The organism is Gillisella terrae (assembly GCF_004801395.1).
Lineage (GTDB): Bacteria > Pseudomonadota > Alphaproteobacteria > Rhizobiales > Rhizobiaceae > Allorhizobium > Allorhizobium terrae.
The window spans coordinates 1-57671 of the sequence record NZ_SSOA01000011.1; the positions used below are offsets into that span (position 1 = coordinate 1).

41 protein-coding genes and 1 rRNA gene (1 of these 42 running past the window's edge) are annotated in these 57671 nt (G+C 55.5%); 26 read left to right on the top strand and 16 right to left on the bottom strand.

The features are described 5' to 3' along the window. Positions 1-67 (bottom strand): 16S ribosomal RNA (locus E6C51_RS16735); the annotation flags it as partial. 727 nt (positions 68-794) lie between these two features. On the opposite strand from E6C51_RS16735, the gene E6C51_RS16740 reads away from it, so the two are divergent. Genes E6C51_RS16740 through E6C51_RS16755 form a run of 4 tightly spaced genes read left to right on the top strand, consistent with a single transcriptional unit; the run spans position 795 to position 4533 of the window. Then, positions 795-1766 carry a sulfate ABC transporter substrate-binding protein gene (locus E6C51_RS16740; RefSeq protein ID WP_230987400.1) on the top strand — a complete coding sequence of 324 codons (972 nt, stop codon included), beginning with the start codon at positions 795-797 and terminating at the stop codon, positions 1764-1766. A gap of 6 nt (positions 1767-1772) precedes the next feature. After that, entirely contained in the window at positions 1773-2630 is an 858-nt protein-coding gene (cysT, locus tag E6C51_RS16745; protein ID WP_190236828.1) for a sulfate ABC transporter permease subunit CysT, read from the top strand. After that, the gene (gene cysW, locus E6C51_RS16750) at positions 2623-3483 is read left to right on the top strand and encodes a sulfate ABC transporter permease subunit CysW (protein WP_190236829.1); all 861 of its coding nucleotides are present in this window, start codon (positions 2623-2625) and stop codon (positions 3481-3483) included. The genes cysT and cysW overlap by 8 nt, the downstream gene beginning before the upstream one ends. A gap of 21 nt (positions 3484-3504) precedes the next feature. Next, positions 3505-4533: a sulfate/molybdate ABC transporter ATP-binding protein gene (locus tag E6C51_RS16755; protein WP_190236830.1), complete on the top strand. Its 1029-nt coding sequence runs from the start codon at positions 3505-3507 to the stop codon at positions 4531-4533. Between the two features lie 237 nt (positions 4534-4770). Here E6C51_RS16755 and E6C51_RS16760 read toward each other — a convergent pair whose 3' ends face one another. The 3 genes from E6C51_RS16760 to E6C51_RS16770 form a co-directional block, all read right to left on the bottom strand. Continuing rightward, positions 4771-6156 (bottom strand): FAD/NAD(P)-binding protein, encoded by a 1386-nt coding sequence (locus tag E6C51_RS16760; protein ID WP_190236831.1) that lies wholly within the window; start codon positions 6154-6156, stop codon positions 4771-4773. A gap of 40 nt (positions 6157-6196) precedes the next feature. Then, positions 6197-6655, bottom strand: coding sequence for an RrF2 family transcriptional regulator (locus E6C51_RS16765; RefSeq protein WP_146937328.1), 459 nt, complete (start codon positions 6653-6655; stop codon positions 6197-6199). A gap of 693 nt (positions 6656-7348) precedes the next feature. Continuing rightward, positions 7349-8269, bottom strand: a complete 921-nt coding sequence (locus E6C51_RS16770; RefSeq protein ID WP_146937330.1) for a hydrogen peroxide-inducible genes activator — start codon at positions 8267-8269, stop codon at positions 7349-7351. Between the two features lie 181 nt (positions 8270-8450). Between E6C51_RS16770 and katG the strand changes: the two genes are divergently transcribed. Together katG and E6C51_RS16780 are read left to right on the top strand one after the other, a co-directional pair. After that, positions 8451-10625 carry a catalase/peroxidase HPI gene (gene katG / locus E6C51_RS16775; RefSeq protein WP_146937332.1) on the top strand — a complete coding sequence of 725 codons (2175 nt, stop codon included), beginning with the start codon at positions 8451-8453 and terminating at the stop codon, positions 10623-10625. Positions 10626-10918: 293 nt separating this feature from the next. Further along, positions 10919-12049, top strand: a complete 1131-nt coding sequence (locus E6C51_RS16780; protein WP_190236832.1) for a PQQ-dependent sugar dehydrogenase — start codon at positions 10919-10921, stop codon at positions 12047-12049. A 21-nt stretch (positions 12050-12070) separates the two neighbouring features. Here E6C51_RS16780 and E6C51_RS16785 read toward each other — a convergent pair whose 3' ends face one another. Further along, positions 12071-13072 (bottom strand): ABC transporter ATP-binding protein, encoded by a 1002-nt coding sequence (locus tag E6C51_RS16785; protein ID WP_190236833.1) that lies wholly within the window; start codon positions 13070-13072, stop codon positions 12071-12073. A 196-nt stretch (positions 13073-13268) separates the two neighbouring features. Between E6C51_RS16785 and E6C51_RS16790 the strand changes: the two genes are divergently transcribed. The 5 genes from E6C51_RS16790 to E6C51_RS16810 all read left to right on the top strand — a co-directional run bounded on the left by E6C51_RS16790 (position 13269) and on the right by E6C51_RS16810 (position 20742). Further along, the gene (locus tag E6C51_RS16790) at positions 13269-14564 is read left to right on the top strand and encodes an extracellular solute-binding protein (protein WP_190236834.1); all 1296 of its coding nucleotides are present in this window, start codon (positions 13269-13271) and stop codon (positions 14562-14564) included. A gap of 94 nt (positions 14565-14658) precedes the next feature. Next, positions 14659-15552 carry a carbohydrate ABC transporter permease gene (locus E6C51_RS16795; protein ID WP_407920828.1) on the top strand — a complete coding sequence of 298 codons (894 nt, stop codon included), beginning with the start codon at positions 14659-14661 and terminating at the stop codon, positions 15550-15552. Next, positions 15549-16391 carry a carbohydrate ABC transporter permease gene (locus E6C51_RS16800; RefSeq protein ID WP_146937340.1) on the top strand — a complete coding sequence of 281 codons (843 nt, stop codon included), beginning with the start codon at positions 15549-15551 and terminating at the stop codon, positions 16389-16391. Before E6C51_RS16795 ends, E6C51_RS16800 begins: the two co-directional genes overlap by 4 nt. A gap of 33 nt (positions 16392-16424) precedes the next feature. Then, positions 16425-19445 (top strand): alpha-mannosidase, encoded by a 3021-nt coding sequence (locus E6C51_RS16805; RefSeq protein ID WP_190236836.1) that lies wholly within the window; start codon positions 16425-16427, stop codon positions 19443-19445. A 79-nt stretch (positions 19446-19524) separates the two neighbouring features. Beyond that, complete coding sequence (locus tag E6C51_RS16810; protein WP_190236837.1) at positions 19525-20742, top strand: ROK family transcriptional regulator; 1218 nt, start codon at positions 19525-19527, stop codon at positions 20740-20742. A gap of 13 nt (positions 20743-20755) precedes the next feature. Here E6C51_RS16810 and E6C51_RS16815 read toward each other — a convergent pair whose 3' ends face one another. After that, positions 20756-21811, bottom strand: coding sequence for an ROK family transcriptional regulator (locus tag E6C51_RS16815; RefSeq protein ID WP_190236838.1), 1056 nt, complete (start codon positions 21809-21811; stop codon positions 20756-20758). A 157-nt stretch (positions 21812-21968) separates the two neighbouring features. Here E6C51_RS16815 and E6C51_RS16820 point away from each other — a divergent pair, with 157 nt between their 5' ends. Then, the gene (locus E6C51_RS16820) at positions 21969-23693 is read left to right on the top strand and encodes a metallophosphoesterase family protein (RefSeq protein WP_190236839.1); all 1725 of its coding nucleotides are present in this window, start codon (positions 21969-21971) and stop codon (positions 23691-23693) included. Positions 23694-23774: 81 nt separating this feature from the next. On the opposite strand, the gene E6C51_RS16825 is transcribed toward E6C51_RS16820, so the two are convergent. Both E6C51_RS16825 and E6C51_RS16830 read right to left on the bottom strand, forming a co-directional pair. Further along, complete coding sequence (locus E6C51_RS16825) at positions 23775-26876, bottom strand: efflux RND transporter permease subunit (protein WP_146937350.1); 3102 nt, start codon at positions 26874-26876, stop codon at positions 23775-23777. A gap of 9 nt (positions 26877-26885) precedes the next feature. Beyond that, the gene (locus E6C51_RS16830) at positions 26886-28010 is read right to left on the bottom strand and encodes an efflux RND transporter periplasmic adaptor subunit (protein WP_190236840.1); all 1125 of its coding nucleotides are present in this window, start codon (positions 28008-28010) and stop codon (positions 26886-26888) included. Between the two features lie 465 nt (positions 28011-28475). Between E6C51_RS16830 and E6C51_RS16835 the strand changes: the two genes are divergently transcribed. From E6C51_RS16835 to E6C51_RS16850, 4 genes are all read left to right on the top strand, one after another. After that, a complete protein-coding gene (locus tag E6C51_RS16835; RefSeq protein WP_146937354.1) occupies positions 28476-29126 on the top strand; it encodes a TetR/AcrR family transcriptional regulator in 651 nt (216 codons plus the stop codon). Between the two features lie 333 nt (positions 29127-29459). Beyond that, positions 29460-30653 (top strand): plasmid partitioning protein RepA, encoded by a 1194-nt coding sequence (gene repA, locus E6C51_RS16840; RefSeq protein ID WP_146937356.1) that lies wholly within the window; start codon positions 29460-29462, stop codon positions 30651-30653. Positions 30654-30657: 4 nt separating this feature from the next. After that, the gene (gene repB, locus E6C51_RS16845) at positions 30658-31659 is read left to right on the top strand and encodes a plasmid partitioning protein RepB (RefSeq protein ID WP_190236841.1); all 1002 of its coding nucleotides are present in this window, start codon (positions 30658-30660) and stop codon (positions 31657-31659) included. A gap of 544 nt (positions 31660-32203) precedes the next feature. Beyond that, on the top strand, positions 32204-32506 hold the full coding sequence (locus E6C51_RS16850; RefSeq protein ID WP_146937360.1) for an alkylphosphonate utilization protein: 303 nt from the start codon (positions 32204-32206) through the stop codon (positions 32504-32506). A gap of 678 nt (positions 32507-33184) precedes the next feature. Here E6C51_RS16850 and E6C51_RS16855 read toward each other — a convergent pair. From E6C51_RS16855 to E6C51_RS16865, 3 genes are read right to left on the bottom strand one after another with little or no spacing between them, the layout of a single operon-like run. After that, entirely contained in the window at positions 33185-36229 is a 3045-nt protein-coding gene (locus E6C51_RS16855; protein WP_190236842.1) for an efflux RND transporter permease subunit, read from the bottom strand. Next, complete coding sequence (locus E6C51_RS16860) at positions 36226-37281, bottom strand: efflux RND transporter periplasmic adaptor subunit (protein WP_190236843.1); 1056 nt, start codon at positions 37279-37281, stop codon at positions 36226-36228. Before E6C51_RS16860 ends, E6C51_RS16855 begins: the two co-directional genes overlap by 4 nt. A gap of 49 nt (positions 37282-37330) precedes the next feature. Then, the gene (locus E6C51_RS16865) at positions 37331-38452 is read right to left on the bottom strand and encodes an efflux RND transporter periplasmic adaptor subunit (RefSeq protein WP_190236844.1); all 1122 of its coding nucleotides are present in this window, start codon (positions 38450-38452) and stop codon (positions 37331-37333) included. 314 nt (positions 38453-38766) lie between these two features. Here E6C51_RS16865 and E6C51_RS16870 point away from each other — a divergent pair, with 314 nt between their 5' ends. From E6C51_RS16870 to E6C51_RS16915, 10 genes are all read left to right on the top strand, one after another. Further along, positions 38767-39366, top strand: coding sequence for a TetR/AcrR family transcriptional regulator (locus tag E6C51_RS16870; RefSeq protein WP_190236845.1), 600 nt, complete (start codon positions 38767-38769; stop codon positions 39364-39366). Positions 39367-39439: 73 nt separating this feature from the next. Continuing rightward, positions 39440-39958, top strand: coding sequence for a DsrE family protein (locus E6C51_RS16875; protein WP_230987391.1), 519 nt, complete (start codon positions 39440-39442; stop codon positions 39956-39958). 111 nt (positions 39959-40069) lie between these two features. After that, entirely contained in the window at positions 40070-40651 is a 582-nt protein-coding gene (locus tag E6C51_RS16880) for a TlpA family protein disulfide reductase (RefSeq protein ID WP_190236846.1), read from the top strand. A gap of 470 nt (positions 40652-41121) precedes the next feature. Continuing rightward, on the top strand, positions 41122-42024 hold the full coding sequence (locus tag E6C51_RS16885; protein WP_146937369.1) for a LysR family transcriptional regulator: 903 nt from the start codon (positions 41122-41124) through the stop codon (positions 42022-42024). 267 nt (positions 42025-42291) lie between these two features. After that, complete coding sequence (locus E6C51_RS16890) at positions 42292-43287, top strand: Bug family tripartite tricarboxylate transporter substrate binding protein (protein WP_146937371.1); 996 nt, start codon at positions 42292-42294, stop codon at positions 43285-43287. 257 nt (positions 43288-43544) lie between these two features. Next, complete coding sequence (locus E6C51_RS16895) at positions 43545-44066, top strand: tripartite tricarboxylate transporter TctB family protein (protein ID WP_146937373.1); 522 nt, start codon at positions 43545-43547, stop codon at positions 44064-44066. Between the two features lie 5 nt (positions 44067-44071). Further along, positions 44072-45595 (top strand): tripartite tricarboxylate transporter permease, encoded by a 1524-nt coding sequence (locus tag E6C51_RS16900; RefSeq protein ID WP_190236847.1) that lies wholly within the window; start codon positions 44072-44074, stop codon positions 45593-45595. A gap of 3 nt (positions 45596-45598) precedes the next feature. Next, positions 45599-46438 (top strand): shikimate dehydrogenase family protein, encoded by an 840-nt coding sequence (locus E6C51_RS16905; RefSeq protein WP_190236848.1) that lies wholly within the window; start codon positions 45599-45601, stop codon positions 46436-46438. Positions 46439-46452: 14 nt separating this feature from the next. After that, on the top strand, positions 46453-48348 hold the full coding sequence (locus tag E6C51_RS16910; protein ID WP_190236849.1) for a bifunctional sugar phosphate isomerase/epimerase/4-hydroxyphenylpyruvate dioxygenase family protein: 1896 nt from the start codon (positions 46453-46455) through the stop codon (positions 48346-48348). A 256-nt stretch (positions 48349-48604) separates the two neighbouring features. Beyond that, the gene (locus tag E6C51_RS16915; RefSeq protein ID WP_190236850.1) at positions 48605-49738 is read left to right on the top strand and encodes a polysaccharide biosynthesis/export family protein; all 1134 of its coding nucleotides are present in this window, start codon (positions 48605-48607) and stop codon (positions 49736-49738) included. 376 nt (positions 49739-50114) lie between these two features. Here the strand turns inward: E6C51_RS16915 and E6C51_RS16920 are convergent, their stop codons facing one another. The 5 genes in view from E6C51_RS16920 to tssK are tightly spaced (at most 34 nt apart) and all read right to left on the bottom strand, a layout consistent with a single transcriptional unit that may run on beyond the window. Continuing rightward, positions 50115-51044 carry a protein kinase domain-containing protein gene (locus E6C51_RS16920; RefSeq protein WP_190236851.1) on the bottom strand — a complete coding sequence of 310 codons (930 nt, stop codon included), beginning with the start codon at positions 51042-51044 and terminating at the stop codon, positions 50115-50117. Continuing rightward, complete coding sequence (gene tagF / locus E6C51_RS16925; protein WP_190236852.1) at positions 51031-52437, bottom strand: type VI secretion system-associated protein TagF; 1407 nt, start codon at positions 52435-52437, stop codon at positions 51031-51033. The genes E6C51_RS16920 and tagF overlap by 14 nt, the downstream gene beginning before the upstream one ends. Before the next feature lie 34 nt (positions 52438-52471). Further along, positions 52472-55960, bottom strand: coding sequence for a type VI secretion system membrane subunit TssM (tssM, locus tag E6C51_RS16930; RefSeq protein WP_190236907.1), 3489 nt, complete (start codon positions 55958-55960; stop codon positions 52472-52474). Beyond that, complete coding sequence (tssL, locus tag E6C51_RS16935) at positions 55960-57477, bottom strand: type VI secretion system protein TssL, long form (RefSeq protein ID WP_190236908.1); 1518 nt, start codon at positions 57475-57477, stop codon at positions 55960-55962. Before tssL ends, tssM begins: the two co-directional genes overlap by 1 nt. Further along, positions 57474-57671: the 3' portion of a type VI secretion system baseplate subunit TssK gene (tssK, locus tag E6C51_RS16940; RefSeq protein ID WP_190236853.1), read on the bottom strand. 1143 nt of this gene lie beyond the right edge of the window; 198 of the gene's 1341 nt are visible here — the last part of the coding sequence; its start codon lies beyond the right edge, outside the window — the gene reads right to left on this strand; its stop codon occupies positions 57474-57476. The genes tssL and tssK overlap by 4 nt, the downstream gene beginning before the upstream one ends.

Sequence of the window (57671 nt, forward strand, 5' to 3'; positions counted from 1 at the left end):
GTTCGACTTGCATGTGTTAAGCCTGCCGCCAGCGTTCGTTCTGAGCCAGGATCAAACTCTCAAGTTGAGAATTCAATCTAGACTAATCACTATGTTCTGAATCGACGAGAACTCACTCGATCAAACCTTAACGTCATCAAATCGCATCACTGCAATCAAACAACAGTTCAATCTGGTGTTCTCATATCAAAACGTGACCGTCATTTGTCTTCTATCAGAGCGTTTATTGCTAAACCCTCCAACGCAAAACCGCCGTCCACGTTTCTCTTTCTTCTCATCTTCAATTGTCAAATAACTGACGGTAAAAAAACCGTCAAAAAACCACCTCAACCAAACCGCAAAGCCCGGTCGTCTAACTCTAAAAGCTATCCAGATGATTTCATTTGAGCGAAATCAACACTTCCTCAGAAGCGCCGCCTCGTTCGGTGAGGCGGGTTCTAGGACCAACAAACAAATATGTCAAACACAAAATCCAACCAAATCTCATATTTTCGATAACCACCTGTTTCTAAAAATTTTTTGGTATTTTTAACGCGTGGATTGGCAATGCAGCATCGAAAATACCTCTGATGATTTTTCACGCCCTTCGCATACCGCACTCATATCATTCTAAAATGCCAGCACTTCACGCGATATCCGCATTTCCGATTGGCAGGAAAGGAAACCAGTTTTGCTTTCGAAATCTCCTTAATTGACATGATCTATTAGTTTTATAGACTGATAGCAATCAACAATGGGAGCCATTTATGAGACGCAGAAGCTTAACACTCGGATTGCTTGGTATTTCTCTGTCCATGGCGATGACGCCAATTGTCCCGGCCTTCGCAGGGCAGGAGATTCTCAATGTCTCCTACGATCCGACGCGCGAACTCTACAAACAATATGATCTCGCGTTTGAAAAATACTGGAAGGGCAAGACCGGGGAGGATGTGACCATCAACCAGTCCCATGGCGGCTCCGGCAAGCAGGCGCGCGCGGTCATTGACGGACTGGAGGCCGATGTTGTGACCTTGGCCCTCGAAGCCGATATTGACGTGATTGCCGAAAAGACCGGGAAGATTCCAGCCGATTGGAAGAGCCTGCTGCCCAACAACAGCGCTCCTTATACGTCTACCATCGTGTTTCTGGTGCGCAAGGGCAATCCCAAGGGCATCAAGGATTGGGGCGATCTGATCAAGGACGATATTCAGGTGATCACACCAAACCCCAAAACGTCCGGCGGCGCGCGTTGGAATTTCCTAGCGGCTTGGGCGTGGGCGAAGAAGACCTATGGTGGCGATGATGCCAAGATCCGCGACTATATCACCAAGCTCTTCCAGCACGTACCCGTTCTCGATACTGGCGCGCGCGGAGCAACACAGACCTTTGCCGAGCGGGGCATTGGCGATGTGTTGATCGCCTGGGAAAATGAGGCTTACCTGTCGTTGGACGAGCTTGGCCCGGATAAGTTCGACATTATTGCCCCATCCATCTCGATCAAAGCCGAGCCGCCAGTGGCTTTGGTCAAGGGCAATGCGGACGCCCATGGCACCACCAAGGTTGCGACCGCCTATCTTGAGTATCTTTACTCACCAGAAGGTCAGCAATTGGCAGCGAAGAATTATTACCGCCCGTCTGATCCCTCCAAGGTCAACCCGGAAGACTTGAAGCGGTTTTCCAAACTGGACCTCGTGACGATTGAGGATTTTGGCGGATGGAAGAAAGCCCAGCCTGAATTTTTCAGCGACGGCGGTATCTTCGATACGATTTACAAGCCAGCGCGGTAACAGATCATGGCCACCCTCTCCCTCTTCAAGGGTTGGCAGTGGAAACATCCGAGCGTCATTCCCGGTTTCGGGATGACGCTCGGACTGTCGCTGTCGATGCTGACATTGATTGTTCTTATCCCCCTCGCAGCTTTGGTGCTTAGGGCCGGGTCGCTGGGGCCGTCCGGCATTCTGGCGATTGCCTCTGATCCTCGCATTCTGTCGGCGTTAAAGGTGAGTTTTGTCACGGCGCTTATCGCCGCCACGGCCAATGCGGTGTTTGGCACACTTACAGCCTGGGTTCTGGTGCGTTATCAGTTCCCCGGCAGACGGCTGCTGGACGCGCTGATTGATCTGCCGTTCGCCCTGCCCACCGCCGTTGCCGGCATTGCGCTCACCACAATTTATGCTCCCAACGGCTTGATTGGCCAATGGCTGGCCCCGCTTGGCATCAAGGTGGCTTATACGCCTCTCGGCATTGTTGTCGCGCTGATTGCAGTCGGCTTTCCGTTTGTGGTGCGCACCGTTCAGCCGGTGATGGAAGAAATTGCCCGCGAAACCGAAGAAGCGGCGGCAACATTGGGTGCCAGACGGGTGCAAACTCTCGTGCAAGTCGTTCTTCCGCCTCTGGTGCCCGCCATTCTCACTGGCTTTGCGCTGGCACTGGCCCGCGGCGTTGGAGAATACGGCTCGGTGATCTTCATTGCCGGAAACCTGCCCTTCAAATCAGAAATCGCTCCGCTTCTGATCGTCATCAAGCTTGAAGAGTTCAATTATACGGCTGCCACCGTAATTGCCGCGATCATGCTCACCATCTCTTTTGTGATGCTGTTCATCATCAACGCCATTCAAAACTGGAGTCAGAAGAGGTTTGGTAATGGCTGATCAATCCCCTCGTAAAAAGCCTCATCGTGATCCGACAACTGAGCCGATCGCAATCCGCTGGCTGCTGATCAGCCTGGCGTTTACTTTTCTGGCACTTTTTCTCATCGTGCCGCTGGGTGCTGTGCTCATTCGCGTCTTTCAGGCAGGCTGGAACTCTTTTGCCGCCACCATGACCGATCGAGATACCCTCTCGGCGATCAAGCTGACCCTTGCCGTGGCGGCGCTGGCTGTTCCCTTCAATCTGGTGTTTGGCATTGCCGCTGCCTGGGCGATTGCCAAATTTGACTTCAAGGGCAAGACCATTCTGATCACGCTGATCGATCTGCCGTTTTCGGTCTCGCCGGTCATTGCCGGTCTGGTCTATGTTTTGCTGTTTGGGGCAGATAGCTGGCTTGGGCCGCAGTTGAAAGCCATGGGTTTTCCCGTTGTGTTTGCCTTCCCCGGCATTTTTCTGGCCACCGTTTTCGTGACATTTCCGTTCATTGCCCGCGAGCTTATTCCGCTGATGGAGGCCCAAGGCACGGCAGACGAGGAAGCCGCCATTACCCTCGGTGCCACGGGTTTGCAGACCTTCTTTCGGGTCACCTTGCCCAATATCAAATGGGCGCTGCTCTACGGCGTTCTTCTGTGCAATGCGCGTGCGATGGGCGAGTTTGGCGCGGTCTCTGTGGTGTCTGGCCATGTGCGCGGCAAGACCGACACGATGCCGCTGCACATTGAGGCGCTTTATAACGACTATAACACCGGCGGAGCATTTGCCGTTGCCTCTCTTCTGGCAGCCCTTGCTCTCGTCACCCTCATTCTCAGAACATTGCTGGAACTGCGTTTTGGCAATGGCGCTGGCCACAAATAAGCCGGAAAGGCAGGACTGTTCATGGATATCCGCATAGACAACATCCGTAAGGAATTCGGCGATTTCCCAGCCCTTCATGACGTGTCGCTCAAGATCGGCTCCGGCGAGTTGATCGCCCTGCTCGGCCCTTCCGGCTCTGGCAAAACAACCCTGTTGCGGCTGGTGGCCGGGCTGGAATTTCCCACCCAGGGGCGCATTCTGTTTGGCGATGAGGATGCATCGTGGAAAAGTGTTCAGGAGCGCAATGTTGGTTTTGTCTTTCAGCATTATGCCCTGTTTCGGCATATGACCGTGGCTGACAATATCGCCTTTGGCCTCAATGTGCGCCCAGCCAAAAATCGCCCACCCAAGGCCGAAATTCGCCGCCGCGTGGAAGAGTTGATCGATATGGTGCAGCTTTCCGGCATGGAAGGGCGCTATCCGGCCCAATTGTCCGGCGGGCAGCGCCAGCGTGTGGCCTTGGCCCGCGCCATGGCCATTGAGCCGCGCGTTCTGTTGCTGGATGAGCCCTTTGGTGCGCTTGATGCCAAGGTGCGCAAGGAATTGCGCAAATGGCTGCGCGAGTTTCATGATCGCACCGGCCACACCACACTGTTTGTGACCCATGATCAGGAGGAAGCCCTTGAGCTTGCCGACCGCGTTGTGGTGATGAGCCAGGGCAAGATCGAGCAGGTCGGCTCTGCGGATGATATTTATGACCACCCGCAATCGGCCTTTGTCTTTTCCTTTGTCGGCGACAATGCATCCTTGCCGGTCAGCATCCATCAGGGTCAGGTGTTGTTTAACGGCAAGCCTTTGGGCATTGAAACAACCATTGCCAGCAACAGCGCCCGCCTGTTCTTTCGCCCGCGCGATATTGCGCTGCGCAGCGAGGGACCGGCGCTGGAGGGGCGGATTGTGTCTAGCCGTCGGCTGGCCGGGGCACGCATTGCCGAACTGGATATGGGATCAGGACCGGACGATCGGATCGAGATCGAACTGCCGCTGACGGTTGCCTCCAATCAAGGCGATGTTGTCCGCTTCCTGCCATCAAGGTGGTCGGTGTTTTAGAGTTTGTCAGGGAAGCGTGGAATCCGGCTTTCCCGAAAAGACAAAACAAATCAAAAGAATTGACTGCATAATTCCTTACAGCGCCTTGCGCCATATATGGCGCAAGGCGCTGTATCGCTGCCGTCAGTGGTTTGCCCGACTGCCCCGCCGCCCCCCAGACATCTCTCCCCCGAGGGGGAGAGATCGCTTACCGTTGAGCTCTTGCGCTCATTGTCTTGAAATTCCATTCGCATGATCTCAGTGAACTTCACCGCTCTTTGAGAGCGTGAACGCCTCAAGCCGATGGGCCTGAAGTTGGCGGGCGATGTGTTGTGCTTGCAGGCGAATGTCCGGGATGGCGATTGTTTCCCAAAACGTGCCGAGCGTTACAGGTCCAAGGCCGAAAATCCGGTGTGAGCTTTTGCCACGGGCATCAATGAGGTTGAAATTACTATCAAACTCCAAACCTAAGCCCAGACAATCCTGCCTTGCCTGCCCTTGTTTGAGCAATGAGTTGAGCAAAGGGGGCAGGCCATGGATTGATTTTCTGCGAATGCCCCGGCAGTCATACACGGCATCGGCTTCCAAGTCGCAGCAGGTACTGGACGCGATGTCGTGAAAGGTGAGGATTGTTCTGTCACTATTAGCCAGCGCATCGACAAACCGACCCTTTTTGATGGCCAATTTTCCGTCGTACAAAGCCGCTTGCAAGCGTGTCGCCTGGGTCTGGGGCATGCGGTGGCGATGGATATCCCAAAAGGAGGCGGCATGACGGAGAAAGCGTGCGCGTGAGTCTTTGGGCAGATGTTTCCAGATTGTCTGAATATGCGGGCGCAGGCCATCCATCACATCGCGCCAGTCACCCCCCACCGCTTGATGGGCCACAACAAGCCGTGTCAGCCAGCGCATGAGATAATGAATGCTGGCACCCAGCGGAATATCGGCGGTGGACAGCGACAGGGGGTGGTGCGGCCCATGGGGTCTTGGCAGCAAGCCTTTGCGCGAAATGGCAAGGATCGGTCCTTGATGATCTGCATCGAGCAAAGACAGCACCTTATCGACCATGGTGAGGCCTGTTCCGAGAACAACCACCCGTGCATCGCGATCCTGTGGCACCTCCTCCTGCCAGGGATCACGCAACGGTCCATCAGCTGCGGAGCGAACACCATAGCCGGAGGCAATCACCACGAAATGAGCGGGCACAACCGAGCCATCTGCCAACAGCACCTCGGCACCGGCTTCGTGTTGGCGCAGGCCGCAACATTCCTGCGCGATAATCCGCACGGGTGCGGTTTGAGCCGATGTGCTCAGCGTGCGTAGCAGGTCTTCGAGATAGTCTCCATAAAACATCCGGGGCACAAATCCGTCCGCCATTGCAGCTTCTGCGGCAGCTTCGGGGTGATTGGCGTGCAGCCAGCGCACAAAATCGTCTGGCACCTCGGCAAAAGCACTGATTCCTGCCGCCCGGACATTCAACAGGTGAGACGGGTTTGACGTCGAATAGGCAAGGCCTCGCCCCAGATGAGGCCCGGCCTCAACAATCGTGATCCGGAATTTGACTGCCTGATTGCAATTTTGAGCAAGATGGGCGGCCATCACAATGCCGCTGGCACCACCGCCGATGATAACAATATGTTTTGTCATAACGACCTCCAGCAAACCGTTGAAGGGCGTTCAATGGGTTTTAAGAAATCCCCAGCATACGGCCAAGCCCATCGGCTTCGCTGTCCACCATATGTCTCAGATCCGAGAGGGACTTGTTGTCGAGCACCGCCGCGATGGCCTCGCGCACTTCCAGCATCGTTAATCTCACCGGGCAGGTTGCCTCGTCGACACAATCGTTGCAGCGGTGATAGGCGGTGCGGCTGGCACAACTGATGGGCGCCAGAGGCCCGTCGAGCACCCGCAATGCATGGCCCACCATGATCTCTTCGGGCTTGCGGGTCAGGCAATAGCCGCCACCCCGCCCCTTTCGGGCAAAGACGAACCCGCTGTTGCGCAGATCGGCCAGGATAGCATCGAGGAACTTTTTTGACATCCCTTGCGCTTCGGCAATTTCCATTGATTGAGTAACGACACCTTCGGGCAGACCTGCAAGATGATAAAGCGCTTTCAACCCATATTTGCCTTTCATGGACAACATCGGGCACTCTTTCCTTTCGGCAATTGATATTGAATATGGATTCGGTCCACGAACCATAGAGACATTCGCGTCCTTTTTCACCCTCGAACTCGTCCATTATTCCCTCCATCTGAAGCATTTCAGACCATGAGAGCCTGTCCGGGAAAGGCGATGAATGGCTTTTCCCAAAGACAGGCTCGAACAAAGGAAGCGAAAGTCCGTCGGCTCAACTCCAATCCGACGGCTTCGGATGCTCATTCTTCAAGCCATTTTGCCCCTCAACCCATCCGGATTTGAAAGGATTTCTATTAGTCTACCATTTTAATGGATTATGTAAACTAAAAATCCATCCATGGGCGATTTGCAGGGGCGACTTGCGCATCGTGCAGAAAATTGGGAGTGGCCTGCTGGATAATTCCTTAGAGTCTGTCAGCTTCACATTGAACCATAGTACACGACTTAAAAAGAAAGGCCCCTCCCCAACCCTCCCCCTTGTGGGGAGGGTTGGGGAGGGGTTACTCAAGCTCATAAAACGTATGCGGGGTGACCTATGCAGATTGAACCAGACAGACTCTAAGGAATTATCCAGCAAATTAAGAGTGTTACAGCGAATCTTTGTACTCCATATGTGGCGCACGGCGCTGCAATGCACTCAGTTTTTTGTTTCCGCCTCGAATTTATCTGAAACCGGATTTTCCTGATGCCTGATAAACTCTAGCAGATCATATCGCGGGTGCTGTGTTGTTTATTTAGGCCCACCTCGCGCACGATATCGGCAATCTGGGCAAACTGAGCGGCAAGCGGGTTGGTCTTGCGCCAGACCATGCCGATGGTGCGAAACGGGCGTGGCTGTGCCAGCCGCGACATCGACACATCCGACGAGCGGGTTTCGATTGAAACCGCCATATGCGGAATGAGGGTGACGCCAATGCCAGCCCCCACCATTTGCACGAGGGTCGAAAGTGAGCTGCCTTCCATCAAGTCCCGTGGCGCGGACGCCGGTATGTCGCAAAAGGACAAAGCCTGTTCACGAAAGCAATGGCCCTCTTCCAGCAGCAGCAGCCGCATCTTTTTCAACATATCGGCGGACGGCACCGGCTTTTGCGCATCTTCCAACGGGCGCACCAGCACGAATTCTTCATCAAACAGCGCCACTTCTTCCAACGATGGCTGCGACACCGGCAAAGCCACAATGGCCATATCCAGGCGGGCCTGCATAAGATCCTCAATCAATTTTTGCGTAATCGCCTCGCGTGGTCTCGGCTCCAGTCCGGGATAGCGTTGCGCCAGCAGCTTGATAATATCGGGCAGCAAATAGGGTGCCACCGTCGGGATCACGCCGATACGCAAACGGCCCGCAAGAGGGCCTTGTTCGGATCGTCCGAGATCTTTCAACTCATCAACAGAGCGCAAAATTGCCCCGACCCGCTCGGCAAATTCTTCGCCAAGGCTGGTCAGGCGGATCTGTCGCCCGCCGCGCTCCACCAGCGATGCGCCGATCATCTCTTCCAGCTCCTTGATCTGCACCGACAGTGCGGGCTGGGAAATGGCACAATTTTCGGCAGCCCGGCCAAAATGGCCGTGGCGGGCAAGCGCATCAAAATAGCGCAGATGTTTCATAGACAATCCTATCATAAGCCTAGATTATCGCAGTCTTCAGAATATACAATTGGAATTTATGGAATTGCCTTGTTAGCTATTGTTTGTCCGAAAGTTGGTTTCGATGGGCCCTTGGCGCGTGCCGCCTCGGCTGGCCGGTGGAAGTCCCTTGAGGGGCAGGGTCATAAATGATGAACACGTCTATTGGAGACTAATTATGAGTGCGAACGACATGAAATCGGCCGGAAAATGTCCGGTTATGCACGGCGGCAATACCGCGACCTCTGCGTCGAATACGGATTGGTGGCCGAACGCTCTCAATCTCGATATTTTGCACCAGCATGATACCAAGACCAATCCCTTTGGCAAAGATTTCAACTACCGCGAAGCGCTCAAGACACTCGACGTCGATGCCTTGAAAGCCGATGTGCATGCCTTGATGACGGACAGCCAGGACTGGTGGCCTGCCGACTGGGGTCACTATGGTGGCTTGATGATCCGCATGGCATGGCATTCTGCGGGCACCTATCGTCTGGCTGATGGTCGTGGCGGCGGCGGCACGGGCAACCAGCGCTTTGCCCCGCTCAATTCCTGGCCGGACAACGTCAGCCTCGACAAGGCACGCCGCCTGTTGTGGCCGATCAAGAAAAAGTACGGCAACAAAATCTCCTGGGCCGATTTGATGATTCTGGCAGGCACGATTGCCTATGAATCCATGGGCTTGAAAACCTTCGGCTTCTCTTTTGGCCGCGAAGACATCTGGGCACCGGAAAAAGACATCTACTGGGGCGCTGAAAAAGAATGGCTAGCCCCAAGCGATGAACGCTATGACGACGTGGGCAATCCTGCCACCATGGAAAACCCGCTTGCCGCTGTGCAGATGGGTCTGATCTACGTCAATCCGGAAGGCGTGAACGGCCAGCCTGATCCGTTGAAGACAGCGGCACAGGTGCGCGAAACCTTTGCCCGCATGGCCATGAACGACGAAGAAACCGTGGCGCTGACCGCTGGTGGCCACACCGTTGGCAAAGCCCATGGCAATGGCAATGCCAGCCTGCTTGGCCCAGAGCCAGAGGCTGCCGATGTGGACATGCAGGGTCTTGGCTGGGCCAACCCCAACCAGACAGGCAAGGGTCGCTACACGGTGACCAGCGGCATTGAAGGTGCCTGGACAACCCATCCAACCAAGTGGGACAACGGCTATTTCTACCTGCTGTTCACCTATGATTGGGAGTTGAAAAAGAGCCCGGCTGGCGCGCACCAGTGGGAGCCGATCAACATCAAGGAAGAAGACAAGCCGGTTGATGTGGAAGATCCTTCGATCCGCTACAACCCGATCATGACCGATGCCGACATGGCCATGAAGATGGATCCGGCCTATCGCGCCATTTCCGAGCGGTTTTACAAAGACCCGGCCTATTTCTCGGATGTCTTTGCCCGCGCCTGGTTCAAGCTGACCCACCGCGACATGGGACCAAAGGCCCGCTACATCGGCCCCGACGTTCCTTCGGAAGATCTGATCTGGCAGGATCCTGTTCCGGCTGGCAAGACAGATTACGATGTGGACGCCCTCAAGGCCAAGATCGCAGCCTCCGGCCTGTCGATCAGCGAAATGGTGTCAACCGCCTGGGACAGCGCCCGCACATTCCGTGGCTCCGACATGCGCGGCGGTGCCAATGGTGCCCGCATTCGTCTGGCTCCGCAAAAGGATTGGGAAGGCAATGAACCGCAGCGTCTGGCAAAGGTTCTGTCAGTTCTGGAGCCGATTGCCGCTCAAAGCGGCGCAAGCATTGCCGATGTGATCGTGCTGGCTGGTACCGTCGGTGTCGAACAGGCGGCCAAGGCTGCGGGCTTTGATGTGAAAGTGCCTTTTGCACCGGGTCGCGGCGACGCAACCGATGAACAGACCGATGCGGATTCCTTCTCGGTGCTGGAGCCACTCCATGATGGCTATCGCAACTGGGTCAAGAAAGACTATGCCGTCAGCGTTGAAGAACTGATGCTGGACCGTACCCAGTTGATGGGTCTGACGGCTGCTGAAATGACCGTTCTGGTCGGCGGCATGCGTATGCTGGGCACCAATTACGGTGGCACGAAACACGGTGTTTTCACCCATAATGAAGGTGCCCTCACCACCGACTTCTTTGTGAACCTGACCGACATGGCCAACACATGGAAGCAGGTCAGCAAGAATGTTTACGAAATCCGTGATCGTAAAACCGGTGCTGCCAAATGGACCGCCACCCGCATGGATCTGGTGTTTGGTTCCAACTCCATCCTGCGCTCCTATGCTGAAGTCTATGCGCAGGACGACAATAAAGAGAAGTTCGTTCACGACTTCATCAAAGCCTGGACCAAGGTTATGAACGCCGATCGCTTCGATCTGGTTTAATCGTCCTTGGTGCTTGCTCGAGTACCGCCAACTTGAGCGGCCCCTGCGTGCTGGTCATCCAGTACGCAGGGGCTTTTTTATGGTGTGAAACAGAGGGATTGCTTGCACCAGCCACCATGCATCACAAGACAACGCGTCATAAAAAAGCCCCTCCCCAACCCTCCCCCCTGTGGGACGGTTGGGGAGGGGTCTTTGCGCGAAACAATATTTGCGGCACCTACTCTCATCACCCATATTGAAATCAGCCACTCCGAGAACCAGATAGCTTAAGAGGCTGTGGAGGAGGAGGAAACATGAGGCTGATATCGACGACATTCTTGTGTCTGGCGCTGATGGGTTCTGCACAGGCCGAGAGCATCAATGCTGGCAATAGCCCGGTCTCTCCCACCAAGCCCTTTATTGCCAAAGAGGTTGCGCGCTTCAACACACCATGGGCGATTGCCATCTTGCCGGATGCGCAAATGCTGATCACCGAAAAGCCGGGAAAGATCTTCCTTGTTGATCCCAACGGCCATAAAACACCCGTCTCAAACGTGCCAGCCGTTGCTGCAGAAGGCCAGAACGGCTTGCTCGACATTGCGCTCTCGCCCACATTTTCAACCAGCCGCGACATTTATTTCACCTATTCGGAGCCGGGTTCATCAGGCAGCAGCCTTGTTTTGTCGCGCGCCAAGCTTGTGACATCCTCAAGCAAAGCAGCGCTGGAAAACCCGCAAGTCATCTGGCGGCAAACACCCGCTGGAGGTGGCGGACAATCGGGCGGCATTATCGCCTTTGATCCCAATGGCAAGCAGCTCTATCTGACCGTGGGTGACCGTATGCGCCCCGAGACGGCGCAGGATCCTGATCAGGCGCGCGGAAAACTGCTTCGGCTTAACCTCGATGGTTCGATCCCGGCGGATAATCCCCACGCTGATAAAGGTGATGTGCGCGGCGAGACTTTTACAACCGGCCATCGCAATCCGTATGGCCTTGCCTTTGCGCCCGATGGCAAATTATGGCTGCATGAAATGGGGCCGCGTGGCGGCGATGAACTGAACCTGATCAAGGCCGATGGCAATTACGGCTGGCCGCTGGTCTCGAACGGTGACAATTACAATGGCAAACCCATCCCGCGCCATTCCACCCGGCCAGAGTTTATTGCCCCTGCCCTCTATTGGACCCCGGTGATTGCACCCGCAGGACTTGTTTTCTACCAGGGCGACATGTTTCCAAAATGGCGCGGCTCGGCGCTGATTGGCGGCCTTGCCGCAACCGCCCTGGTGCGGGTGAGTGTGGACGCCAAAGGAGATGCCCACGAGGTGGATCGCTGGGACATGGAAGCGCGCATCCGCGATGTTGCGGTTGCGCCTGACGGTGCGGTGTGGCTGATCGAAGACGACAGCGATGGCCGCCTCTGGCGTCTGACGCCCCGCAAGATGTAAACGTCAGCCTTACCTCCTGCCTTACCTCAGCGCATGACCAGTTTCATCAAAGCGGTGAAGGCAACCGTCCATTGGCTTGACGCCAACGGTGTCACCAATCTTGGGCTCATAACTGCCGCTGGTGCGAACTTGCAATTTGCTCTCAAGGCCGCAATCGAGGGTGATAAATGTATCACTGCCAAGGCATTCGGCAACCACCACAGCACCGCGCCAGGCATCGTCATCCTCTGAAAGCAGAAAATGTTCAGGCCGCACGCCAATGGTTGTGGCATTATGGCGCGACGCCACCGCGCCCGACACAAGATTCATTTGCGGTGAGCCAATGAAGGCGGCAACAAACAGATTGGCGGGTCGATGATAAAGCTCAAGCGGCGTGCCGAGCTGTTCGAGAACACCCTTGTTGAACACCGCAATCTTGTCGGCCATGGTCATGGCTTCCACCTGATCATGGGTGACGTAAATGGTGGTGGCGTTCAGTCTTTTTTGCAGATCGCGAATTTCAGAGCGCATTTGCACCCGCAATTTCGCATCAAGATTTGAAAGTGGCTCATCAAACAGAAAAACCTTGGGATCGCGCACAATGGCGCGGCCCATGGCCACCCGCTGGCGTTGGCCACCGGAAAGGGCGGCGGGCTTGCGTGTGAGATAAGGCTCCAGCCCCAAAACGTCAGAGGCTTGCGCAACGCGCGCCTTGATGTCCTCCGCCGAATGACCTGCGAGTTTCAGGGCAAAGCCCATGTTCTCGGCGACCGTCATATGCGGATAGAGCGCATAATTTTGAAACACCATGGCAATGTCGCGCTCACGCGGGCTCAAATCGTTGACGCGCATATCATCGATAAAAATATCGCCACCCGACACCTCCTCAAGGCCAGCCAGCATCCGTAGAAATGTGGATTTTCCGCAGCCGGATGGCCCCACCAGCGCCAGAAACTCACCATCGCCGACAGAGAGATCCACACCATGAATCACCTGTAAAGCCCCGTAAGACTTGCGTAAATTCTCAATGCGCACCACAGCCATGATTTCCTCCCAGACAAAATGCTTGACGCAAAACAAAAGTGATTTAATCTATTTATTGCGCGATGGGAAGATGTCTGCCGGAGGAGAGAGCAGACACCCGATCACCGCACGGAGCGGGCGTTGACCTGTGGTTGAGCGCCCGCAATTGAGGGTTTCACGCATGGCATGCAGGGCCTTGCGATCTTGGGAGGAAGAGATGAAAAACAACACGCATGCTTTGGCGCTGGCGGCCCTTATGATAGCCCCCACCGTAGTCAATGCCAGTGACATGATCACCGGCGACACGGTTGGCCCGGCTGACGCCGCCAATAAAATGACATTTCGCATGACAACGGATGGCCCGCGCAACAATGATCCGGTGGTGGCGGAAGGCTATGGCAAGCTGTTTAACCAGTTTATTGCCAAACATCCCGGCTGGCGCATTGAATTGCAGATGATGTCAGGCGACATTGGCCAGGAACAGGCCAGATTGGTTGAACAGGCCAAATCCGGCAACGCGCCCGATTGCGCCGCCGTCGATTCCTTTGTTCTGCCGCTGTTCAAAAAGGCGGGCGTGCTGAAATCCTTCTCACCCTATTTTACCAAAGAAGAAATTGCCCAACTCTTTCCCTATATCCGTGAAGGCATAACCGGAACGGACGGACAAATTTATGCCTGGTGGTGGTCCACCGATCTGCGCGTGCTTTATCGCAACAAAGAGATCATTCCTGATGCGCCGCAGACCTGGGATGAAACCAAGGCCGCCGCTTTGCAATCGGTCAAGCAAGGCATGGAAGGCATTCTGTTTAACGGTTCGCGCTATGAAGGCACGACGTTTGATTGGCTGGCCAATTTCTGGGCGCAAGGCGGCAAGCTGGTGGATGATGCCGGAAAACCCATCTTTGGCGAAGGGGCAGAGCGCGAAAAATTCGTCAAGGCGGTCAATTACTATCGCGATCTGGTCAAATCCGGTGCGGCCCCCAAGCGGGTTGCCACCATTGGCAATTATGATGATTTCAATGCCGCAGCCGCAGCGGGCACAACGGCACTGTTTGTCGGTGGCAATTGGCAATATGCGCAGCTGCAATCGGCATTGGAGCCAGAAGAGCTGGCAAAATGGACCTTCTCGCCCCTGCCCGGCCCCACCAAGGACCAGCGCTCGACCGGCACCGGCGGCTGGACAGTCGCCTCTTTCGCCTCCGATCCTGCCAAGGTGAAAATGTGCGCCGATCTGGCCCGCGAGGTGTATATGGGGCCAGCCAATGAGGTTCAGGGCCAATTGCCCACCCGCGCCGATCTCTATGACAAATACAAGATCTTTTCCTCTGACATCAACAAAGCCTTTTCCGAAGCCTTGAAAGTGGGCCAGGCCCGGCCCGGAGCACCTGTCTATCCTGAAATCTCCAATCAGATTCAGATCATGATGGGCAAGGTGTTGACAGGCACGCAAGACACGGACGCTGCCGTGGATGAAGCCTTCAAGGCCTCGCTTGCCGCTTACAAACGTCAGTGAATGCCGTTTGAGGCTGCGGGGCATCGCTCCGCAGCACTTTTATTGACCTCAGAAGGTGTAATCCATGACAACCATCAGCGTGCAGGCGAGCAAAATGCCGGGCATGGCCCGAAGCCGCCACCGACCCAAGCCAGCGCCTTGGCTTATGCCGCTCATTCTGGTGCTGGGCGTTTTCTATCTCTACCCGGTGCTGGATGTGCTGCGTCTGGCTTTCACCCACGCCACTTTGCTCGGGGATGAAGGCGGCTACACGATCTCAACCCTGATCAACACGCTGACCCGCGCAGAAATTCCGCAAATCCTGTGGGTGACGCTGACCTTCACGGCGGGTTCTGTTCTGGCGCAACAGCTGTTTGGGCTGGTGATTGCGCTGGTGGTGGTCAGAGCGGAAAAGCGCAGGCTGTTTGGTGCCACAGTTTTGCGCACCACAGCGCTGATTGCCTGGGTGGTGCCGGGCATTGCTGGCGGCATTATCTGGAAAATGCTGTTTAATGAGGCCCCGTTTGGCGGTCTGAACAGCCTGCTCAGACTTGTGGGTGCTGGCCCCGTGCAATGGCTGTCCGATCCTCATCTGGTGATGTGGTCGGTGGTTTTGTCGAACGTGTGGCGCGGCACCGCTTTTTCCATGGTGGTGATGTATGCCGCCATCAAGGCCATTGATCCGGTGCTCTATGAAGCGTCTGCCGTCGATGGGGCGCGGGCCGATCAGCGACTTCGCTATATCACCTTGCCACAGTTGAAGTCGGCCATTCTGGTCAATCTGATTTTGATCACCATTCAGACGCTCAACACCTTTGACGCCATCATTTCGCTCACCGGCGGCGGGCCGGGACGCGCCACAGAAGTGCTGTCGCTCTATACGTTCAATGTGGTGTTTCGTAATTATGATCTGGCGGCGGGTGCGGCTCTCTCCATTCTCATGCTGGTCATCTCGCTGGGGCTTGCCTTGATCTATGCCGCCTTTTTGCCAAAAGGAGATGACGCATGAAGGCGCGCACCAGTGAACGTCTTGGTGATGGGTTGAGCTATCTTTTCATGCTCGTCACCTTTGCCTTTTTCGCCTGGCCGCTGTTGTGGCTTTTGTCTTTGGCGCTTCGCACCCGCAAAGAAGTGTTTTTAGGCGTCAGCCGCTTCATTCCCAAGGCACCAACGCTGGATAACTTTGCGATGATCCTGTCGTCCGACAAGTTCATCTCATACCTTTGGAATGCGTTGAAGCTTTCCAGCCTGTCGGCTGCCGGATGCCTGATTGTCGCCCTGCCCGCCGCTTACGCCTTTTCGCGCTTTCAGTTCAAAGGCAAAGGTGTTTGGATGATGGCGCTTTTGTCGGTGCAGATGATTTCGCCGCTGGTGATCATGGTGCCGCTCTATCGTTATATGGCGGCGATTGGCCTGCTGGACAGCCATTTTGGCACCACCATGGTCTATGTGGCGCTGGCGGTGCCAGTCTCGACCTGGATCTTGAAAGGCTCGATCGACGGCATTCCCAAAACGCTGGACGAAGCGGCGATGATGGATGGCTGCACCCGCTTTGGTGTGTTCGTTCGTGTCATCTTACCGTTATCGACCCCCGGTATAGCCTCTGCCTTCATCATTGCCGTGATCAGCGGCTGGTCGCAATTTCTGGTGCCCTTCCTGCTGATCACCAAGGAATCCCTCACGCCGATTGGTGTCGGCATTTTCCAATATGCCGGAACGCAAAATGACTCCTCCATCCAGCTCCTCGCGGCGGCCTGCCTTGTGTCGGTTGTGCCTGCCATTGTCGCTTTTCTCGCGCTCCAGCGCCTTATTCTGGGCGCGATGACAGCCGGAGCCGTGAAGGGCTGAACCCACTTTGTTGAAAGACTTTAGGAATCCATCATGAGCCTTACCTATGCCCAACGTCTTGAGCGGCTTGAAGTCCGCAATGCCGAGTTCCAGTTCTGGCGCGCCCGTAAAACCGTGGAGGTTACAGGCTGGAAGTTCAACGACCAACCGATCAACATCGGCGAGGCCTGGCCCCACAAAACCCCGCCCATTGGCTTCACGGCTGATGTCACCGTGCCGGAAGGCTGGCCGCTGGCAGACACCTATCTTTATCTCAACCTGGGCGGCGAAAGCCTTTTGAGCATCACAGCTTCTGATGGCACCACCAAGCGCTATGGGCTTGACCCCTACCACCGCGAGTTTTTAGCCCCATCACAGAGCTTCTCCTTGCAAGCCCAATCGGTTCCGCGCCTGCCCTTTGGTGAGCCGGTGCGCGCACCCAAGCTGGAACGCTCTGAGCTGTTCTGGATTGACCGTTCGGTCGATCGAATGTGGTTGCTGATGCGCCAGATTGCCGAGGCGCTCCGGGTGCTGGAAGGCCATGACGTTGTGCCCTATCTGCTGGATGCCGCAGAACAGGCTTTTTATGCCATTGATTGGCCATCGGCGACCGCAGACTATGTGGCCCGCACGGCACCGGCCGTGATGCAGCAAAAGATCTGGCAATTGCCAGAGCTGAAGGCCAATCCGGATGGCCTGACCGATGCGCAACGCGGCACGTTGGATCAGGCCTATGATGCCTTGATGGCCCGCCTTGGTGAGCTTCAAAAGCGCTTCCCCCCGCAGGGCAAGGTGGCGCTGACCGGCCATGCCCATATCGATCTGTGCTGGCTGTGGCCCTATGACGAGACGCGCCGCAAAATGCGCCGCACGTTTCATACGGCACTTTCGCTCATGGAAACCTCCAAGGATTTCCGCTTCAACCAATCCACCGCCCATTATTACTGGCAGTTGGAAGAGGATGATCCAGAGCTGCTTGATCGCATCGTGGATCGTGCCAAGGACGGCCAGTGGGAAACGCTGGGCGGCATGTGGATTGAGCCAGACACCAATATGCCGACGGGCGAAAGCCTGACGCGACAGGTTCTCTACGGTCAACGCTATTTTGAAAAGCGGTTTGGCACGCGCCACAGCGTGTGCTGGCTGCCGGATTGCTTTGGTTTTGCCGGAGCCCTGCCCCAGCTTCTCAAACAGGGCGGCATGAAAAGCTTCTTCACCATCAAGGTCAATTGGTCCGAGAGCAACCATATCCCCAATGATCTGTTCTGGTGGGAGGGGCTGGATGGCAGCCGCGTGCTGGCCCATTCGTTTGACAATCCCATGGAAGGCTATAACGGCTTTGTGCGGCCAGACTGCACCACGCCAACCTGGAAGAACTACCGCCAGAAAGACCGCCACGATACCACGCTGCTCTGCGTTGGCTATGGCGATGGCGGCGGTGGTCCAAGCCCGGAAATGGTGGTGCGCGAAGAACAGCTTCGGGTGTTCCCCGCTATCCCGGAAGCCCGCTGGACCCGTGTGCATGACTTCTTTGAAGATGCCCACACGATGGCGAAAACCACGCCGGTCTCAGTGTGGAAAGGCGAGATTTATCTCGAACTGCACCGCGCCACGCTGACCACCCAAAGCGCCATCAAAAAACTGCACCGCAAGGCCGAGCGCAGCCTCATCACCGCTGAAACATTGGCCTCACTCGGTCATCTGCTGGGGGCAGAGCCGCCGCGCTCACTGGAGACGGAATGGCGGGTGGTGCTGAAAAACGAGTTCCATGACATTTTGCCCGGCTCCTCGATTGCCGAGGTCTACGTGGATGCAAAGGCCGAGCTGGAACAGGTGCTGAAAGATGGCGCAGCGGCGCAAAGCGCGGCGGTTGAAGCCATTCTTGCGCAATTGCCGCAAGGTGATGGCGGTGCTGTGCTGGTGATCAACCCCACGCTAAGCCCGCGCCCAATCCGTCTGACCTTAAAGGATGAGAGCATTGCGGCGGACGGCATGGTGCCTGCCCTTAGTATAAGTGTTTTGCCAGCCAGCGCCCTTGACCCAAAATCGGGTCTGAAAGCCACCGACAGAGTGCTCGAAAATGACATTCTCAAGGTAACACTGGCCGATGACGGCTCCATCGCCTCTATCATCCACAAGCCGTCTGGCCGCGAGGCGGTTGAGGGCGGTGCCAACCGGCTGTTTGCCTATACCGCCGATAAGCCCCGCAATTGGGATGCCTGGGATGTGGAAGAGGATTATGGCCAAAAAGCCGAGGAATTGAGCGGATTTGACTCGATTGAGCTGGTTGAAAACACCGCCCATCTTGCCGCCATCCGCATCAAGCGCACTTTCCGCGATTCCACCATTGTGCAGACTTTGAGCCTTACGGCCAACGCCCGCCGTCTGGATATTTTCACCGAGATTGATTGGCACGAGCGCCGCGTCATGCTGCGCACGGAGAATGGCGTAGCTGTCAGCGCCAACCGCGCCACGTGTGAAGTGGCTTACGGCGTGGTGGAGCGTCCGACCCATTCCAACACCTCTTGGGATGAGGCGATGTTTGAGGCCCCGGCCCATCGGTTTATCGATCTGTCCGAGCCGGGCTTTGGTGTGGCGCTGCTGAATGACGCAAAATATGGCCACTCGGCTAGGGGCAATGTGCTGGGCCTGTCCCTTCTGCGCTCGCCGATCTATCCTGATCCCATGGCCGATGAAGGCTATCAGTGCTTCACCTATGCGCTGATGCCCCATGAAGGCGCTTGGTATGAAGGTCAGGTGCGCGAAGAGGCTGATGATCTCAATCAGCCGCTGATTGCCGTGCCCGTGTCAGGCAAAGCGGTTGGTGAATATTGCCCGCTTACGGCTCAAGGTCTTGATGTTGCGCTCTCGGCCATCAAGCCTGCCGAGGATGGGAATGGCCTGATTGTGCGGATTTATGAGCCAGCCGGTCGCCGGGGTGGTTTCACGCTTGCACCGACCGATGGTTGGGCGGTCAGCGAAGCCCTCAGCATTCTGGAAGAGCCGATGGATTGCGATGCGGCAGCGCTGAAACCCTTTGAGGTCAAGAGCTGGCGTCTATCGAAATCGGCTTGAAAATGCTTTTGTTGCGCACGTCTATGGTGCATTGTCTTCTCGCGGCGACCACACGGCCGCGAGGAGAACAATAAAGACCATGCGTTATTCAGGAGCCAATGGCGAGCAGGCAGCCGCCCTGAACCGGGCGATGATCCTGAACGCCATTCACCGTGGCGGGCCTATTTCGCGCACCGAGATTGCCAAACGCTCGCGGCTGACCAAACAGGCCGTCACCCGCATTGTTGATAAATTGCTGGATGAAGGGCTGGTGATGGAGGCGCGCCGACGTCAGGGCCTGCGCGGCCAGCCCGCCATTGAGCTGGAGATTGATCCCGAAGGAGCCTTTGCCATCGGGGCCAATATTGACCGCGACCACCTGACCATTGTGGCCGTGGATGCGGTGGGCAATGTGCGCGGGCGCATTCACCACGAGCTACGGTTTTTGCTCCCCGATGCCTTTGTAAAGCTGATGGAGGACGCCGTTTCATCCTTTCTGCGCCGCAAGGTGATAACGGAATCGCGGCTGACCGGCATTGGCCTTGCCATTCCCGACTGGTTGGGCGAAGTGCAGGTGATTGGCTTTCCTGAGAGCTACCGCCAGTGGAGCGGTTTTGATGTGCGCGCCGCCCTCTCAACGATCACCGACCACCCGATCTATATCGACAATGACGCCAATGCTGCCGCATTAGGCGAGATCGAATATGGGCTGGGCACGGAAATGCGCAGCTTTTTCTATATTCTCATCTCCGCCTGTCTGGGCGGCAGTTTGATCATCGATGGCATTCGCCACAAGGGTGCAAATGGCTTGGGCGGCGAAATCGGCTGGTTGTCAATGGCCGTCACGGAAGGGCCTCTGGAGGGCGAAACCCGCCCGATTGGCGATATGCTGTCGCTCTCGGTGCTGATCAATCATCTGGCAGAGCATGGCATTGCCATTGCGCATCCTGCCGATCTTTTGACGCTGGAAGGCAGCGAGAGAGCCGTGCTGAGTGCATGGCTGAAGAAAATGGCCGTCAACCTCGCCGAAGCGGTGATGGACATTGGCATGGTGGTCGATCCGGATGGTGTCATTCTCGGCGGGCGCCTGCCGGTGCGTCTGGTGGATGAATTGCTGTTCTATGTGCATGAAGAAATTGCACGCCACGGGGCAATCGCACCCAGCCTGCACCGCGCCGCTGCCTCGGAAGATGCCGCAGCTTTGGGGGCCGCAGCCATGGCGCTGGCAGATCGGCTGTGTCTGCCATCCGCTGATCCCGCCCATCGCCACCACACGCCTCTGACGGCGGCCATGCGCCCGTCGCACGGGTTTGTTTAAGGAAAGACCCTTCTCAATGCGATTTGGGCAATAACAGCTCGATAAAGGGTGCCACCGCCGCACCATAAACCGGATCACGGCCGGGAAAGCTCAAGGGACCAACCGAGGGTATCCAGCCGGTTGGCACAAAATAGCGCTCTTTTTCAAGCCGGGCTTTGGCGATTTCGTCAATCAGCCGTTTGATAACATCCTCCGGCAGATCGCCGCCCAGCAGCACAGAGCCCGGCGATAGAAATCCGGCAATGGTGACCACGCCATCCAGCAGACGCCGCGCCGCCTGCTTGATCCAGCCCTCGACATCCCCCTCCTTAGCCATAAATGCGCGAAAGGATGCAGCACTGGCGGCCATATCTAGCGTGCCTTCGCCAAGACCAGGCCGCATGGCCCCTATCGCCCCTGCCCTGCCATGGCTGCCGCGATAAAAGCGGCCATTGATCATGAACCCGGCCTGCACCTGATCGCCGATCAAAACAACCACCAGCCCGCCTTCAGGCTCGCCGACCCCAAACAATTTTTCGCCAGCCAAAACGGCCTCAGGCTTAGACAGCGAAAAACAGGGCAGATCGTCAAACAGCACCGTAAATTGAGGGTCAGCACCAGAGGAGATCACACCAACGCCAAGAGGGGCCGGAAAACCCGCCTTCGCCTGACGGATGCGAGCAATGGCCGCAAAAAACGCCTCATCGCTCTCAAACTCTTCACTCAACACCATGGTGCCAGCAAGATCACACAGCGCAACGGCACCGCCCTGAGGCCTCCGCTCAATGCCCAATCCGTAGGCACCCGATGGAACCAGCGAAAATTCGGCGGCCTGATAGCGCGTCTTGGTCTGGCGCTTTCCCTGACTGACAAGCCCCGCTCCCAGCAGCCGTTGCACGATGCCCGTGATAGCGGGTTCTGTCAGCTTCAATCTTGCGGCAAGCTCCTGACGGGTCATTGGCCCTTCCCGCAGCAAAAGGGCCGAGATGGTGCGGCCATTGTGGTCGGCGATATCTTCGGGGCTAAGGCCTTGAGCTGCACCCTCCGCCAAAGGCCGAACCGTCTGATGCCGTACAAGTCGTCGCGCCACAGTCACATTTCCATCAAGCGGTTACACTGTCATCCTGTCGTCATACATCACCCCAAAGCAATAGAACAGCAAGCAAATAGGCCGCTGCAATGTCAAAGCCCCAAAGACGGAAGCCTGCCGATTGACACAATGAAAACAGCCTGATGAAAGTATCACCATGACAAACAACACTGATTTCTCCATCGCCGTCATTGCTGACGCGCATTTTCACGATATCGACGGTGATTATGGTGTGCCGGGCTTGGGCCATCGCAGTCTGACATTGCGCACATGGGATGATACCCGCACCTCAACACGGGTTTTCAATGAGAGCGCAATGGCGCTGAGAGCAGCGCTGAACGAGGTCGCAACCCGCAACATTGGCCATGTGGTGCTGCTGGGTGATTATACCGATGACGGCCAACGCCTGACCACACAAAGCGTTGCAAAACTGCTTGCCGACCATGAGAAGCGCTTTGGCACCCGCTTTTACGCCCTGCCCGGCAATCATGATATTTTCGGCCCCAACGGTCGCCATCAGGCCAAGCGTTTTTTGCAAGCCGATGGAACCAGCAAACTCGTGACCAGCGATGCGGCAGAAGATACACCAGACAATCTTTTAAACCCGCACATGTATTGCGAGGGCTATCCGCTGGGGCTGAACCCCATGGCCGCCTTCGGCTATTTTCGCCGCGCTGACGATCTGCACTGGGAATCCCCCTTTGGCCTGAGCGATGATCCGGCCAGCCGCATCTATGCGGTTTCCTCCCCGGATGGGCGAAACCACTATCGCCTGATGGATGCTTCCTATCTGATCGAGCCGGAGAAAGACCTTTGGTTGCTGATGCTGGATGCCAATGTGTTTGAGCCCCGCGATGGCGATTTTCCGGTCGGCTCCGAGCAGGCCTTCATCGACAGCACCGCGGCTGGCTGGAATGCCATGTTGCGCCTAAAACCCTTTATTTTCGAATGGATTGCCGATGTCGCAAAGCGCGCCAAAGAGCATGGCAAAACACTTCTGACTTTTTCTCATTATCCAGTCATTGATCCCTTTGATGACCCGGAAAACACCGGCAAAACCTTGTTTCCCAACAGCAACATGGCCAAGCGCAAGCCATCCGATGCGGTGGCAGAGGCCCTGATCACTGCTGGCATCACCGTGCATTTTAGCGGGCATTTGCATGTGGAGGGCGTCACCCGCCATGCCAATGATGATGGTCAGTTGATCAATGTCGCAGTGCCCTCGCTGGTGGCCTTTCCGCCCGCCTTCAAGCATCTGACCCTACAGCGTGATATGCTTGCCATTGACACGATCGATCTCTCAGCACTGCCGGTCGATCCGGACATTATGGCAGCCTATCAGCATGAAACCACGCAAACAGGTGCCGTGCCGGACGCTGCGATTTTTGCGCAGACCTATGGCGCATTCCTGCGCCTGCATCTCACCGCCCTTGTCGAACATCGCTTTTTTATCCGCGAATGGCCGCGCGATGTGGTGGCCTGCCTTGCTCCGATGTCCGTGCAACAACTCTGTCTTGACCCGCGCACACGCCCCGCCAGACCGGATAATCTGGGGCTTGAGGATAAACAAGACCTCGCCGATCTTTCCGTCGTTGAGATTGTCTCAGACTGGTATTGCCTGTGGCATGGCGGAGGGCGGGCATTGCCGATTTTGGGCGAAAAGCGGCTCGCGCTTTTGCGATGGCTGGCCGATCTTTACGCCGAGCCTGCGGACAGCGACACGTCTATCACAGAATTTCTTGCCGCTTTCTTCAAAGCCCTGCGCCATTTTTTGAGCCGGGCCGAGCATGACATCACGCAGATTTCGCTTTTGCCTGCATCACTACTGCATAATTCCTTAAATCGGAATCGATTTAAGGAGAAAATTATGCAGCAGATTTAAAGTGTTACAGCACCGTGCGCCATATATGGCGCACGGTGCTGTAAAGCATGTCGCAGTGAATCCTATGCACGGCGGCAGGCTTCAGTGTGCCGGAGTATGCCCGACTGCGGCCTGCCCTTCCGCTGGCAGATCATCGGCTTCTGGCGGTGTGTAAGACTTTGCAATCAACACATAGGCGGCTGGCACAACAAACAGCGTGAACAGCGTGCCAATCGACAGACCTGTTGCAATCACCAGACCCATGTTGAAGCGTGATGCCGCCCCTGCCCCGGCTGCGGTGATCAGCGGAACAACACCCAGCACCATGGCGGCTGTGGTCATGAGGATCGGGCGAAGCCGGACTTCAGCCGCTTCAATAATGGCCTGACGCTTGGACATGCCGGTATTGCGATGCTCATTGGCCACTTCCAGCATCAGAATGCCGTGCTTGCTCACAAGCCCCATCAGCGTCACCAATCCCACCTGCGTATAGATGTTGATGCTGGCTCCACCAATGCCAAGACTGATGAAAATCAACGCTCCCGCCAGCGACATGGGCACAGAGACCAGAATGACGATGGGATCGCGGAAACTGTTGAACAGAGCCGCAAGCGACAGGAAGATGATAATCAGCGCGAAAGCGAAGGTGGTGACAAAACCGCCCGATTCCTGCTGAATCTGCCGCGACTGCCCGCCATAATCAATTGTATAGCCGGGTGGAAGCGTCTTGGCGGCCAGATCTTTCAAGGTTTCCAACGCATCGCCCATGGCAACGCCAGGCATGGCAACGCCGGAAATTGTCGCTGCATTGACCTGCTGGAAATGGTTCAAGGACTGCGGCACGGTGACGGTTTCAATCCGCGCCACGGTCGACAATGGCACGCTCGTGCCATCGCTGGTCTTGATATAATAATTCAACACATCCGACACATTCAGGCGTGACTGCTGCTGAACCTGCGGAATGACCTTGTAAGAGCGACCATCAAGGCTGAAATAGCCTGTGTAATTGCCGCCCAGCATGGTGGCCAGGGCACCGCCCAGGTCAGACATGCTCAAGCCAAGTTGGGCCGCCTTGGCGCGGTCAAACACCACCCGCGATTCCGGTTGGTTGAACTTCAGATCATTGTCGAGAAAGATGAAACGACCCGTCTTCAAGGCATCGCCAATGAATTTTTGGGCAACATCATTCAACGGTCCGAAATCATTGGTCGTAGAAATCACAAACTGGATCGGAAGCCCGTTACTTCCCGGCAATGGCGCGGGCTGGAAGGCCACGGTTTTCACACCCGCAATACCATTCAACTCGTTCTGAATTTCAGGTTGCAGGGTTTTGGTTGTTTCCTTGCGCTGATCCCAGGGCTTGAGAACCCAACCGGCAATCGATTGGCCGGGGGTGTCGATCTGGAACACGACGTTGGTTTCTGGATGTTTCTCAAAGATGTTATAGGCCTGTTTGCCATAAAACTGGCGCTGTTTGAGCGTGGCCGTTGGTGACGCTGTTGTCAGCGCCAGAATAACGCCTTGATCTTCTGCAGGTGCCAGCTCTGTCGTGGATGACGCATAGAGCCAATAAATGCTGCCCAGAATAATCAAACCGAAGGTGATAACCACCGGCATGGTGTTCAACGTTCCTTCCAGAAGACGCCGATACCTGCGGCTCAACCCCTCCATGGTCCGATCAATGAAATGAACAATGCGGGCTTCGACAGTTTGACCATCACGCGGAATAGGCTTGAGCAGATAGGCGCAGGCCATTGGCGAAAGCGTGAGGGCGATGATGGCGGAAACCGTCACCGCACCCGCCAAGGTAAAAGCAAACTCGGTAAAGAGCGCGCCCGTCAATCCGCCTTGAAAGCCAACCGGTACGTAAACCGCAATCAACACCACCGTCATGGCCACAATCGGATTGGCAAGCTCACGCCCGGCCTGGAGGGCAGCCTGTATCGGCCTCATGCCTTGATCCATATGGCGGTTCACCCCTTCCACCACGATAATCGCGTCATCCACCACAAGACCAATGGCCAGAACAAGCGCCAAAAGTGTTAGAAGATTGATGGAAAAGCCCAGCGCCAACATCAAGGCAAAGGTGCCAATCAGCGACAAGGGAATGGCAACGATTGGGATAAGCACCGCCCGCCAGGAGCCAAGGAAGGCGAAGACGACCAGCGTGACAATGACACCCGCTTCCAGCAGAGTGTGAATAACCTCATTGATGGAGCTGTTTACGAAATCGGTGGAATCGTAGATAATCTGGCCGGAAAGCCCGGCAGGCAATTGCGACTGGATGGCGGGAAAAGCCGCTTTGACGCCATTGATGACATCCAGAAGATTGGCCGCTGGTGCCACCTGAATGCCAACATACACCGCAGTTTTACCATTGAAGCTGGTAGCGGAATCGTAATCGTCATTTCCAAGCGTCACATTGGCAACGTCACTCAGATGAATGAGCGCACCATTGGACTCTTTGAGAACCAGATTTTTATAATCAGCCAGTGAGTGCAAATTGGTCGAGGACGACAGGTTGACCTGAACCATCATGCCTTTCGTGGTGCCAAGGCCAGAAATATAGTCGTTGCTTTTCAAAGCATTGGCGACATCCGTGGCGCTCAGGCCATAGGCCGCAAGCTTGACAGGATCAAGCCATGCGCGAAGGGAAAAATTCTTGCCGCCCAAAATTTCGGCGGTCTGCACGCCCTGCACTGATTGCAGTTTGGGCTGAACGACACGGGTCAGATAATCCGTGATCTGGTTGGGAGCCATGACATCGCTGGCAAAGCCGATATACATGGAGTCAATGGTTTGCCCGACTTTCAAACTCAAGGTCGGCTGTTGGGCCGATGACGGCAGCTGGTTTCTGACCGAATTCACCTTGGTGCTGATTTCTGTCAGCGCCTTGCCTGAATCATAATTCAGACGCAGGTTCACGGTGATGGTGCTCACCCCCGTCTGGCTGGTGGATGTCATGTAATCAATGCCATTGGCCTGCGCGATTGCGTTTTCCAAAGGCGTGGTGATGAAACCTGCGATAATGCTGGAGTCAGCCCCGGCATAGGTTGTCGTCACGGTAACGATGGCGTTTTCCGTGCGTGGATATTGCAGGATCGGCAGGGTGGTCATCGATCTCAACCCCAGCACGAGGATGAGCGCGCTGACCACAAGGGCCAGAACCGGCCTGCGCACAAAAATATCGGTAATGCTCTTCATGGCGAGGTCCTATTGATCCTTGATCTCAGGCGCATTTTCGAAAGTCGGTACATGGCTGTTGTCGATTGTCACCGGCGTGCCATTGCGAAGCTTGATCTGCCCGGCAATCACCACCTGTTCGCCTGCCTTTACCCCATCGATGATCGCAACATTGTCACCACGCGTGGCACCTGTTTTGATAAACATCTGACGTGCGACACCATTTTTGCTGTCATTGGCTGTTGGGTGATCGACAATAAACACGCTGTCGCCATAGGGATTATAGACAATGGCAGTCTGCGGCAGAGTGATGAGTTTCTGGCTGGAGCCAATGTTGATCTTGACGCGGCCGAACATGCCGGGCAACAAAAGTCCATCCGGGTTGCTCATTGTCGCGCGGATCTGCACATTTCTGGACACCGGATCGACCTTCGAATTGATGGCAGAGATTTTGCCCGGAAAGGTTTTGCCGGGATAGGCGTCAACCGTGGTCGTCACATCCTGACCAACCTTGATCTGGTTCAGCGCCTGCTGGGGCAGGTATAAATCAACGTAGAGCGTATCCAGCGCCTGCAAGGTGACGATGGTGGTACCGGCGGTCAAATATTGCCCAAGATCCACGTTTCGAATGCCGAGCCGGCCGGCGAAAGGAGCCCGAAGGGTCTTTTGATCGATAATGGCCTGCTGCTGCGCCACAAGTGCCTGAGCGTTCTTGAGGTTGGCGCTGTCGCTATCCACCGTGGCCTGACTGACGGCGCTGACCTTCTGCTGGTCTTGAGCGCGCTTGAGCGAGATGGCGTAATTATCGGCCGTCGCCTTGAGGGCGGCCAGCTTGGCAATGTCGTCCTCGGCAGAAAGCTTCAAAAGGCTTTGGCCAGCCACCACCGTGTCGCCCGATTCAAAGCTTTTTTCCTCGACAATCCCGGACACCTGCAATGCCAGATCGGCACCATTCACCGCTTTCAGCGTGCCAACAGCCTCAACTTGATCTTGCCAGTCACTGACATTTGCGTCCGCCGTCGACACCGTCTGTGGTGGATTGGCCATTCCGGCCATCACTTTTTGGATGATACCGGCCTTGAAGGTTTGGAAGCCATAAAGGCCGCCAAAAACTGCACCGGTTGCGAGCAACATGATCACCATTCGTTTGATCATTGCATGAGGACCTTCTTCACTGGGTTTGTTCGTCTGATGTTGCTGCTAGCGCACTGCACGTTGTCAAAACGCTTATGGAGCACGATAACAGTTTAATTTTCCTACATATTTCTTACTTAACGGTTCAAACATCTGCACCAACCATTGTTCACGGCGGAAAATCCTGCGCCAAGCGGCGTGCAAAGAATGAGAACACAGTGAGGCAAGGTGGCGCAATTCAAAAATGAACTGAACCGTTCAGTTCTATTGCGGATCAATGCAATAAGGATTATCCTCTGTCAAGACAAAAGCACGACACCACAGCGCCCCTCACCAAATATGGCGCACAAAGGGCGCTGTAATGCTTTAAATCTGCTGCATAATTCCTCAAATCGACTCCGATTTAAGGAACTATGGAGTGTCTTTTGGATTGTAAACACCAGTGCGTGATGGGTTTGAACGAACACTGAGGAGGAGCAGGAAGAGATGGGTGACACTCAATCACTGAAACCAAAAAGTGACGATCGTAAAACCAAGAAATGCCAATTGGTGCTCGATACCGCTGGCCGCATCTTCATGGAACAGGGCTATGACCGGGCCAGCATGGATCTGATTGCGGCAGAAGCAGGCGTGTCAAAAGCGACGATTTATGCCTATTTTGAAAACAAGGAAGCGATTCTCTCTGCCTTGATCATCCAAGGCTGCGAAGACGCGGGCATCCACACTCTTTGGGACACCAGCCTGCCAATCAATGACATTGAAATGGCTCTTCGCCATATTGCGCGCAATTTCACCAAACTGTTTTTAAGCGAACAATCCTTAGGCATTTACAAGTTGATCATTTCCAATGCCTCGAATTTTCCAGAAATTGCCGAGGTGTTCATGAATGCAGGGCCCAGAAAACACTATCGTGATCTGGACGCCTTTTTTCGCCAAGCCATCGCAGAAGGTCATTTGAAGATCGACAATATCGATATGGCGGCAAAGCAGTTTCTCAATCTCGTGCAGGGCGACTTGCATATCAACTGGGCCTTGTCGATGAAGCGACCGAAACAAAGCGAATATGATGCCCTGATCGAGGGTGGCGTTCGCGTTTTTCTCGCGGCCTATGGCACGCAGCGACCGCAACTGGCGTAAAGAAGATTAAAGCTGAAAAAGAAAAAGGCCTCCCAACGTTTCCGTCGCGGAAGCCCTTCTCATAACCTTAAGCACAACACGAATCGCATTTTCGCGAATCATAGTCAAGAATCACCCAGCTAAAATTCATCACATCATCAAAAAATTCGGACTGTTTCCATGCTCACAAGGCGTCGTCCGCGGACGACCATTTGCCGCCATGCCCCTCCTGCGTTTAGTGAAAACAAAATTCTTGGTTAAATATTTGTAAATTGGTAACGAATCTGCGCATAGTGTATTTGCGCAGTTATGGCGTTTTTTGCAAAAAATGCGCAGTTACCCCGAGGTTTTCAAATGCAGCCGAGCCCAATCATTCAAGATCCGCAAGAGCACCTGCCCACCGTGCTGTCCACGGATGCACAAGAGCTATCCTATCAGCTTCAACAACATCAGGCGAAAATTTTCCCGCCGCAAGCGCGAAAATCGCTGCGGGCATTTTCCCCGGCGGAAGCTGCCGCTTTCATCGGCATTGGCGAGGGCTATTTGCGGCAGGTGGCCGCCGATGGTCACGGGCCTGAGCCCTTGGCCAATGGCCGCAGGCTGTATACGGCCCAAGATATGGACCATATCCGGCGGGTGCTGGACGAGCGCAACGGCGCGCCCAAATATGTGCCGCACCGCCGCGAGGGCGAAAAGCTGCAAGTCATCTCCGTCATGAACTTCAAGGGTGGCTCAGGAAAAACCACGACCTCGGCCCACCTTGCCCAATATCTGGCACTGAAAGGCTATCGCGTTCTTGCCATTGATCTCGATCCGCAAGCCTCGCTTTCGGCCTTGTTTGGTCATCAGCCAGAGATTGATGTGGGCGAGGGCGAAACCCTCTATGGGGCGATCCGCTATGATGCCCCTCGCCCGATTGCCGAAATTGTCCGCGCCACCTACACCCCCAATCTTCATCTCATTCCCGGCAATCTTGAGCTGATGGAATTTGAGCATGAAACCCCGAAAGCAATGATGGCCGGCAAGGCGGAATCGATGTTCTTTGCCCGCATAGGCGAAGCCTTGACCGAAATTGAAAGTTTCTACGATGTGGTGGTGGTGGATTGTCCGCCGCAGCTTGGCTTTTTGACCATGTCGGCCCTGTGCGCCGCCACATCGGTGCTGATCACCGTGCATCCGCAAATGCTTGACGTGATGTCGATGTCGCAGTTTTTGACCATGACCAGCGAGCTGATGTCGGTGGTGGAAAAGGCCGGGGGCCGCACCAGTTATGATTGGATGCGCTATCTGGTGACCCGTTTTGAGCCCAATGACGGACCACAAAGCCAGATGACCGGCTTCATGCGGGCCATTTTTGGCAATCGCATGCTCAACAATGCCATGGTCAAATCCACCGCCGTTGCCGATGCTGGCGTGACCAAACAAACGCTTTATGAGGTCGATCGTGCCCAGTTTACCCGTGGCACCTATGACCGCGCCATGGAATCGCTCGCGCTCGTCAATGGTGAAGTCGATACATTGATCCGCAACACCTGGGGTAGGAGATAAGTGAATGGCCCGCAAAAACCTGATCGGAATTTCAGACTCATCCATGCCACGGCATGAGACCCCTGCTCTCAATGAACGTCCCATAGCCGGTCTGGTGCCACCGGTGCGCGCCTCCTCTCCCGTCGGCGGCATCACCAAAACCCTTGGCAGCATCACCCAAAAAATGGAACGGGCCGGAGATCTTGAGCGCCAGCTTGCCGAAGGCAAAGCGGTGATCGAGATTGATCCAGCCCTGATCGACGCATCCTTCATCTCTGACCGCATGGAGATGGACAGCGTTGAGCTGGCAGCGCTGGCCTCGCAAATCGCCGAGCATGGTCAGCAGGTGCCCATTCTGGTTCGCCCGCATGTCACGGCCAAGGGCCGCTATCAGGTGGCCTATGGCCATCGGCGTCTGGCGGCTGTCAAGCAGCTTGGCATCAAGGTGCGCGCCGTGGTGCGCGAACTCAGTGATGAGCAATTGGTGGTCAGCCAAGGTCAGGAAAACAACGCCCGCGCCAATCTGTCCTATATTGAGCGCTGCCTGTTTGCCAAAAGGCTGGAAGAGCGCGATTTCAGCCGCGCCACCATTATGGCCGCTCTCAATGTCGATAAGCAGGCGCTATCCAAAATGCTGATCATCATGCGGCAGGTGTCACTGGCACTGGTGCAATTGATCGGCCCTGCCCCCGATGTTGGCCGCCGCCGCTGGATGGAGCTTGGTGCTCAAGTCGAAAATGCCGATGTCGAGGCCCTACTTCAGGCGCTGTCGTCCGCGGACGACTATCAAACCCTGCCCAGCAATGACCGGTTTCAGCGCGCACTTGATCTGGTCACAACACAAAAACAAAAGCCGGGTAAGACCACGCCTCACATTCAAACTGGCTCCCTGCCCGTCACCATCAAGAAAACCGCAACACGCAGCACTTTCGTTTTTGACAGCAAGGCTGAGCCGGGATTTGATGACTTTGTTCAGAAGAGGCTGGCCGATCTCTATGCGGAATTCAAAGGCAAAGCCTCCGCATAATACCAAGAGTCATTAAAAATGACTCTTGGTATTCCTTTTGCAAATATCTCAAGCGTCTGCCGCATTTGAGATATTTGCAATGTCTTCAAAGCGAGGATGCTCTCGCATAATCGATGCCTTGGTATGAATCGATCGATCGCAATCATTTGACAAAATATCAACGGCTGCTGCGCCGTGCGTTCTATGAGACGCACAACGCTGTTAGCCTGCTCATCCCCGAAAGAAATTCCGCCAAAGCTGCTTTGTGCCATGGACACGGGCAGGGGGACAGGTCTATTGGCTATCGGACAGCGCGTGATATAGATGGCAAGCGCTGAATTGCTGACAGCATAATTCCTTCAATCGCGCTCGATTGAACGCGAGAATTATGCCGCAGATGCCCCGTTTACGCCATGGATCACGGTCGGGCTTACTGCATAATTCCTTAAATCGGAGTGGATTTAAGGCAAAAATTATGCAGCAGATTTCAACTTTGCAGCATCGGCTTGTGTGGCTTCAACACCGCAAAAGCCGGTGAGCGCAAGCATTAACGATGGGGGCTGAAATGACAGACCAGAATGATGATTACGTATATGATGAAGCAAGCGGCGAATGGCTGCCTGCATCTGAAGTGGCAGCGGCAAAGGCCAAGGCGTCAGAAGTGCGCGATGCCTCCGGCAATCTGCTGGTAGACGGCGATTCCGTGACGCTGATCAAGGATTTGAAAGTGAAGGGCGCTGGCCAGACGCTCAAACAAGGCACCGTCATCCGCTCGATCCGCCTGACCGACAACCCTGAAGAAATCGATTGCCGTCACGACACCATCAAGGGATTGGTGCTGCGCACAGAATTCGTTCGCAAGCGTTAAGCCCTTACTGCATAATTTCTTAGAGTCTGTCAGGGTCAAATTGAACCATAGTACACGACACAAACGCCTTTATGTGCCGTTTACCCCCCTCGGGCTTGCCAGCCATCTCCCCCACAAGGAGGGAGATCGGATAGGCGTTCCCGCTCGTTTCTCACAATGAAATCCTGATTTCCGACAGATAGGACGTATGCTGTTGAGCAATAGGGTTACTTTTTGTCGATCTCCCTCCTTGTGGGGGAGATGCCCGGCAGGGCAGAGGGGGGTGAGCTATACGGTAAAACCTATGCGTCGTGTACTGTGAAATGGAACCTGACAGACTCTACAGCGCCGTGCGTTTTATAAAACGCACAAAGGACGCTGTAACACTCTAAATCTGCTGCATAATTTTCACCTTAAATCCACTAGGATTTAAGGAATTATGCAGTAGATTGCTTTGTTTTCGTTTGTCTATTCGGGAAAACCGGATTCCACTTTTCCCTGACAAACTCCAGATACAAACAAGGCCGCGCATCGAATGCGCGGCCTTGTTGTTTGATCTACCGGACGAACACCGTCCGGCAATACAGCGCCGTGCGCCATATATGGCGCACAAAGGACGCTGTAGCACTTTTAAGCTGCTGCATAATTTTCTCCTTAAATCCACTCCGATTTAAGGAATTATGCAGTAGATTTGCACGTCTATTTCGTCTCGCCCGGAATGCGGAACCAGGCTATGTAGAGTGCTGGCAAAAACAGCAGAGTCAGCACCGTTCCCACCACAATACCTCCCATCATGGCATAGGCCATTGGTCCCCAGAATACCTCACGGGCAATGGGAATGAGCCCGAGTGTCGCCGCCGCTGCCGTGAGCAAAATAGGCCGCATGCGGTGCTCTGTCGCCTCGATCACCGCCTTGAAGGCTGGAACACCCTCACTGCGCAATTGCTCGATCTGAATAATCAGGATCACCGAATTTCGGATCAAGATGCCAATGAGCGCCAGCACGCCAAGAATGGCCACAAAGCCCATTGGTGCCCGGCTGAGCAACAGCGCCAGAACAACCCCAACCAATGCCAGCGGTGCCACGGAAAACACCAGAAACAGGCGATGGAAGCTTTGCAACTGGATCATCAGCAAGGTGGCCATCACAAACAGCATGACAGGGACGACCTTGACGATAGGCGCTTGAGACTCCTCACTTTGCTCCACAGCGCCCCCCACCTTGACCTCATAGCCCGTGGGTAGGGTCTTGATAAAGGCATCGACCTTGCTCTTCAGCTCATTGACAACCGTGGCTGGCTGTTTGTCGCCCACCACGCCAGCTTTGACCGTAATGGTTGGAATACGGTTGCGCGTGGCAATGGTTGGCTGCTCAAGCTGATAGTGGAAGGTTGCCACCGACGACAGAGGGATGGACTTTCCAGATCCATTGGGGATCTGCAACGTCATCAGCTTGTCGATGGACGAGCGGTCGGCATTGTCGGCGCGGCCCACAACATTGACCAGATAGATGCCATCGCGCACCTGGGTGACCGTTGTGCCCTGCACCACGCTGTTGAGCAGATTGGCAATATCCTGGCTGGACACGCCCAGCTCGCGTGCCTTGTCTTGCAGCACATCCAGCTTGACCACACGCGCCGGTTCATTCCAGTCAAGCGCGATGCTGGTGAGCGAAGGATCAGTTCCCATCACCGTTGCCAGTTTCAAAGCCTGATCGCGCACAATGGTCGCATTCGGCCCAGACAAGCGGTATTGCACCGGCTTGCCCACAGGTGGGCCGATATCGAGCAATTTCACGTAGGCATCTGTGCCGGGAAACGTCTCTTTCAGATAGGCCTGAAGCTTTGGCCGCAAGCGGTCGCGTGCTTCTAGATCTTTCGACAGGATCACCGTCTGGCCAAAGGAAGGGGAGGGGTCTTGCACATCATAAGACAGAATGAAGCGCGGCGCACCTTGCCCGACATAGGTGGACCAATGATCCACGTCCGGATTGCCTGCCAATTGCTCTTGCTCGAATTTTGCCATCTGCTTGCTGGTTTCAGCAATCGTGCTGTTTTGCGGCAGGTTCCAGTCCACGATCAATTCAGGACGATCAGAGCTTGGGAAAAACTGCTGCTGAACCAATGACATTCCGGCAAGCGACAAAGCAAAAATGCCGATTGTCACCGCAATCGTCACCCAGCGAAAACGCAGGCATAGCTCCAAGGCGTTCGAGAAAAACCGCGTAAACCAGCCCTTATGCTCATGATGCTTGGCAATGGTTTTGGGCAGAAGGGCTACCCCAATCAGCGGGGTAAACACCACCGCCACCACCCAGGACGTGACCAGCGATACGGCCAGCACCACAAACAGGGTGAAGGTAAATTCACCAGCACTGCTATCGTTAAAGGCGATCGGCAAGAAGCTGGCGACGGTAACCAGAGTTCCGGTCAACATTGGAAAGGCAGTGGAGGTATAAACATGCGTTGCCGCCTTGCGCAAGGTATCACCGGCCTCCAGCCGCGCCACCATCATTTCGACGGCAATCATCGCGTCATCCACCAGCAGGCCCAGCGCAATAATCAACGCGCCAAGCGAAATACGCTGAAGCGAAATGCCGGAATATTGCATCACCATAAAGGTGATGGCCAGAACCAGCGGAATGGAAATGGCCACCACAAGGCCCGCCCGAAAGCCAAGGCTGATGAAGCTGATCGCCAAAACAATGATGATGGCTTCAAACAACGCACGGGTAAAGCCGGACACGGCTTCCTCGACCACCACCGGCTGATCGGCAACATGGGCGACAGAAACACCCACCGGCAATTCCGCCGAGATCTTGTTGATTTCGTCGTCCAGCGCCTTGCCAAACACCAGCAGATTGGCTCCGGGCTTCATACCGATTTCAAGGCCGATGGCGGGCTTGCCATTGTAGCGAAACAGAGCCGTTGGCGGATCAACATAGCCACGGCGGATATCGGCGACATCGCTCAAGCGGAAGAAGCGATCATTCACCCGCAGGTTCACGTCACGCAGGCTTTGCTCTGATTTGAAATTGCCACCAACGCGCAAGGCAATGGCTTCAGGCCCCGCCTGCATGATGCCGGATTGGGTCACCGCATTTTGCGCCTGCAAGGTTGACACCACGGCAGACTGATCCAGCCCAAGGGCTGCCAGTTTCTGGGTGGAGAACTCCAGATAGATTACTTCATCCTGAGCACCAATGACATCGACCTTGCCGACATTGGGAATGCCCAACACTTTGGTTCTGGCATTCTCGACAATGTCGCGCAATTCACGCTTGGTCAGACCGTCCGAGGTGAAGGCAAAGATATTGCCGTAGACGTCACCAAACTGATCGTTGAAAAACGGTCCCTGAACGCCAGAAGGAAAATCACTGCTGATGTCGCGGATCATGTTGCGCACTCGCAGCCAGGCCGGCGTGACATCCTTGGCCTTGGTGGTTGGCAGCAGATTGACAAACACCGTGGTTTTGCCAGCCTCCGTCAGGCTTCGCGTATAATCCAGCGAGGGCAGCTCCTGCAACTTCTTCTCAATGCGGTCAGCAACCTGCTGGCGCACCTCCTCGGCTGAGGCACCAGGCCACTGGGCCTGAATAACCATGGTCTTGATGGTGAAAGAGGGATCTTCTTCACGCCCCAGCTGGGTATAGGCAAACATGCCTGCAATCGAAAAGGCGATCATGAAATAGAGGACGAGGGAGCGGTGCTCGAGCGCCCAATCCGAGAGATTGAATTTCTTCACGTGCGGCGCTCCTGTCCAAGCCGAATGTTCTGACCATCCTGAAGTTCGTTCACGCCAGCGGCGACAATTTTATCCCCACGCGCCACACCCGAAAGGATGCGCATGTAAGAGGAATTGACGAATTTCGGATCGATTTTGACTGCAGTCAAATGCACCTTTTTTCCGTCATTATCGACGCGCCAGACGTAGTCTTTTCCATCGCGATGCAGCACAGAAGACGCGGGCAGCGTGATCACCTCAAGGCCGTCTTCCGTTGAAAACCGAACTGTGACCACCGAGCCAAGCCGAAAGGCGGCGGGCGCGTTGTCAATGGCAATTTTAAGACGATGGGTGCGGGTGGTGGCATCGGCTTCCGGGGCCACTTCACGCAATATCCCGTGTGCCGTCACGTGCGGGTCCAGCTGCAATTCCACATCGATCTCAGGCGTCGCGCGAATGGCGGGCAAAAGCGATTCCGGCACATCCACCACCGCATCGCGCTGGTCGAGGCGGGCAAGGGTCAGCATGGTCTGCCCAGAAGATACGGTCTGCCCCACATCTCCCGATGTTGCTGTGATCGCACCGTCAAAGTCGGCTTTCAGCTGGGCATAGCCAAGCTGTTCTTTCGCCTTGTCGAGACTGGACTGGGCTTTATCCACCGATGCCTGAGCCGAGATCAACCCTTGCTGGGCCAGTTCCAGATCCGCCTGGCTGATGCTGTTGCTGGCCGCCAGCGTCTCCTTGCGCTTTTCGGTAATGCGAGCATTTTCCAACTGCGCCTGCGCTGAGTTCAAATCGGCCTGCGCACTGCGCACCGCCAATTGTAGCGCCAACGGATCGATCTCCATCAACACGTCGCCCTGTTTGACAACATCGCCAACCTGCACATTGCGTGCTGTCACCCGTCCAAGGGTGCGAAAGGCGAGGTCCGTCTTGATCCTTGGCTGCACGGTTCCTGCGAAATTCAAAAGGCCGGCATGTTCCGCCTTTGCTTCTATCCACATCACCGGGCGAACTTCCGCCGCCGAAGGCACCTCTTGTGCCAAGGCTGGCACCATGGGGGAAAGAAGCATTGTTGCCGCCAACAGGAAACGCGGCATTCGTCTATGAAATAGCGTCATCTCAGCGCCCTTTCCAATCGAGAATTTGATCAGGACGCACCAGCTTCACGCCGTCCGTCACCACAAGATCGCCGGTCTTCAAGCCATCGCTGACAACAAAGTCGCCGAGGCGGTACAGGGCAATCTTAACCGGTCGCAATGTTGCTTTTTTGCTATCGGGATTCACCACCCACACGGCTGGTGCGCCATTGTCTGATGTCATCGCACTCCACGGCAGCGTGAAGCCGGATTTTGCCGGTGCGCGAAAAGCACCGATCACCGGGGTGCCAAGCGCCCAATCGGCGTCATCCGGCAGTTTCAGTTTGACATGGATGGTACCGGTCTTTGCATCAATCACCGGCGCAGTTTCGCGAATACTCGCGGTGACCTTGCGGTCAGGATTGCTGATGGATGAAACCACAACATCTTTCGAGGGCTCGCCTTCGAGGAAGAACGCCTCATAAACATCGAAAACAGCATCCCGTGGGCCATCATGGGCAATGGTCAAAGCGGCCTGGGCCGCCGTGACCACGGCACCAATTTCCACATTACGCGCGGTGATGATACCATCCGAATCGGCCTTGAGGCTGGTATAGGAGAGTGCATCACGCGCAGTGGCCAATTGCGCCTCGGCAGATTGCAGCGAGCCTTGCGCGGTGGCCAAATCCTGCTGGGCCTGATCCAGCACCTGTTGCGCAATGGCGTGGGCTGCGATCAGCGCCTGATAGCGTTCAAACGCCAGATTTTTCTGCTTTAGATCGGCCTGCGCCGCCCGAAGCGACGCTTCGGCGATGGCAACATCTGACCGTTGCTCACTGTTGTCCAACTGCATCAGCACGTCGCCCTTGTGCACATGGCTGCCAACATCAACATTGCGGGCAACGATCTTACCACCAACGCGAAAAGCGAGGTCGGTTTGAATACGGGCGTCCACTTCACCGGATATATCGGCAACGGGTTGGTACTCGCCAAGAGCGGCGGCCTCCACCCGAACTCGCTGGCCCGAATCAGACTCCTGCTTCTTCGGCTCGCCGCATCCTGCCAAAGCAAGACCAATGATCATCAATGCGGCAATTGCGCGGGCACCCGGTGGCGCATTCAGCCGCCGCTGGCACCCTCGGCCTGTGGCTGTTTTCAGCCTCATCGATCGGGATAGAAAGCACATCATCGTATGGGTGTCCCGCTGGAATCGTGGTTGATAGGTTTTGCAACAGTTTGACACGACGGGGGTGGATTGAAGCACACCGCTGTGTCGCGAAGTCTGATCAGGAAGCTTGGCATAGGTTATATTTCGGTTTGATGAATAACGCCGTATCCATGGGCGCAGCCGTCGCTGCCCATGGTCTGTGAAAGTTCGAACCGCAATCAACACCTGTTGACATTAAAAGTCAACAGGTGTTGATTGCCTCCTGAATGGGCCTATGATAAGGCCCTCTCGAACAAGGCGGAACAATCCTCATGCAATTGCCACCCACGCAGAAAAAGCCCCAGGAATCCACGCGCGATCGCATTTTGCATCACGCCATCCTGCGCTTTTCAAGCCAATCCTACGACAGAACAGGCTTGCGCGAAATTGCGACCGATGCGAGTGTGGATGTGGCCTTGGTGCATCGAAGCTTCGGATCGAAAGAAAAGCTGTTCGCCGAATGCGTGCGCGCCGCCATTGAGCTTGGCGGAATCCTGGCCAAGCCCGGCCCCGAAGCGCTTGATGCGCTTTTTGCCGAGGCGATCACGCCGCGTGAGGAGGGGGAATGGAGCCCGATTGATATCATGGTTCACTCCTTTTCCAGCGAAGACGCCGCACGTGTTCTGCGCGAAGTGGCCATGGAAATGGTTATCGATCCGCTGGTCAAAGCCTCGAGCCACCAATCACAGGTAAAAATTGCATTATCAACCTCGCTTTTGTTCGGCTTTGCCATTATGCGCGATGTCATTGGTGTTGAAGCGCTCAAAACTGTCGACAAAGCGGAGCTGGAAACATTGCTGACACGCGCCAAGGACGCTTTAAATCAGGATGACGCGCGTTCGCCGCAAAAAAGCGCCAGTCAAACCCAATAGACCTGCGAAGCAGCCGCCACCACAGTACACGCCAGAGTTTGATCCTCCATCTCGTTGACGGGAATTTGACACCATGACTGATATTCAATTGCCTTATCCTCAGCCTGCTTCAGCTCGCCGCTGGCGCTCCGTGTTTGCCGCCTTTGCCATGTTTGCAACGGTGTTGAACTTGGGGCTGCTCGCCTATGCCCCTCAGGCTGCGGCCACTGACGTTGCTACCAAAAAATCCCATCATGTGGTGATTTTGATTGATAGCGATGAAGAAAAGGTCATGCGTCACGCTATCGCCTATATCGTCAATCTGTCGCGCGCCTATTCTGAGAAAGACGAGCCGCTTTCCATCGAAGTGGTGGCCAACGGCTCGGGCATCAAACTGTTTCGGGCCGACACATCCCCCTTCCAGAAAGAGTTGACCGCCTTGCGCGGCGCCTATGCCGATGTTGTCTACAGCATGTGCGGATCGTCCCATGCCCTTGCCGAACAGCGCGAAAACAAGTCCATCCCCCTGATGGAAGGGGCAAGACTGGTTCCCTATGGCATCAGCCGGGTTGTCGATTTGCAAGAACAGGGTTGGACACTGGTGCAGGGTTGAAACCGATAAAGATTTCCCCCATTTGAAGCGTCTGGAATGTGTCTGAAAACGGAATCTTCGGCTTTTCGGACCCTACAGATGCAAACATGACTTGCTGCATAAAGAGAGCCAATGACATTATCACGTCGATATTTCCTGGGTGGCCTTGCGGGCGTTGGCCTGTTGTCTGATCGCGCTCTTGCGGCAAGCAGACAGGATTACCCTCCGGTGTTTGAGACCGTGCGCTCGCAATATACCATGCTGGAACCAGTCTTACCGCTGGCACCGGTCACGCTTGCAGATCGCATGGGCAAACCAAAGGTGCTGGCACCTGTGCCCGGGCGTGTCATGCTGGTGAATATCTGGGCAACATGGTGTGCCGCCTGCATCACCGAAATGCCATTGCTGGAAAAACTGCACAAGGAATTGGGTGACAAGATCACGATTGCGGCCGTTTCCACCGACCGGATCTCGCAAGAGCGGGTGAATGACTGGCTGAAAACCAATAAAATCCGTTCCCTGCCAGTCTTTTTGGACCCGCAAGGCAAGGCCGCAAGCTCGGCCCCCAATAGCCAGGCTCCTTTACGGGCCGATAAAATGCCAACCACCTATCTGATTACCGCCGACGGTCAGATTGCCGGCTATATTTCGGGTGCCGTCGATTGGCTGACGCCAGAGGGCAGGCGTCTTTTGGCCTATTATGGCGTAAAATAGGCTTCTCCAGCATTGGCTGAAAAATGGGAGTCGGTTTTCAGCATAGCAAACGCTTTAGGAGCGTGAAGAACCCCTCCCCAACCCTCCCCAACTCTCCCCACAAGGGGGAGGGGGTCTGCCGCATCCCTTGCCAGCACCTGAGCCAGCACCTGATTTCTCACCAAAAATCATTCGAAAGCACAAACTGAACCACAGTACACGACGCAAACGCCTTTACGTGCCGTTTACCCCCCTCTGGCTTGCCAGCCATCTTCCCCACAAGGAGGGAGATCGGATAGGCGCTCCCGCTCGTTTCTCACAATGAAATCCTGATTTCCGACACATACAGCACCGTGCGCCATATTTGGTGAGAGGCGCTGTAACGCCGTGTGAAACCATTACCTGATACGCATTCGGCAGGGCCGTTGCGCATTGGGCGCTCTTTTGGTGTAGAGACATCTCTGTCATCTTTGAACGGGGTTGAATACCATATGTCGATCACACTCAGGCAGATTGAAGTCATCCGCGCCGTGATGGTGGCGGGCACCATTGCCGGTGCTGCCCGCCTGATGAATGTGGCCCAGCCGGGCGTGAGCCGCACCATCAAGCATATTGAAAGCTCCATTGGTCTCAAGCTGTTTGTGCGCAAAGCCGGGCGCTATGTGCCCACCACAGAAGCACGTGATGTGTTTTTGCAAATCGAGGAAGTACATCGCAAGATCGATCACCTGCAATATTCCATCGCCCATCTGGAACGTGGCAGGGGGATGGAGCTTGCCCTGGGCTCGGTGCCCAGCATCGCTAATGTCATGGTGCCGCAGGCCATTGAAGGTCTGTTGACGATCTATCCCGAACTGCACATCAATTTTGAAATTCTCAAAATCGAAGAAGCGATTGATTATCTGCTCTTGGGCCGTGGCGAAGTGGTGGCCATGAGCTATCGGCTGGACCACCCCTCCATCATCTTTCAGCCGCTGGCCCGTGGCCATCTGGTGTGCATTGCCGCCCACGACCATCCAATTGCAGCGCGCAAGTCCATCTCGGCGCGCGACATTATTCACTATCCCCTGATCGGTATTGATCCGAACGATCCCTATGGGGCCATCATGGCCAGCATTTTTGCCCGTGAAAAGCTGGAGTATCACATTGCCATCAAAGCACGGTTTGGCACGACAGTCTGTACCCTGGTGAAGCGCAATCTCGGCATTGCCGTGCTGGATGCTTTTACGGTAGCCGAGATGCCTCGAGATTCCATCGCGATTATACCGATTGAAGAAGAAACCTCGTTTCAGACCTATATTGCCTATCGCGCCGATGGCGCGCTTTCCAGCTATGCCGAGCGCTTCGTCAAAATCCTGCAAAAAGAGATGGAAAGGACAATGGGTAAGCGCTGAGGCAAAACATAACATAATGGTATGATACGTTGATAAATTGGTATTTGCGGTATGGACACAAAACTGTAAAACTTCAAATTGAGCTGCAAAACACAGCGAAATTGAGTGCGAAGGAGGTTTCGCACGGGTATTAGGAGACATAGTGTCGTGAGCATCTTGTGGTGCTCATCAGCGATGCTATGAACATTTTAAGTGTGTGCATGATTGTCTGCCGTTGGTCTTACAGGCTCAACAGGCGGGAACAATCGGTCTATGGGGAGGAAACCTATGTTCAAAACAATCCTGGGGGCTGCTGCTCTCACGCTGGTCTCGACATTTGCGCAAGCCGCAGATTATCCGCAGCAAGATCTTCAAGGCATCATCCAATGGGGCGCGGGCGGCAGCACCGATCTGGTGATGCGCTCGGTATCGCCGCATGTCGAGAAAATCCTCGGCCGCAGCATTGTCATGACCAACAAGACCGGCGGCGTGGGTGTGATTGCCACCCAATTCGTTGCAACCCAGCCTGCTGATGGCTACACCTTGCTGATGGGGGCCGAAAACCCTGAGCTTTACAAGGTTATGGGTCTTTCCAAGCTGGATTACAACGATTTCTATCCGGTAGACATTCTGGCCCGTGGTATTCCCGTGCTGGTCGCCAACAAGGATGCGCCTTACAACACAATCAAAGAATTGGTTGAATATGTTCAGGCCCATCCAGGCACCGTCAAGATGGGCTCAACCGGCCCCGGCGGTCTGCCATCGGTTGTTGGTGCCATGCTGTCCAGCAAAATCAAGAATTTCAAGGTTACCTCCGTACCGTTCGACGGTGACGGCCCAGCGCTGACCGCCATGCAAGGTGGTGCCGTGGACTTCATGCCCGCCGTTCTGGGCGCTGCCGTTGAGCAGGTCAAAGCCGGACGCATTAAAATGCTGGGTATTTTCGACAAGGACGCTAATGCGGTTTTGCCCGATGCCAAGCCGATTGTTGCCGACTATCCTGAATTTGCCGACATGCTGCCCTGGGGTCCGTTCTTTGGTGTCTTCGTCAAGAAGGATACACCGGACGCCATCAAGGCCAAGCTGGTTGACGCCTTCAAAAAGGGCGCTGAACACGCTGAGTTCCAAAAGCTCCTGAAGGACCGCGGCTATGTCTCGATGAACATTTCCGGCGATGAGGCCACAAGCTTCCTCAAGAAATGGCAATCGACCACAGCCTGGGTTGTCTACGACAATGGCATGGGTAAAAAATCACCAGAAGAGTTTGGTATTCCCAAGCCTTGACGTGCCAAGTGCGCAAAGCCGGTGCAAACCGGCTTTGTTTGCCAGTTTGAGCGTATTTTTTTTCGAGTTGAAGACCAGTCATGATCGGGCGCAGATAAAATGCCGCCCCTGCCTTCGGTCCACAGTGGCCTGCGCCCTTCAAGGCGCACAAGCGACGCTGTAACACATTTAATCTGCTGCATGATTTTCACCTGAACTCCAAGCGGGCTCAAATCCACACGGACTCAAGAAATCATGCAGTAAGGGAGCATTCTCACATGTCCACACCGCGAACCACAAGGCGCCCCGGCGAACTGGTGTTCACCATCTTGCTGTTGGCAGCCAGCACCTTCATGCTCTGGCAGGCCTATGCCATTTCCGGCTTTGAATCCTTAAGCTCGGCCGGAGCCTTTCCCATGGCCATGACGGCCATCATGGTCGGCTCGATTGTCTATGTGCTGGCCAGGCTTTTTCGTCAGGCAGCCCCCCCCCATCTGCTGTTGCGCATGAAAACAGAGATCCTGCCGCGCACGGTCGTGGTGTTTAGCTGTATTATCCTCGCCTATTCTCTGGTGTTGGAAACACTCGGATTTGTGATCGCCTCCTTTATCTTCCTGCTGGTCTCGATCTGGTTTCTGGAAGGTGGCCGGTTCAAACGCGCCATGCTGTTTTCGATTGTGTCGATCATCTGCGTCTACATTGTCTTCCGCTTGATCTTTCAGGTCGTGCTGCCCGAAGGGCTTATTCCTGAGCGGGAGATTATCGCAGCTATTCAAGACCTTCTGGCCGGGAGACACTAACCGCCATGGATGCCATTTCTTATCTTTTCAGCACCTGGGTGCAACCCGATCTTCTGGCATTGACCGCCATTGGCACGTTTGCGGGTATTTATATCGGTGCCATTCCCGGCCTGTCCGTGACCATGGCCGTGTCCATCCTGATTTCCTTTACCTTCAGTTGGGACGTCAACCACGCGCTTGCCTTGATGAACGGCATTTTCATGGGCGGCGTTTATGGCGGGTCGCGCACGGCCATTTTGCTCAACATTCCCGGCGCCCCTGCCGCCATTGCCACCGCCCTTGACGGCTATCCCATGGCCAAGAAAGGCGAGGCGGGCAGCGCCATTGGTCTGTCTACCGTTATGTCCTTTATCGGCGGCTTTGTTGGCATTGTGGTTTTGGCCATTGCCGCACCCGCCATCAGCGAATTTGCCATCAAATTCCAGCCGCGCGACTATATGCTGATTGCCGTTATGGGCATTTTGCTGGTCAGCGCCCTTTCGGGCGAGAGCCTTGCCAAGGGCATTTTTGCCGGTGCTTTGGGCATGCTTCTGGGCACGGTTGGCCTTGATCCCATGACCGCCGAACAGCGCTTTACCTTTGATTCCGTCTCCTTGATGAATGGTATTTCGCCCATTGCCCTGATGATTGGCATGTTCGGTGTCTCGGAAGCCTTGTTGCAGCTTCATCATTTGAAATCGGAAGCAATAAAGCAGAAAATCGACCGCATTATTCCCATGTGGAGCGATGTGAAAAAATACCTGCCCCTGAGCATGCAAACCTCCGCAATTGGCGTGATCATCGGTGCCCTGCCTGGTACCGGTGGCGATATTGCCGCTCTGATGGCCTATGACCACGCCAAGCGCGTGACCAAAAACCCGGAAGTGCCATTTGGCGAAGGGGCCAAAGAAGGTCTGATTGCCCCCGAAAGCGCCAATAATGCCGCCGTGGGTGGTGCCTATATTCCCATGCTGACACTGGGGATTCCGGGTGACGCAGTCACGGCCATCATCATTGGTGCGCTGTTTATCCACGGCCTCAACCCCGGACCGCTGCTGCTGATCGAAAAGCCGGACATGTTCTGGTTCACCGTTGGCAATCTGACTTTGGCCAATTTCTTCATGCTGATCTTTGGTCTGACGGGCATTCGCCTGTTCACCAAGATTGTCGAATGCCCCAAGGCGCTGTTGTTTCCGCTGATCCTGCTCTTGAGCGTTGTCGGCTCCTATTCCATCAACAACGCCATCTCGGATGTGTGGTGGATGCTGGGCTTTGGCGTCTTCGGCTATTTCATGAAGCTCTACGGCTATCAGGTCGGCCCGGTCATTCTGGGGGTAATTCTGAGCCGTTTGATGGACGATAACTGGCGCCGCTCGATCATTTCCGAGCAGGGCAGTGTGTCCGGCCTGGTACACGGCATTGTCACCAGCCCGCTCTCGCTGGTGCTGCTGTTGATGATCATCTTCATTGTTGGCACCCAGACACCCTGGTGGAAAGCCGCCTTTGACAAAAAAGACAGCGCGGCAAAAGCCGCAAAGAAAGAAGGATAATCCATGTCTGGAACGACAATCAGACTTGGCCTGATCGGCGACAATATCGCCGCATCGCAATCGCCACGCCTGCACGAGCTGGCAGGCCGCCTCTGCGGTCTGGAGGTCACCTATGAGCGGGTGGTGCCGCCACAGCGCGGCGAGGATTTTGAAACCACATTTCAATGGTGCCGGGATCAGGGCTTTACGGGGCTGAACATTACCTATCCCTATAAAGAACGGGTGGTGTCGCTCCTACAGGTTCCGGACCCGGCCATTGCCGCCGTTGGTGCCTGCAACACGGTGGTGTTTAGCACCACGCCGCCAAGCGGCTCGAACACCGACTTCACCGGCTTTGTTGGCGCTTTCCGACAAAACTTTGGCAACAACACCAAGCCCGGCGCGGTTGCCATGGTGGGAGCCGGGGGAGTTGGCAAGGCGGTGGCCTTCGGGCTGGCACAGTTGGGTTGTTCGCATTTGCGTCTGTTTGATCGCGACACCGCAAAGGCCGAAGGCTTGGCGAAAGCGCTTATGGCGGGCACATCCACCATGCGTGTCGATGTGACATCCAGCGTTGAAGAAGCCACCACCGGCGCCGATGGTCTGGTCAATTGCACACCGCTTGGCATGGAAGGCTATCCCGGCTCAAGCGTGCCCGAGCCTTTGATGGCTGGCAAACAATGGGCGTTTGATGCGGTCTATACGCCGGTGAACACCCAGTTTTTGCAAGGTTGCACAAAGGCAGGCCTTGCCATTTTGAGCGGCTATGAGCTGTTTTTCCATCAGGGTGTTGATGCCTTTCGGATCTTCACCGGCCACAGTGTCGATCAATCGCGTCTGCGTCAGGAATTATCCAACCCGTGAGAGAGGCTTAAGCAATGCGCACGTCCATCGCCACAGTGTCAATCAGCGGCGAATTTCCGGAAAAACTCAGCGCCATTGCCAAGGCCGGGTTTTCCGGGGTCGAAATCTTTGAAAACGACTTTCTGGCCTATGATGCATCGCCTGCCGATGTCGGGCGCATGGTGCGTGATCACGGGTTGGACATTACGCTTTTCCAGCCGTTTCGCGATTTTGAAGGCATGCCGGAGCCGCATCGCGCCCGCGTATTTGATCGGGTTGAGCGCAAATTTGACCTGATGGGCGAGCTTGGAACCGATCTCATGCTGGTATGCTCCAGCATTTCACCGATTGCGCTGGGCGGCATTGACCGCGCTGCCGCTGACTTTGCCGAACTTGGCGAGCGCGCCGCCAAGCGTGGTTTGCGCGTTGGCTATGAGGCTCTCGCCTGGGGTCGGCATGTTCACGATCATCGTGATGCCTGGGAAGTGGTGCGCCGCGCCAATCATGCCAATATCGGCCTCATTCTGGATTCTTTTCACACCCTGTCGCGCAAAATTGACCCCAATTCCATCCGCTCCATTCCTGGCGACAAGATTTTCATTGTCCAGCTTGCCGATGCGCCATTGATCGATATGGATCTGCTCTACTGGAGCCGCCATTTTCGCAATATGCCGGGGGAGGGAGAGCTTCCGGTGGTCGAATTCATGCGCGCCGTTGCCGCCACCGGCTATAATGGTCCGCTGTCGCTTGAGATTTTCAACGATCAGTTTCGCGGCGGCTCGGCCCGCGCCATTGCCGAGGATGGTCATCGCTCGTTGATTTACCTGATGGATCAGGTGGTGCGGCAGGAGCCGGATATTAAAATTCCCGTGCCTGCCATGCCGGAGCGTGTCAAAGCCAAAGATGTTGCCTTTGTTGAATTTACCGCAAGCAAAGACGAGCAGGCCGAGCTTGCCGCCCTGTTGCACACGCTGGGCTTTGAACATACCGCCCGGCACAAGTTGCGCAATGTCGATCTCTATCAGCAAGGCGATATCCGCCTCATCATCAACACCGAGGAGGAAGGGTTTGCCAATTCCTCCTATTCTGTCCACGGTACCAATGCCTATGCCTTTGGCATCAAGGTGGATGATGCAAAAGCAGCGATAAAGCGCGCCCATATGCTGGGGGCCGCTACTTTTTCAGAGCCGCGATACCCCGAAGAAGTGCTCATTCCGGCGATTGAGGGCGTGGGCAGCGGAGTCATCTATTTTCTGGATGAGACACCAGAGCTCGCCTCTGTCTGGCAAAGCGAATTTGAACCTGTTTCATCAAACCCAACGCCTGTGGGTGTCGGTCTCAAACGCTTTGACCATCTGGCACAAACCACCCGCTATGATGAAATGCCAACATGGCTGTTGTTCTACAGCGCGATTTTCAACGTCAACCGCACACCCATGGTTGATGTGGTTGATCCGGGTGGATTGGTGCGCAGCCAGGCCATTGAAAGCGTGGAGCAAGGCTGTTTCAGGCTGACCATGAATGGTGCGGAAAACCGCAAGACGTTTGCCGGCAAGTTTCTGGCCGAAGGCTTTGGCTCTGGCATTCAGCATCTGGCTTTCACCACCGACGATATTTTTGCAACGGCTGACGCCCTGAAAGCCCGCGGGTTTCAGGCATTGCCAATTTCGCGCAATTATTACGACGATCTGGAAGCACGCTTTGGCCTCGATCCGGATTTTGCCGACAGGCTGCGCGACAATGCCATTCTCTATGATCGCGATGACAAGGGCGAGTATTTCCAAATCTACAGCCGCACCTATGGCGAGGGGCTGTTTTTTGAAATTGTCGAGCGTCGCGGCCATTATGCTGGCTATGGCGCGCCCAATGCTCCGTTTCGCATCGCAGCACAGCGCCGCCTATCACGCCCCGATGGCCTGCCTAAGGGCTGAAATCCGCATCCTAACGAGGGCGCAAGGTGTTGTTGTGCTCTCTCTTCCGGACCTTGCATGGCCTGATTACCGCTCGACACGGTCGGGCCTTTTGCAATCCCCAGCCACAATTGAGCGTCGCGGGTTGTAATATCGCAACATGCCGCAAATCAAACACATTCTGCGGGCGTTTTTGCGTTTTTACAATTGTCAGAATTTTGTCCCCTGCTATCTATATCGAAATATATATATACGATTCTTTTTTCGGGGATTTTGCATGAAGAAGATTCTGCCGGTGCTGATGATAGCGCTGTTGAGTGGTTGCGCAAAACCATCCGATGGTCCGAGTGCAGGCAGCATTCGTTCAGCAACATTTCCTCATAGCGCTGACCGCATTCCTGTTATCGAGCTTGCAAATGCGCCTGCTGCAACGGCGGCCAATTCTACGGTGTTGGCAAATTCATCTGATCAGGGCCTCGCAGCCCTGCGCGGCGGCGCGTTCAATCAACAAAGGCTGCGTCCCGGTGACGTGATTGATGTCACGGTTCTGGATACCGGCGAGGATGGTCTGTTTTCTTCGACCCAGAGCAAAACCTTGAATCTGGGCCGCTTCACGGTTGATCAAAGCGGCAATGTGACAATGCCCTTTGTGGGCAAGCAGCGGGTGACCGATTCCACGCCTGAGGGGCTGCAATCTCGGATCGTTGCGGGCCTGAAAGGATCATCCGTCAATCCTCAGGCCGTTGTCACGGTTGTTGACAAGCCCACAAGTGCTGTTGTGGTCTCGGGCGGGGTGAAAAACCCCGGCAAATTCCCGATTACCGCTCGGCGTGAGCGTGTTCTCGATATTATTTCGGAAGCAGGTGGCGCGTCTGCGCCCGCACCGGCGGCAATGGTCACCGTTGTGCGCGGCAATCAGCGCGCCAGCGCCATGCTCAGCCGCATCATGAATGACGCGAAACAGAATATCCGCCTTGTGCCTGGCGATCAGGTGATGGTGGATGATGACACCGTGAGCTTTACGGCATTGGGTGCGTTCAAAAGCACCGGCGAGTTCCAGTTTGAACCGGGCAAGCTCACTCTGGCGCAGGCACTGGGTCGTTCCGGTGGATTGGCCGATGACCGCGCCGACGCGCGCAATGTGTATATCTTCCGCAATCAGATTGTTCAGGCCCCGGCCAACACTTCTGGTACCAGTGCATCAGGCACGCCATCCATCACCACCAAGCCGGTCATCTATCATATCAACATGAAAGATGCCTCCAGCATCATGTTGATGCAAATGTTCCAGATGCAAAAGGGCGACGTGATTTACGCAACAACCGCAAGCACGGTTGATGCCGCCAAGCTTTTCACCATCTATGACAAGCCCTCTATCGGCTCGGTCGCCCCAGCGCCCGGCTCGAAATAATCGTGAGTTTTGGTCTGAAACGTCGAAGGCTGCTTCCGGACCAAAGCGCCAACAAGTTTCTACAGCACCGTGCGGTCATGTAGGACGTATAAAAGGCGCTGTAACGCTTCACATTTCACGACACAAAAAGAAAGACCCCTCCCCAACCCTCCCCACAAGGGGGAGGGAGCGCCTCGAATACGTCGCGAGGGTTGCAGTAGATTAAAAGTGTTACAGCGTCCTTTGCGCGCCATATCTGGCGCGCAAAGGACGCTGTATTGAATGATTTTTGGTGAGAAATCATACGCTGGCACGGGATGCGACAGACCCCCTCCCCCTTGTGGGGAGGGTTGGGGAGGGGTTCTTGAACCTCATCAGTCTTTGCAGTCTGGAATACTCAGCAAACCACAATCCGTTTCAACTCAGCCAAAGCTATTTCGGCACTTTGTGGCCGATCTGCCGGGTTTTGTGCGCAAAGCTCATTGGCAAACTGCGTGAGTTCATCGGCGATCGGCTGGTTTGCCGCCATCAGCAAGTGCTGCAAAACCCGCCCTGCACTGTAAATGTCCATGGTGGGATGGGCTGGCCTGTCGGGTGCTTGCTCAGGCGCGCAATATTCTTGCGAATAAGCTGCCTTGAGTTCCAAGGCCGCATGTGTTTCGCCCATCTTCAAAGCAATGCCGAAATCACCAAGGGAGAGGTGAGGGGCGGCACCCGGCGATAGAAATATGTTCGATGGTTTCACGTCGCAGTGCACATAGCCATGTTGATGGAGACGGTGAAGGGCCAGCAAAAGCTCCGAGAGCATCACCGTTATTGACGACACATCCAGAGGCCGATCTGCGCTCAGTTCGGTGAGACGCGATGACAAAGGCTCACCGCGCCATGGCTGAAGAATGGCCGGTCGGCCATCGGCAAGGCGCAGCAAAGCTGTGGTTTCAACAAGATGCGGATCGCGAAAGCAAAGGCCAATCTCGGCCTCTCGCCGCAAAAGAGCGGCACGGCTGGGGGCAATTGGTTGATCCTGCCGCAGCGTTTTCAACACATGCAGGCTTGCCAGATCGCGGTGACGCAATTTGAGAACATCAAAGTGCGCGCCGCGATAAAGGCGGTTTTCAACCGCAAATGTCCCGGCAATAAAGCCCGGCTCACCGCTGTCCACCATGGGTTCCATGCCGCTGGCTGCGCGATCAAGGGCGTTGCGCAATTGATCAATCAAGATTTTCTGTTGCACCAACGGCCGCATGTCACCGTTTTGGTGGCGAACACATGCCATCAGTGCCGCAAAGCGCGCGGTCAGCTCATCGCCTTCCTCATGCACCATCATCTTGCCCGTAGCCGATAATGATTGCGCTGATGTTTTCGCGCACATTGGCAATCAGCGCTTCCTGCACCAGACTTTCTGCGCCTTCCACACCCGGACTTTCCAACAGGATTTCGGCAATCGTCCGCTCTTTCAAGGCGTGAACCAGCGGAAAGCTGCATAGCAACAGCCGATCGCCAACATTGAACGGCTCGATCAACACCTCGGGCAAAAACTGCTGCTCAAGGCCGACACCACGGCGCAAGCGTTTTTGCAATCCGACACTGACATGATCGCGGGTCAGCGGGCGCATAATGCCATCGCGTAAAAGATAGCCTCGCGCATCGCCCGCCCACAGCAACAGGGCCTGCCCATCCATGATCATGGCTGTGATAATGCTGGCACAAAGAGGCGCGTGATCACTGCGATTTTTCCGGGCAAGCAGCAGGCTGTTGGCACGGCCAAGCTTGCCCTTGATCTCCTGAATCATTGCATCAACACTCACCGTCTCGCCAATATCGGTCAAGCTGTGGGTGACCAGTTTTGCGGCTTCTGCCGCCGTGGCCTGATCACCAACACCGTCAGCTATGGCAAACAGGGCTGGCTTTTCGCACAGAAAGAGTGAATCGGCATTGAGCGAGAACCGTGTACCGGCGTGGGTGGCGTAAGTGTAGACAATCCGTTCTGGCAATTGCACTTGAGGTTGAGGTTGAGGCGAAGGCACAGAGGGGGGCGAAACAGCGGCTTCACGCTCTGGCTTTTCGCTTGCAGGTTTTCCGCCATCCTGCGGCTTCGAGCCATTGCTTTCACGAAACAGCTGCACAAAATTGTCCGGTGCCAAGTCTCCCTGAAGCCGCACGCCGCGTGAGCGTCTGGTTTCGGTATCAATATACCACCAGAGCGCCGAGCGATTTGTCTGGGCGGTGCCAACGCCCTCTTCATCGTCTGGCCGGGGCAGACGCATCCGCTTCAAACTTGCGGTAAAATGGCCAATGTCAAAATCGCGGGTCAGAGAGGTCTCTGCCAGACCTTCTGCCGCCATAAACCACGTATGATCGAGATAAAGCGTGCGTGGATGATAGGCAAACTCGTGCAATTGCGCCACAATCAACAGCGGAAAGCTGCGCCCGACCCGATCCCTGCTGGGCAGCATCACGCCCGCAAAGGTCGCATCCCCCCAAACACCTTTTTCCACAATGAAACGCCACGGCGGTGATGCTGCAAAGATTTTCGGCCATTGGCTGCCAAACTCCTGTTCGCAGGCATGCAGGCCACCCCTTATCCATGCGTCCAGCATGGTGATGATGTCACGCTCCAACCCTTCCGAGATAAAATCGCCATGGCTTGGCAATTTCCCGAAAAAGCCAATCCGATCCTGGCCAGATGGCTTAGGTTTGGGTGCCGAGCGCAACGCCATGGCTTGTCCTCACTTGTTTCAAAACTGGCTCACGTCAAAACTGTGCCGGGCAGGCAAAATCCGCCATGGCCTTGAGCCGGAAGGGATTGAGCACCGAGCCAAACTGCACATCAAACTCGGCATTCTGTTCGCCATTGTTGAATTTCACCCGAAACAGTCCGTCCCGATCACTTTCAATTGTGGCATCGTCAAACAGGCGGAAGGGCGACCAATCGCCATTTTCAGTTTTGGCTTGCTGCCATCCGCCCGGTTGAAAGGCAATGCGCGACATATTCGCTGGCTGTTTCGATGGCCATGTGATGGATTTGGCCTGAATGGGTCCGTGGAAATAGACCACACGCTCGCCTTCGATTTCCAACATCACGGCGTTGGAGGCATCGGTGAGCGATACAGGTTTCACATTGATGGTCACCTCAGGTGTCTCGCTGCCATTGGGAAAGAAGGACCGATTGATCTTGTCGGCATTCTCAAACTGGGCAATGGCACCACTGGGGATTCCAGCCGCACCAAATGTGCCTTTCCAACCCCATGGCGAACTGGTTTGATCGACAAAGGGCTCCAACCGCTGCTTGAAGAATGTCTGAAACAGGCCCTTTGGTCCAAAAAGACGCACAAAATCACCCATTGTCACATCGCGCTTGGCGTTGCGATCAAACGGATAGCGGCCCGTTATCGCCGTTGAGCAGAGGCTTGCGCCTTCCGCCGCCCAGAGATCGGAAATACGGCTGCGGGCAGATTTAACCGCGAGCGAGCCAATGTCGGCAGCAAGTCCGGCCATCCAGCCATCCAGCGGTGCAGGCAGGCGCCGTGCTTCCTGCAACAGATCCTGATTGGATTTGGTCAACTGGCTATCGACATCAAACACTTTGGCAACTTCTGCCGATGAGGTCGCCGAGCGGGACAGTTGGTCGTGCAAATTATCCAAAAGCGGCAGGATTGCATCAACCTGTGCCAGATTTTTGCTATCAGTGGCGCTCTTTCCCGAAGGATCCGCCGCGGGTGCATCCAGTGCGTCGCGCAATTTTCCATAAGGGTCCGGGGCCGCCATGGTGGAGGTCAGCATGGCCGCAATGGTATCATCATTGCCTGACGATGACGCCACGGTGACGGCCGCCGTTCCATATCCTTGCGGACGCAGATCAGTGGCTTGCGCAATGGAGCGCGCCGCAAGCCCAATGATATTGCGCTCATTGGACAGAATACGGGTTGTTTCAGCCGCATCGCCCAGACTTTGCGATGGCTTGACCGTGATATCGCTCAACACACTGGCCCATTTTTGCTCAAAGCGGTCAAAATAGATCTGAAGGGCCGCTTGCGACACCGCTTCCAGGGTTTGGCCCTTGATCTGATTGTCCGAACCACGCACCCAGTCTTCCCGCATGGCCTCGCGGGCGGCATCTGCCAGGCCCGGCAGCACAATGTTTCGATATCCGGTGGTCGTGAAAAGCCCCTCGACACCCTCTGTCAGCGGCGCACCAGACGTGCGCATAAAGGCTTTATCGCCCAGTGGGCCAAAGGCTTGCGCTGGCAACCAAGGTGCAATCGCGCGGGCTTTTCGAGACCCCGCCAGAATATCATAGGCCCGCTCGGCGACACTTTGGCTGGCAATGGTGGCCTGTGCCTTGGCAATCAGCCTGCCGTCCAGCTCAATCGGCGGCAGAGAGCCTGCCGCCATGGCATGGGCGTGCTGAATAAGGGCGCGGCGGGTGGCCGCGCGCCCTTCACCGGGATAGAGCGCGTTGAACATCTGCTCGGCCTGATAGGAGACGAAATCGCGATCCAGTTTTCCAAGTCCGCCCAGCATTTCATACAACTTGAGGGCGTTGAAGGTTTGCGTCACATCCTTCTCATTGGTCAGATCGCGCTGCAATTCCACCAGCATGCGCGGCAAAAGCAGGCTGTTTAAGGCCCGCTGGTAGGCATCGCGTTGGCGGCTGGCAATTTTATCGGCCTGATTAAGCCCAAAGCTCGCCACCCAGACATGCCGTTCCGCAAACCCGTCCGTGACCGAGCGCAAGCTATCCAGCGCCGGAAGCACGCGCAGAAAATCGGCATCGTCCACATCGCGCACTTTGACGCCCAAAATCAGTTTGTCATAGGCGTTGAGCTTTTCATCGGCGGCAATCAAGGCCATGCGGTTTTGATAATAGGTTGTGGCCCAGCCGGTAAACACAATGGCAACGGCGGCAATGGCCACCCCATAAGACACCCGGCGCAACAACAATTGACGATAGGAAAGGCGCTTGTCACGCGCCACAAGGGCCGCTTCATTGAAGACCACCTCTTTGAAAAGACGCGGCAGAAAATAACTGCGCCGCGCTCTTGGAATGCTGCCCGCCGTCGCCGTTTCCTCGCCTTGGGTTGCCGAGACAAAATAAAGACCACGAATGAGCGGAGCCTCAATCAGCGCCGAGCCAGCGGATAGCTCAACCAGCGCATCGTGCAGCTTCTCTTGCAGGCTGGCAAGCTCGGCCGGGAATTTGAAAATCCGCCCCCGGAGCTCGGTGCTCTGTTCCTGCTGCAACCGCTCAACCAGCATGGCATCAACCCGCTGCTGCAACAGCGAAAATTCCTCGTTGAAGCGCTCGGGCAGCGTTTTTGCCCCATAGCTCTCGTCAAGGCCAAAGGTCATGCCCCAGACCTGTTCACGGTCGCTTTTGTTGAACCCGTCATAGAATTCAACAAATCCGGTGAGCAAATCGGCTTTGGTCAGCAGGATGTAAACCGGCGCACGTGCGCCCAGATATTCGTCCAGTTCGGACAGGCGTTTGCGAATGGCGCGCAATTCTTCGCGCTGGGCTTCTGGATCGCGGGTCATCAAATCGCCAATAGACAGCGTGACCAGCGCGCCATTGACCGGCTGCGAGCGGCGATAACGCCGAAGCAGGCCCAAAAAGCCTTCCCATCCGGCTTTGGACGAGCCGTCGAGATCGTCCTGCGTGGTGTAGCGTCCGGCAGTGTCGATCAGGATCGCTTCATCGGCAAACCACCAATTGCAATTGCGCGTGCCTCCAATGCCTTTGATGGCATCGCTGCCCAGCGCTTCGCCGAGCGGAAATTGCAGGCCCGAATTGGTCAAGGCGGTGGTTTTGCCAGAGCCGGGGGCTCCGAAAATCACATACCACGGCAAATCATAGATATAGCCGAAGCGTTTTTTGGTGATGCGCTGCAACAGCGCCATCGCTTCTTTCAAGCGCGTCTGGATTTCGCCAACTTCTGCATTGCGGCTAGCCAGCGCCTGCTGCTCAATACTGTCAACCAACTCCGCGTCTTGCTTGCGGGCGCGCAGCGTGGTGATGACCATATAGATCGACCACACCACAACAATGGCCACAATGGTCCAGATCCGTGCCGTCGAGGTGGCGAAGGGTTTGAAGCTGCCAAACGCCAGAAGATAGCCGTAGAACCAGATGAGCACGCAGATCGCAATCACCCAAATGACGGAAATAAAGCGTCTGCCAACAATGCCGGCATAGCTATCCACATAGGAACGGATCGAATAAAAATAGCTGAGAGGATTGATCATGGCTTGCCTCCCTGCTGCGGTTTTGCGTTCTGATCATCCACCTGCACGGGCGGTGAAAAAATTCCGGCATCGGAGAGCTTTTCATCCGGATTGGTCAAAACCAGAATTTCCGTTCTGCGGTTCATCTCTCGGCCTTCTGCTGTGGCATTATCGGCAATCGGGTCACTGTCGGCCCGCCCTTCGGTCAGGATCGCATCACTTCCAGCATACGTGGCCAGAATATCGCCAACCGCCTTGGCTCTGGCTTCGGACAAATGCCAGTTCGAGGGAAACTGCACCGTTTTGATCGGCACATTGTCGGTATAGCCAATCACCACAGCGCGGAATTTCTCGGCGGCCAGAGCACCACCGATGCGCTGGATCAGATCTTTAAATTTGGCGCTGACATCGGCACTTCCGGTATCGAAAAGCCCGGCATTGTTGATGCGAATCCGCAGCCGCCCGTTCACATCGGACAAGGACACCAATTTCTTTTCCACCTCGGGCTGAAGGAAAGTCATCAGGTTCTGCAACCGGCTTGGCGGCCGCGGAGCCTCGACGTTCACAGGCTTCGTGGGTGGCTCTTCAACCTTTTCCGGCACCTTTTCAGGTGTCACCGGCGGCGGGGTGGGCACAGTAATCAGCACGCTGGGCGTTTCGCGCGGCTCAAGTGCGGCCAGTCGCTGGAAGGTTCTATCCGATGTATCGTTCAAGATCAGCGTGAAAAACAGATAGCCGAGCCCGAAAGCCAGCGCCAGAACAGACAAAAGGGTCCAGAGTGCCGCCATGGTTTGCAAGGGTGTATGACGGGCATTCACGCCCTGCCAATGGGGCGAAAGTTCGCGCTCAAACACACCATATTGGCCGAGAAGCGTTTTGTAGAGGCTGTCGCGGATTCTCGCCAGCTCCAGCGCACCGCGCGAGGACACACGGGTGCGCCCCTCAAAAGCCAGAGACAGGCTGAGATAGATCAGCAACAGCAAATCCTTGTTGGCTCCCGGCGACTGGTGAAAATGATCGAGAATATCAAACACCCGGTCACCGCCGGTCACGTCATTGTGGAAGGTCGAGACCAGGCCTGATCGCGCCCATCCGGCCCGCACACCCCACGGCTTGGACAGCACCACATCATCAACGGTGGCGCAGATGACATAGTGCGCGGCACGGGCGCGCTCCGGGCTGATGCGGGCGCTGGCCAGATCCCGCTCATAGCGGTTGACGGCCTCAATGCAGACGCGGCGCAGCTCTTGCGTATCCGGCTCGGCTTCAAGATAGCGCAGGGCATGGGCCAGATTGAGAAGGCTTGCTGCCGAGCGCACCAGCACCGGCATTTCATGGCTGCCAAAGCGAAAATTGTCGATCAGGTGATTGACGGACACACCTGAGCCTTGCCCGGCTCCCGGATCACCCCGATCAACCACACTGTTGAGCAAATCGGAGACATTTTTTGCCGTCTCGTCCTGCCGCTGTTTTTCCTGCGTGACTTCGACAACGGTTGGCATGTCCTGCCAGTGGGAAGGCCGTTCTTCGCTCATTCTCTCAAGGCCCATAGTTCCATCTCAAGGCCGGGAAATTCGCCTGCGAGATGCAGCGCAATTGCGCCAGATGTTTCCAATTGTTTCCAAAGCGGCACTTTGGTGTCGAGCTCGAAATAGATCGTGCCCGAACGATAGGGCAATTGGCGCGGCAACACCGGCAATGGCCGCACCGGAATGCCGGGCAGAGCGAC

What these genes read in the sequence shown, in the direction of transcription:
- E6C51_RS16740 (WP_230987400.1), top strand. Translation starts at nt 795, where the DNA reads ATGGCGATGACGCCAATTGTCCCGGCCTTCGCAGGGCAGGAGATTCTC.
- cysT (WP_190236828.1), top strand. Translation starts at nt 1,773, where the DNA reads ATGGCCACCCTCTCCCTCTTCAAGGGTTGGCAGTGGAAACATCCGAGC.
- cysW (WP_190236829.1), top strand. Translation starts at nt 2,623, where the DNA reads ATGGCTGATCAATCCCCTCGTAAAAAGCCTCATCGTGATCCGACAACT.
- E6C51_RS16755 (WP_190236830.1), top strand. Translation starts at nt 3,505, where the DNA reads ATGGATATCCGCATAGACAACATCCGTAAGGAATTCGGCGATTTCCCA.
- E6C51_RS16760 (WP_190236831.1), bottom strand. Translation starts at nt 6,156, where the DNA reads ATGACAAAACATATTGTTATCATCGGCGGTGGTGCCAGCGGCATTGTG.
- E6C51_RS16765 (WP_146937328.1), bottom strand. Translation starts at nt 6,655, where the DNA reads ATGTTGTCCATGAAAGGCAAATATGGGTTGAAAGCGCTTTATCATCTT.
- E6C51_RS16770 (WP_146937330.1), bottom strand. Translation starts at nt 8,269, where the DNA reads ATGATAGGATTGTCTATGAAACATCTGCGCTATTTTGATGCGCTTGCC.
- katG (WP_146937332.1), top strand. Translation starts at nt 8,451, where the DNA reads ATGAGTGCGAACGACATGAAATCGGCCGGAAAATGTCCGGTTATGCAC.
- E6C51_RS16780 (WP_190236832.1), top strand. Translation starts at nt 10,919, where the DNA reads ATGAGGCTGATATCGACGACATTCTTGTGTCTGGCGCTGATGGGTTCT.
- E6C51_RS16785 (WP_190236833.1), bottom strand. Translation starts at nt 13,072, where the DNA reads ATGGCTGTGGTGCGCATTGAGAATTTACGCAAGTCTTACGGGGCTTTA.
- E6C51_RS16790 (WP_190236834.1), top strand. Translation starts at nt 13,269, where the DNA reads ATGAAAAACAACACGCATGCTTTGGCGCTGGCGGCCCTTATGATAGCC.
- E6C51_RS16795 (WP_407920828.1), top strand. Translation starts at nt 14,659, where the DNA reads ATGCCGGGCATGGCCCGAAGCCGCCACCGACCCAAGCCAGCGCCTTGG.
- E6C51_RS16800 (WP_146937340.1), top strand. Translation starts at nt 15,549, where the DNA reads ATGAAGGCGCGCACCAGTGAACGTCTTGGTGATGGGTTGAGCTATCTT.
- E6C51_RS16805 (WP_190236836.1), top strand. Translation starts at nt 16,425, where the DNA reads ATGAGCCTTACCTATGCCCAACGTCTTGAGCGGCTTGAAGTCCGCAAT.
- E6C51_RS16810 (WP_190236837.1), top strand. Translation starts at nt 19,525, where the DNA reads ATGCGTTATTCAGGAGCCAATGGCGAGCAGGCAGCCGCCCTGAACCGG.
- E6C51_RS16820 (WP_190236839.1), top strand. Translation starts at nt 21,969, where the DNA reads ATGACAAACAACACTGATTTCTCCATCGCCGTCATTGCTGACGCGCAT.
- E6C51_RS16825 (WP_146937350.1), bottom strand. Translation starts at nt 26,876, where the DNA reads ATGAAGAGCATTACCGATATTTTTGTGCGCAGGCCGGTTCTGGCCCTT.
- E6C51_RS16830 (WP_190236840.1), bottom strand. Translation starts at nt 28,010, where the DNA reads ATGATCAAACGAATGGTGATCATGTTGCTCGCAACCGGTGCAGTTTTT.
- E6C51_RS16835 (WP_146937354.1), top strand. Translation starts at nt 28,476, where the DNA reads ATGGGTGACACTCAATCACTGAAACCAAAAAGTGACGATCGTAAAACC.
- repA (WP_146937356.1), top strand. Translation starts at nt 29,460, where the DNA reads ATGCAGCCGAGCCCAATCATTCAAGATCCGCAAGAGCACCTGCCCACC.
- repB (WP_190236841.1), top strand. Translation starts at nt 30,658, where the DNA reads ATGGCCCGCAAAAACCTGATCGGAATTTCAGACTCATCCATGCCACGG.
- E6C51_RS16850 (WP_146937360.1), top strand. Translation starts at nt 32,204, where the DNA reads ATGACAGACCAGAATGATGATTACGTATATGATGAAGCAAGCGGCGAA.
- E6C51_RS16860 (WP_190236843.1), bottom strand. Translation starts at nt 37,281, where the DNA reads ATGCTTCTTTCCCCCATGGTGCCAGCCTTGGCACAAGAGGTGCCTTCG.
- E6C51_RS16865 (WP_190236844.1), bottom strand. Translation starts at nt 38,452, where the DNA reads ATGAGGCTGAAAACAGCCACAGGCCGAGGGTGCCAGCGGCGGCTGAAT.
- E6C51_RS16870 (WP_190236845.1), top strand. Translation starts at nt 38,767, where the DNA reads ATGCAATTGCCACCCACGCAGAAAAAGCCCCAGGAATCCACGCGCGAT.
- E6C51_RS16875 (WP_230987391.1), top strand. Translation starts at nt 39,440, where the DNA reads ATGACTGATATTCAATTGCCTTATCCTCAGCCTGCTTCAGCTCGCCGC.
- E6C51_RS16880 (WP_190236846.1), top strand. Translation starts at nt 40,070, where the DNA reads ATGACATTATCACGTCGATATTTCCTGGGTGGCCTTGCGGGCGTTGGC.
- E6C51_RS16885 (WP_146937369.1), top strand. Translation starts at nt 41,122, where the DNA reads ATGTCGATCACACTCAGGCAGATTGAAGTCATCCGCGCCGTGATGGTG.
- E6C51_RS16890 (WP_146937371.1), top strand. Translation starts at nt 42,292, where the DNA reads ATGTTCAAAACAATCCTGGGGGCTGCTGCTCTCACGCTGGTCTCGACA.
- E6C51_RS16895 (WP_146937373.1), top strand. Translation starts at nt 43,545, where the DNA reads ATGTCCACACCGCGAACCACAAGGCGCCCCGGCGAACTGGTGTTCACC.
- E6C51_RS16900 (WP_190236847.1), top strand. Translation starts at nt 44,072, where the DNA reads ATGGATGCCATTTCTTATCTTTTCAGCACCTGGGTGCAACCCGATCTT.
- E6C51_RS16905 (WP_190236848.1), top strand. Translation starts at nt 45,599, where the DNA reads ATGTCTGGAACGACAATCAGACTTGGCCTGATCGGCGACAATATCGCC.
- E6C51_RS16910 (WP_190236849.1), top strand. Translation starts at nt 46,453, where the DNA reads ATGCGCACGTCCATCGCCACAGTGTCAATCAGCGGCGAATTTCCGGAA.
- E6C51_RS16915 (WP_190236850.1), top strand. Translation starts at nt 48,605, where the DNA reads ATGAAGAAGATTCTGCCGGTGCTGATGATAGCGCTGTTGAGTGGTTGC.
- E6C51_RS16920 (WP_190236851.1), bottom strand. Translation starts at nt 51,044, where the DNA reads ATGATGGTGCATGAGGAAGGCGATGAGCTGACCGCGCGCTTTGCGGCA.
- tagF (WP_190236852.1), bottom strand. Translation starts at nt 52,437, where the DNA reads ATGGCGTTGCGCTCGGCACCCAAACCTAAGCCATCTGGCCAGGATCGG.
- tssL (WP_190236908.1), bottom strand. Translation starts at nt 57,477, where the DNA reads ATGAGCGAAGAACGGCCTTCCCACTGGCAGGACATGCCAACCGTTGTC.